53 protein-coding genes and 4 pseudogenes (2 of these 57 only partly in view) are annotated in these 57,202 nt (G+C 58.5%); 27 read left to right on the top strand and 30 right to left on the bottom strand.

Annotated features, from left to right (window positions below; all coding sequences use genetic code 11):
- From XH83_RS25250 to XH83_RS25215, 8 genes are all read left to right on the top strand, one after another.
- On the top strand, nt 1-70 hold the end of the coding sequence (locus tag XH83_RS25250) for a lipopolysaccharide biosynthesis protein (RefSeq protein WP_246776321.1). 1,472 nt of this gene lie to the left of the window's left edge; only the last 70 of its 1,542 coding nucleotides appear in the window; its start codon lies off the left edge, out of view; the stop codon is at nt 68-70.
- A 14-nt stretch (nt 71-84) separates the two neighbouring features.
- On the top strand, nt 85-1,923 hold the full coding sequence (asnB, locus tag XH83_RS25245; protein WP_194403404.1) for an asparagine synthase (glutamine-hydrolyzing): 1,839 nt from the start codon (nt 85-87) through the stop codon (nt 1,921-1,923).
- Nucleotides 1,924-1,950: 27 nt separating this feature from the next.
- The gene (locus XH83_RS25240; protein ID WP_246776320.1) at nt 1,951-3,015 is read left to right on the top strand and encodes a glycosyltransferase; all 1,065 of its coding nucleotides are present in this window, start codon (nt 1,951-1,953) and stop codon (nt 3,013-3,015) included.
- Between the two features lie 40 nt (nt 3,016-3,055).
- Nucleotides 3,056-3,661, top strand: a complete 606-nt coding sequence (locus XH83_RS25235) for a DapH/DapD/GlmU-related protein (protein WP_194403402.1) — start codon at nt 3,056-3,058, stop codon at nt 3,659-3,661.
- Entirely contained in the window at nt 3,651-4,502 is an 852-nt protein-coding gene (locus XH83_RS25230) for a class I SAM-dependent methyltransferase (RefSeq protein ID WP_194403401.1), read from the top strand. Before XH83_RS25235 ends, XH83_RS25230 begins: the two co-directional genes overlap by 11 nt.
- A gap of 3 nt (nt 4,503-4,505) precedes the next feature.
- Nucleotides 4,506-5,438, top strand: coding sequence for an NAD(P)-dependent oxidoreductase (locus XH83_RS25225; protein ID WP_194403400.1), 933 nt, complete (start codon nt 4,506-4,508; stop codon nt 5,436-5,438).
- On the top strand, nt 5,431-6,624 hold the full coding sequence (locus XH83_RS25220; protein WP_194403399.1) for a glycosyltransferase family 1 protein: 1,194 nt from the start codon (nt 5,431-5,433) through the stop codon (nt 6,622-6,624). The genes XH83_RS25225 and XH83_RS25220 overlap by 8 nt, the downstream gene beginning before the upstream one ends.
- 188 nt (nt 6,625-6,812) lie before the next feature.
- The gene (locus XH83_RS25215; protein WP_194403398.1) at nt 6,813-7,181 is read left to right on the top strand and encodes a hypothetical protein; all 369 of its coding nucleotides are present in this window, start codon (nt 6,813-6,815) and stop codon (nt 7,179-7,181) included.
- Between the two features lie 446 nt (nt 7,182-7,627).
- Here the strand turns inward: XH83_RS25215 and XH83_RS25210 are convergent, their stop codons facing one another.
- Nucleotides 7,628-8,590: a UDP-glucuronic acid decarboxylase family protein gene (locus XH83_RS25210; RefSeq protein ID WP_194403397.1), complete on the bottom strand. Its 963-nt coding sequence runs from the start codon at nt 8,588-8,590 to the stop codon at nt 7,628-7,630.
- 293 nt (nt 8,591-8,883) lie between these two features.
- Between XH83_RS25210 and XH83_RS25205 the strand changes: the two genes are divergently transcribed.
- From XH83_RS25205 to XH83_RS25195, 3 genes are all read left to right on the top strand, one after another.
- Nucleotides 8,884-9,636, top strand: coding sequence for a glycosyltransferase family 2 protein (locus XH83_RS25205; RefSeq protein WP_194403396.1), 753 nt, complete (start codon nt 8,884-8,886; stop codon nt 9,634-9,636).
- A 93-nt stretch (nt 9,637-9,729) separates the two neighbouring features.
- Entirely contained in the window at nt 9,730-10,395 is a 666-nt protein-coding gene (locus XH83_RS25200) for a hypothetical protein (protein ID WP_194403395.1), read from the top strand.
- Nucleotides 10,374-11,597 carry a hypothetical protein gene (locus XH83_RS25195; protein ID WP_194403394.1) on the top strand — a complete coding sequence of 408 codons (1,224 nt, stop codon included), beginning with the start codon at nt 10,374-10,376 and terminating at the stop codon, nt 11,595-11,597. The genes XH83_RS25200 and XH83_RS25195 overlap by 22 nt, the downstream gene beginning before the upstream one ends.
- On the opposite strand, the gene XH83_RS25190 is transcribed toward XH83_RS25195, so the two are convergent.
- The 6 genes from XH83_RS25190 to XH83_RS25165 all read right to left on the bottom strand — a co-directional run bounded on the left by XH83_RS25190 (nt 11,589) and on the right by XH83_RS25165 (nt 17,365).
- On the bottom strand, nt 11,589-12,296 hold the full coding sequence (locus XH83_RS25190) for a S9 family peptidase (RefSeq protein WP_194403393.1): 708 nt from the start codon (nt 12,294-12,296) through the stop codon (nt 11,589-11,591). The two genes, XH83_RS25195 and XH83_RS25190, sit on opposite strands and share 9 nt — an antisense overlap.
- A complete protein-coding gene (locus XH83_RS25185; RefSeq protein ID WP_194403392.1) occupies nt 12,263-13,345 on the bottom strand; it encodes an acyltransferase in 1,083 nt (360 codons plus the stop codon). The genes XH83_RS25190 and XH83_RS25185 overlap by 34 nt, the downstream gene beginning before the upstream one ends.
- Nucleotides 13,346-13,510: 165 nt before the next feature.
- Complete coding sequence (locus XH83_RS25180; RefSeq protein ID WP_194403391.1) at nt 13,511-14,242, bottom strand: SGNH hydrolase domain-containing protein; 732 nt, start codon at nt 14,240-14,242, stop codon at nt 13,511-13,513.
- Nucleotides 14,243-14,381: 139 nt separating this feature from the next.
- The gene (locus XH83_RS25175; RefSeq protein WP_194403390.1) at nt 14,382-14,849 is read right to left on the bottom strand and encodes an acyltransferase; all 468 of its coding nucleotides are present in this window, start codon (nt 14,847-14,849) and stop codon (nt 14,382-14,384) included.
- A gap of 134 nt (nt 14,850-14,983) precedes the next feature.
- Nucleotides 14,984-15,463 carry an acyltransferase gene (locus XH83_RS25170; RefSeq protein ID WP_194403389.1) on the bottom strand — a complete coding sequence of 160 codons (480 nt, stop codon included), beginning with the start codon at nt 15,461-15,463 and terminating at the stop codon, nt 14,984-14,986.
- 468 nt (nt 15,464-15,931) lie between these two features.
- Entirely contained in the window at nt 15,932-17,365 is a 1,434-nt protein-coding gene (locus XH83_RS25165) for a hypothetical protein (protein WP_194403388.1), read from the bottom strand.
- A gap of 51 nt (nt 17,366-17,416) precedes the next feature.
- Between XH83_RS25165 and XH83_RS40410 the strand changes: the two genes are divergently transcribed.
- The 3 genes from XH83_RS40410 (at nt 17,417) to XH83_RS25150 (ending at nt 20,238) form a co-directional block, all read left to right on the top strand.
- Nucleotides 17,417-17,938, top strand: a complete 522-nt coding sequence (locus tag XH83_RS40410) for an acyltransferase (RefSeq protein ID WP_194403387.1) — start codon at nt 17,417-17,419, stop codon at nt 17,936-17,938.
- The gene (locus XH83_RS25155; RefSeq protein WP_194403386.1) at nt 17,935-19,215 is read left to right on the top strand and encodes a hypothetical protein; all 1,281 of its coding nucleotides are present in this window, start codon (nt 17,935-17,937) and stop codon (nt 19,213-19,215) included. The genes XH83_RS40410 and XH83_RS25155 overlap by 4 nt, the downstream gene beginning before the upstream one ends.
- A 183-nt stretch (nt 19,216-19,398) precedes the next feature.
- A complete protein-coding gene (locus XH83_RS25150; protein ID WP_210346983.1) occupies nt 19,399-20,238 on the top strand; it encodes a phytanoyl-CoA dioxygenase family protein in 840 nt (279 codons plus the stop codon).
- Between the two features lie 105 nt (nt 20,239-20,343).
- Here the strand turns inward: XH83_RS25150 and XH83_RS25145 are convergent, their stop codons facing one another.
- Both XH83_RS25145 and XH83_RS25140 read right to left on the bottom strand, forming a co-directional pair.
- On the bottom strand, nt 20,344-21,258 hold the full coding sequence (locus tag XH83_RS25145) for an FkbM family methyltransferase (protein WP_194403384.1): 915 nt from the start codon (nt 21,256-21,258) through the stop codon (nt 20,344-20,346).
- A gap of 18 nt (nt 21,259-21,276) precedes the next feature.
- Nucleotides 21,277-22,602, bottom strand: a complete 1,326-nt coding sequence (locus XH83_RS25140) for a hypothetical protein (protein WP_194403383.1) — start codon at nt 22,600-22,602, stop codon at nt 21,277-21,279.
- A 468-nt stretch (nt 22,603-23,070) separates the two neighbouring features.
- On the opposite strand from XH83_RS25140, the gene XH83_RS25135 reads away from it, so the two are divergent.
- A complete protein-coding gene (locus tag XH83_RS25135) occupies nt 23,071-23,400 on the top strand; it encodes a serine O-acetyltransferase (protein ID WP_194403382.1) in 330 nt (109 codons plus the stop codon).
- 118 nt (nt 23,401-23,518) lie between these two features.
- Here XH83_RS25135 and XH83_RS25130 read toward each other — a convergent pair whose 3' ends face one another.
- The 14 genes from XH83_RS25130 to XH83_RS25065 form a co-directional block, all read right to left on the bottom strand.
- Complete coding sequence (locus tag XH83_RS25130; protein WP_210346982.1) at nt 23,519-24,718, bottom strand: N-acetyl sugar amidotransferase; 1,200 nt, start codon at nt 24,716-24,718, stop codon at nt 23,519-23,521.
- A 108-nt stretch (nt 24,719-24,826) separates the two neighbouring features.
- Nucleotides 24,827-25,336: a GNAT family N-acetyltransferase gene (locus XH83_RS25125; protein ID WP_194403381.1), complete on the bottom strand. Its 510-nt coding sequence runs from the start codon at nt 25,334-25,336 to the stop codon at nt 24,827-24,829.
- Between the two features lie 38 nt (nt 25,337-25,374).
- A complete protein-coding gene (hisF, locus tag XH83_RS25120; protein WP_194403380.1) occupies nt 25,375-26,139 on the bottom strand; it encodes an imidazole glycerol phosphate synthase subunit HisF in 765 nt (254 codons plus the stop codon).
- Nucleotides 26,133-26,762, bottom strand: coding sequence for an imidazole glycerol phosphate synthase subunit HisH (hisH, locus tag XH83_RS25115; protein ID WP_194403379.1), 630 nt, complete (start codon nt 26,760-26,762; stop codon nt 26,133-26,135). The genes hisF and hisH overlap by 7 nt, the downstream gene beginning before the upstream one ends.
- A gap of 715 nt (nt 26,763-27,477) precedes the next feature.
- Nucleotides 27,478-28,626 carry a UDP-4-amino-4,6-dideoxy-N-acetyl-beta-L-altrosamine transaminase gene (pseC, locus tag XH83_RS25110; protein ID WP_194403378.1) on the bottom strand — a complete coding sequence of 383 codons (1,149 nt, stop codon included), beginning with the start codon at nt 28,624-28,626 and terminating at the stop codon, nt 27,478-27,480.
- Entirely contained in the window at nt 28,623-29,618 is a 996-nt protein-coding gene (pseB, locus tag XH83_RS25105; RefSeq protein WP_194403377.1) for a UDP-N-acetylglucosamine 4,6-dehydratase (inverting), read from the bottom strand. The genes pseC and pseB overlap by 4 nt, the downstream gene beginning before the upstream one ends.
- A gap of 83 nt (nt 29,619-29,701) precedes the next feature.
- Complete coding sequence (locus tag XH83_RS25100) at nt 29,702-30,409, bottom strand: cytidylyltransferase domain-containing protein (RefSeq protein ID WP_194403376.1); 708 nt, start codon at nt 30,407-30,409, stop codon at nt 29,702-29,704.
- 13 nt (nt 30,410-30,422) lie between these two features.
- Nucleotides 30,423-31,307: an aldo/keto reductase gene (locus tag XH83_RS25095; RefSeq protein ID WP_194403375.1), complete on the bottom strand. Its 885-nt coding sequence runs from the start codon at nt 31,305-31,307 to the stop codon at nt 30,423-30,425.
- Between the two features lie 5 nt (nt 31,308-31,312).
- Entirely contained in the window at nt 31,313-32,602 is a 1,290-nt protein-coding gene (locus XH83_RS25090; RefSeq protein WP_194403374.1) for an aminotransferase class III-fold pyridoxal phosphate-dependent enzyme, read from the bottom strand.
- A gap of 48 nt (nt 32,603-32,650) precedes the next feature.
- The gene (pseI, locus tag XH83_RS25085; RefSeq protein WP_194403373.1) at nt 32,651-33,706 is read right to left on the bottom strand and encodes a pseudaminic acid synthase; all 1,056 of its coding nucleotides are present in this window, start codon (nt 33,704-33,706) and stop codon (nt 32,651-32,653) included.
- A complete protein-coding gene (locus tag XH83_RS25080; RefSeq protein WP_194403372.1) occupies nt 33,703-34,392 on the bottom strand; it encodes a PIG-L deacetylase family protein in 690 nt (229 codons plus the stop codon). The genes pseI and XH83_RS25080 overlap by 4 nt, the downstream gene beginning before the upstream one ends.
- Nucleotides 34,389-35,087: a methionyl-tRNA formyltransferase gene (locus tag XH83_RS25075; protein WP_194403371.1), complete on the bottom strand. Its 699-nt coding sequence runs from the start codon at nt 35,085-35,087 to the stop codon at nt 34,389-34,391. The genes XH83_RS25080 and XH83_RS25075 overlap by 4 nt, the downstream gene beginning before the upstream one ends.
- Nucleotides 35,084-36,562, bottom strand: coding sequence for a UDP-2,4-diacetamido-2,4,6-trideoxy-beta-L-altropyranose hydrolase (pseG, locus tag XH83_RS25070; protein ID WP_246776318.1), 1,479 nt, complete (start codon nt 36,560-36,562; stop codon nt 35,084-35,086). Before pseG ends, XH83_RS25075 begins: the two co-directional genes overlap by 4 nt.
- Before the next feature lie 165 nt (nt 36,563-36,727).
- Entirely contained in the window at nt 36,728-38,041 is a 1,314-nt protein-coding gene (locus tag XH83_RS25065) for a hypothetical protein (protein WP_194403369.1), read from the bottom strand.
- A 340-nt stretch (nt 38,042-38,381) separates the two neighbouring features.
- Between XH83_RS25065 and XH83_RS25060 the strand changes: the two genes are divergently transcribed.
- The 6 genes and pseudogenes from XH83_RS25060 to XH83_RS25035 all read left to right on the top strand — a co-directional run bounded on the left by XH83_RS25060 (nt 38,382) and on the right by XH83_RS25035 (nt 43,850).
- Nucleotides 38,382-39,443 (top strand): Gfo/Idh/MocA family protein, encoded by a 1,062-nt coding sequence (locus tag XH83_RS25060; RefSeq protein WP_194403368.1) that lies wholly within the window; start codon nt 38,382-38,384, stop codon nt 39,441-39,443.
- On the top strand, nt 39,440-39,907 hold the full coding sequence (locus XH83_RS25055) for an acyltransferase (protein ID WP_194403367.1): 468 nt from the start codon (nt 39,440-39,442) through the stop codon (nt 39,905-39,907). Before XH83_RS25060 ends, XH83_RS25055 begins: the two co-directional genes overlap by 4 nt.
- 3 nt (nt 39,908-39,910) lie before the next feature.
- Nucleotides 39,911-41,029, top strand: a complete 1,119-nt coding sequence (locus tag XH83_RS25050; RefSeq protein WP_194403366.1) for a DegT/DnrJ/EryC1/StrS aminotransferase family protein — start codon at nt 39,911-39,913, stop codon at nt 41,027-41,029.
- 446 nt (nt 41,030-41,475) lie between these two features.
- Nucleotides 41,476-41,640, top strand: a pseudogene (locus tag XH83_RS39770) (transposase); the annotation flags it as partial.
- A 258-nt stretch (nt 41,641-41,898) separates the two neighbouring features.
- Nucleotides 41,899-42,251: pseudogene (gene tnpB, locus XH83_RS25040) on the top strand (IS66 family insertion sequence element accessory protein TnpB).
- Between the two features lie 122 nt (nt 42,252-42,373).
- Nucleotides 42,374-43,850 (top strand): annotated as a pseudogene (locus XH83_RS25035) (IS66 family transposase).
- A 12-nt stretch (nt 43,851-43,862) separates the two neighbouring features.
- Here XH83_RS25035 and XH83_RS25030 read toward each other — a convergent pair.
- Nucleotides 43,863-44,639: pseudogene (locus XH83_RS25030) on the bottom strand (NAD-dependent epimerase/dehydratase family protein); the annotation flags it as partial.
- Between the two features lie 665 nt (nt 44,640-45,304).
- Here XH83_RS25030 and XH83_RS25025 point away from each other — a divergent pair.
- The 3 genes from XH83_RS25025 to XH83_RS25015 all read left to right on the top strand — a co-directional run bounded on the left by XH83_RS25025 (nt 45,305) and on the right by XH83_RS25015 (nt 48,426).
- Nucleotides 45,305-46,591: a hypothetical protein gene (locus XH83_RS25025; RefSeq protein WP_194403365.1), complete on the top strand. Its 1,287-nt coding sequence runs from the start codon at nt 45,305-45,307 to the stop codon at nt 46,589-46,591.
- Nucleotides 46,592-47,140: 549 nt separating this feature from the next.
- Entirely contained in the window at nt 47,141-47,686 is a 546-nt protein-coding gene (locus XH83_RS25020; protein ID WP_210346981.1) for an HAD family hydrolase, read from the top strand.
- 602 nt (nt 47,687-48,288) lie between these two features.
- Nucleotides 48,289-48,426 (top strand): hypothetical protein, encoded by a 138-nt coding sequence (locus XH83_RS25015; RefSeq protein ID WP_194403364.1) that lies wholly within the window; start codon nt 48,289-48,291, stop codon nt 48,424-48,426.
- Between the two features lie 534 nt (nt 48,427-48,960).
- Here the strand turns inward: XH83_RS25015 and XH83_RS25010 are convergent.
- From XH83_RS25010 to XH83_RS24995, 4 genes are all read right to left on the bottom strand, one after another.
- Nucleotides 48,961-49,167, bottom strand: a complete 207-nt coding sequence (locus tag XH83_RS25010; protein WP_194403363.1) for a hypothetical protein — start codon at nt 49,165-49,167, stop codon at nt 48,961-48,963.
- Between the two features lie 678 nt (nt 49,168-49,845).
- Nucleotides 49,846-51,051, bottom strand: a complete 1,206-nt coding sequence (locus XH83_RS25005; RefSeq protein ID WP_194403362.1) for an ERF family protein — start codon at nt 51,049-51,051, stop codon at nt 49,846-49,848.
- The gene (locus tag XH83_RS25000) at nt 51,035-51,865 is read right to left on the bottom strand and encodes a YqaJ viral recombinase family protein (RefSeq protein ID WP_194403361.1); all 831 of its coding nucleotides are present in this window, start codon (nt 51,863-51,865) and stop codon (nt 51,035-51,037) included. Before XH83_RS25000 ends, XH83_RS25005 begins: the two co-directional genes overlap by 17 nt.
- 544 nt (nt 51,866-52,409) lie before the next feature.
- Entirely contained in the window at nt 52,410-52,724 is a 315-nt protein-coding gene (locus tag XH83_RS24995; protein ID WP_194403360.1) for a hypothetical protein, read from the bottom strand.
- A 536-nt stretch (nt 52,725-53,260) separates the two neighbouring features.
- On the opposite strand from XH83_RS24995, the gene XH83_RS24990 reads away from it, so the two are divergent.
- Together XH83_RS24990 and XH83_RS24985 are read left to right on the top strand one after the other, a co-directional pair.
- Nucleotides 53,261-53,842 (top strand): hypothetical protein, encoded by a 582-nt coding sequence (locus tag XH83_RS24990; protein ID WP_194403359.1) that lies wholly within the window; start codon nt 53,261-53,263, stop codon nt 53,840-53,842.
- Nucleotides 53,839-54,420 (top strand): hypothetical protein, encoded by a 582-nt coding sequence (locus XH83_RS24985; RefSeq protein ID WP_194403358.1) that lies wholly within the window; start codon nt 53,839-53,841, stop codon nt 54,418-54,420. The genes XH83_RS24990 and XH83_RS24985 overlap by 4 nt, the downstream gene beginning before the upstream one ends.
- Before the next feature lie 263 nt (nt 54,421-54,683).
- On the opposite strand, the gene XH83_RS24980 is transcribed toward XH83_RS24985, so the two are convergent.
- A complete protein-coding gene (locus tag XH83_RS24980; protein ID WP_194403357.1) occupies nt 54,684-55,907 on the bottom strand; it encodes a phenylacetate--CoA ligase family protein in 1,224 nt (407 codons plus the stop codon).
- Nucleotides 55,908-55,993: 86 nt separating this feature from the next.
- On the opposite strand from XH83_RS24980, the gene XH83_RS24975 reads away from it, so the two are divergent.
- Nucleotides 55,994-57,148 (top strand): AGE family epimerase/isomerase, encoded by a 1,155-nt coding sequence (locus XH83_RS24975; protein WP_194403356.1) that lies wholly within the window; start codon nt 55,994-55,996, stop codon nt 57,146-57,148.
- Here the strand turns inward: XH83_RS24975 and XH83_RS24970 are convergent.
- Nucleotides 57,145-57,202, bottom strand: the end of a protein-coding gene (locus XH83_RS24970) for an ABC transporter ATP-binding protein (protein ID WP_194403355.1). Its footprint extends 782 nt past the window's final position; the window shows 58 of its 840 coding nt (coding positions 783-840); its start codon lies beyond the right edge, outside the window — the gene reads right to left on this strand; the stop codon is at nt 57,145-57,147. The genes XH83_RS24975 and XH83_RS24970 overlap by 4 nt on opposite strands.

Genomic DNA, 57,202 nt, shown 5'->3' with positions numbered 1-57,202 from the left:
GCAACTGGGGCCGTATCGAAATGCCTGCTGGCAGGACATCCGTTCGATTGCCGACCGCTTCTTGCCCTGAAGGCTGTCTAGGACATGTGCGGAATCGCAGGCATCGTAAATCTGGGTGGCAATGCGGTCGAGCTGGCCGAGATCTCGCGGCTGACGAGCCTGATTGCGCATCGTGGCCCGTTCGGCGAGGGGACCTGGTTCAACGCGGATCGTAGCCTCGCATTCGGCCATCGTCGCCTCGCCATCATCGATCCCGGCGAGGGCGGCTATCAGCCGATGCTGTCTGCCGACGGCCGCCACGTGATCGTATTCAACGGCGAGATCTACAATTTCCTCGAACTTCGCCGCGAGCTCGAGCAGCAGGGCGCGGTGTTCCGCAGCCAATCCGACACCGAAGTGATCCTGGCCGCCTGGCAGGCTTGGCGGGAGCAGATGCTGTCGCGCTTCAACGGCATGTGGGCGTTGGCGATTTTCGACACGACTACGCGCGACCTGTTTCTTGCGCGTGATCGCTTCGGGATCAAGCCGCTGCTCTATGCGGTCTCGCCGGAACGGTTCGTCTTCGCCTCCGAGCAGCGGGCACTTGTGCGGAGCGGGTTGGTCGATGCTGCCGTTGATACGGACGTGGCGCGCCGCCTGCTGCTCGACGCCTTCGGGATCGAAGGAAGCGAGCGCACCTTGTTTCGGCAGGTTCGCCGCTTGCAGGCCGGTCACTGCCTGTGGCTGCGCCAGGGCAAGGTCAGCGTCAGGCGTTGGTGGCGGACGGTAGATCATCTGCCGGCCGTGCCGGGCAGCGAGGCCGAACGTGTGGCACACTTTCGCGAGCTGTTCCAGGACGCCGTGGCCCTGCGCATGCGCAGCGACGTGCCGATCGGAACGTGCTTGTCCGGAGGCTTCGATTCCTCAGCGGTGATCTGTACCATGGCGGCGCACGAGAAGGCGGGCATGGGGCCGCGCGACAGCGCCGAATGGCGCCACGCCTTTGTTGCGACGTTTCCTGGCGCCTCGAATGATGAGAGACCGATGGCCGAGGAGGCCGCGCGCTGGGCCAACGTCGCGCCAACTTTTCTCGAAATCGGGCAGGCCGATGCGCTGACGGACCTCGACCAGATCCTCGACGATCTCGATGACGTCTACATCGCGTTGCCAAGCGCAGTATGGCTGCTCTATCGGCAATTGACCCAACACAACGTTACGGTGTCACTCGACGGCCACGGCGCAGACGAGCTGATGGGCGCTTATTTGCAGGAAGGACAAGCGCTCGCGTTTCAAATACGGAATGCAGCAGAAGGCTTCGCATCGCGCTCGAAACTGGCCCGGCGCTATGTAGATGTCCTGCGTGCGTTGGCTCTCAAGCGAAAGGGCGTGTATTTTCTGCGCGGTGGCCTGCGCAATCTTCCCGCCCCGCTCCCACTGGTGGCAGAGGACGATGTGCTACCGCAGGAATGGGGTGGCTTGAACAAGCGACTCTATCGGATGTTTCACAGCACTGTGCTACCCACCATCCTGCGCAACTTCGACCGCCTTTCCATGGCGCACGGCGTCGAAGTCCGCTTGCCTTTCATGGATTGGCGGCTGGTGACCTATACGATGGCGCTTCCCGAAAGCAGCAAATCGTCGGACGGCTATACCAAGGCCGTTGCCCGGCGGGCGATGGCCAATCTGATGCCGGAATCGATCCGCACGGCGCGCCGCAAGGTCGGCTTCAACTCACCGATGCCGGAATGGCTGAACGGGCCGCTGGCCGGCTGGACGGCTGACCTGCTCGACCGCAAGGTGCCAGCATTTGCGGAACTGGTAGATGAAGCGGGTTTGCGCGCGGCGGTCGGCCGTTTGACCGCGTCGAAATCCTGGGATTGGGAGTCCGTCGGGCGGATCTGGCCGTACCTGAACATGAAATGGATGTTGGTGAGGTACACTTAAACGATGCGTCTGTTCCAAAATAGTGCCTTGTATCCGTCCTATCGGCCGCGATTAAACCAGCTTGCGGCCAGCACGCAAAGCTTCGAGGAACGGCGGCGTGTGTTTTTGCATGACCGTTTCGGCGCACTTCACCTGCTGCAGCCTGTGCTCGATGGTAATGCGGATGCGTTTCTGACTTGCGCCAACGATGGCCTACTACAACGCCGCTGGGCACGCGAACATGGCGTTGGCCTGAAAGGTGCACCTGAGGACATTCTACTCGCACAGATCGAGCACCACAGAACTGAAGTTTTTTACAACCTCGATCCAGTCGCATTTCCTAGTTCCTTCGTCCGCAGGCTGCCCGGCTGCGTGAGGAAGACACTATGTTGGCGCGCGGCGCCGTCGGGAAACGCAGACCTGACCGCCTATGGAGCTGTGGTTGGAAATTTCACGTCGATTCTTAGCGCCTGGCGCACCAAGGGTTGCCGCGCGGAATGGTTCTCTCCCGCGATCGATCCCGCAATGAGCGAGTACGTGCGAGACGAGCGTCCCATCGACGTGCTGTTCGTAGGTGGCTACTCGTGGCATCATTCGGCGCGGGCGAGAACGCTCGAGAAAGTTGCTGCACTCGCGGGAAGCCGAAACGTCGTTTACTGTCTCGACTCGTCGCGGTTGACTAGGCTCGCGGAGAGCTCGATTGGCTACTTGCTTCCACTGAAGCAACATCGGCGCCCGAGGATCGTTGCGGGGATCGCTAAAACGGCGGTCTTTGGACGAGACCTCTACGAGTTGATCGGACGGTCCAAAATCGTCCTGAACGGGGCGATCGACATGGCGGGCCAGGATCGCGGCAATATGCGCTGCTTCGAGGCGATGGGATGTGGCGCACTGCTTGTCTCCGACGCAGGGAGGTATCCGGCCGGCATGCAGGAGGGTGTGACTATCGAGACCTACGGCACCCCGGAACAGGCCGTGGAGGTCATTTCACGCAGCCTGCAGGATTGGCCGAGATCGGCGGAGATCGCCGCGCGCGGTCGGGCCCTCATCCGGGACATCTACAGCAAGGACGTGCAATGGAAGCAGTTTTGCGACCTCGTCGGACGAATTTAGCCGTGCTAGAACGTCCCGGACGACGAATTTAGTTGATTGCATGAACCTCAACTTCCTCATCCAGCGGCTCACCGGCCGCAATGCCGACTACCTAACCCAGCGTATGCTCGGACGTGCGACTTGCCGTCTCGATGCCGGGGCCGCATTGGGCGCTAGTGCGCGGATCCGGAACATCCGCGGCGACACCGACAGGATCGTGATTGGTGCACAGAGCCGGATCCTCGGTGAGCTCATGACCTTCGCCCATGGCGGCGAGATCAAGATCGGTGAATGGTGCTATGTCGGCGAGGGGACGCGGATCTGGTCGGCCGGCTCCATCGAGATCGGAAACCGGGTTCTTATCTCCCATTCGTCGAATGTCTTCGACAGTCTGACCCATCCGATCGGAGCGGCCGCGCGGCACGCGCAGGTCCGGCAGATTTTTACAACAGGTCATCCGCGCAAACTCTCGCTCGACGAAAGCCCGGTCCGGATCTGCGATGACGCCTGGGTTGGCGCGGGGGCCATGGTACTGCGCGGCGTCACGGTCGGAGAGGGCGCCGTAGTGGCGGCCGGCGCGGTCGTCACCAAGGACGTCCCGGCCTTCTCGATCGTGGCCGGAAATCCCGCGGTGCTGGTCAGGGAGCTCCGTTCCGATGAGCGGTGAGGGCAAGTTCACGACGTGGGAGGACGCCGTGGTCTGGCTGCGCAATCAGCCGGATCAGGGGCAGCTCGTGCGGGACGCCTTCTATGACGATCCGCTGACCGCGGCCGCCGAGCGCTATTTTCAGAGTTCCGAATGGCAGGCGGTCACGGCGCTTCTGGCTGATCGATCCGGCTCGGCACTCGATGTTGGCGCCGGTCGTGGCATCGCCAGCTACGCTCTGGCCCGCAGCGGATTCGAGGTGACCGCACTCGAGCCCGATGGCAGCGCGATCGTCGGCGCGGCGGCGATCCGTGATCTAGCGGCAAGCACGCAGCTGCCCATCCACGTGGTCGAGGAGTTTTCCGAGCGGCTGCCGTTCGCCGACGAGACCTTCGATCTCGTCTTCGCGCGCGCCGTGCTGCACCATACGCGCGACCTCGACGGCGCCTGCCGCGAGATGTTTCGCGTGCTTCGCCCCGGCGGCATGCTGATCGCGGCGCGTGAGCACGTGATCAGCAAGGAAGACGATCTTCCGCGTTTCCTCGACCAGCACCCGCTGCATCACCTCTACGGCGGCGAGCATGCCTACCTGCTCGACCGCTATACCGGGGCGCTGAAGTCGGCCGGCTTTGCCAGCGTCGAGACCCTGGCTCCGCTGCGGAGCGCCATCAATCTGTTCCCTTACAGGATGCAGACGCTGCGATCCGCGGTCGTCGAAAAACTGACGCGGAAGATCCCGGTCGGCCCGCTGTGGCGCGCTGCGTTTGCTTCGCAACACGTTTTCGCATCCCTGCTCTCGCTTGCCGAACGCTTTGACCACCGGCCCGGCCGGCTCTATTCGTTCGTCTGTCACAAGGTCTAGATCATGTCCGCGTGGGTCACCGGTGCGAACGGGTTCATCGGCCGCCATCTCGTTCGCGAGCTGGCGGGCGCCGGGCGTGCAGTCCATGGCGTTGGTCACGGCGCACTCGATCCGGCAGACGCGACCGCCCTTGGCTTGCAGATGTGGATCAATGGCGAGGTCGACGCCGCCAATCTGAGCGCGCTCGCCGCCGCGCAGGGGCTGCCGTCGCAGGTCTTCCATCTGGCCGGTGGATCGTCGGTCGGGCCGTCGATCGCGCGCCCGTTCGAGGACTTTTCGCGAACCGTGACGAGCACGGCGCGTCTGCTCGATTGGGTTCGAAGCTTTGCGCCGGAGTGCCGGTTGGTCGTCGTCTCGAGCGCGGCGGTCTACGGCGCGGACCATCTCGGTCCGATTCCCGAAAGCGCAGCACTCGCTCCGATGTCGCCTTACGGCCATCACAAGCTGATGATGGAGCAGCTGTGCCGGAGCTATGCGCAAAGCTTCGGGCTTCGCTGCACCGTCGTGCGCTTGTTCTCGGTCTACGGTCCGAACCTTCGCAAGCAGCTGCTCTGGGACATCTGCTCGCGGCTGAGGAACGAGGAGCGAACTCTCGATCTGGGAGGGACCGGCGCCGAGATCAGAGACTGGACCGACGTGCGCGACGTCGTCCGCTTGCTGGTGCGCGTCGCGGAGGAGGTGCGCAAGGGTGATCTTCAGCTGATCAACGGCGGATCGGGGCGCGGGGCGAGCGTGGCCGAGATTGCCAACGGCCTGATCAGGAATTGGGGCAGCAACACTCTTGTGCGCTATTCCGGCGTGGCGCGACCGGGCGATCCGGCGAGCCTGTTGGCTGATGACCGGCTTTTACGCGACATGAATTTCGATTGGCGGCTCCCGCTGGAGCACGGGCTTGCCGACTATGTCGAATGGTTCAGGGGGCTGGCCCGTGCCTGAGCGCGCGCCGCTGCGGATTGCATTCACGAACATTCCGCGCCGCCTGTGGGCGGGTGGTCACAACTATCAACGCAATCTCTTCGAGGTGCTCAATCGGCATTCGCCGGGAACGGTGACCCCGGTGCTGTTTGCCGGTACGGCGGACGATCCCGAAGAGATCGCGGGCTTGGCCAGCATTCCGGGCGTCGAGGTCGTGCGCTCACCGGTGTTCGATCACGCCGCGACGGGTCTTGCCCGCACGACGGATCTCGCCCGCGCGATCGTCTTTGGTGTGGACGCGCCCGCGGCCGCGGAATTCAAGGCCGGCCGGATCGACATGGTGTTCGAATCCGCGCGCTTCTTTGGCTGGCGCCTGCCATTTCCGGCCGTCGCATGGTTCCCGGATTTCCAGCATCGCCTGCTTCCCCATCTGTTCTCCAGGAGCGCCTTTTGGCGGCGCGATCTCGGCTTTCGAGCCCAGATTGCCTCCGGCCGGCACATCATGTTGAGCAGCGCCAGCGCGCTCGGCGACCTCAAGAGGTTCTATCCGGGCCATGCGAACGGCGTCTCGGTCGTTCGGTTTGCGACCGACCCGCCTGTCGGCCTGCTCGCCGCCAAGCCGTTCGACGTGATCGCCCACTATGATCTTCCGCGACGATATTTCTATCTGCCGAACCAGTTCTGGCGGCACAAAAATCATCAGCTCGTCATCGATGCGCTCGATCTGCTGAAGGCTCGGGGGCACGACGTCGTCGTCGCCGCCTCCGGGAATACGAAGGACTTCCGTGAGTCCGGTCTTTTCGAGAGCACCATGAGCCAGGTCAGGTCGCGCGGTCTCGAGATGAATTTCAGGCATCTCGGAATGATCCCGCTGGATCACGTCTACGCCCTCCTGCGCGCGTCGACGGCTCTCATCAATCCTTCGGAGTGCGAGGGGTGGAGCACGACAGTTGAGGAAGCCAAGTCGTTTGGCGTCCCGATGATCCTGTCCGACCTCGACGTCCATCACGAGCAGACCGAAGGCGGCGCGCGATATTTCGGCATCCGCGACGCCGAGGCGCTGGCGGATCAAATGTTGCAGGTTGCGCAGACAGCCGGGCCTGCGACCGTCCGCGATTTGTTGCCTAACCTGGAGCAGCGCGTCGAGACGTTCGTTGCAGATTTCGTCCGATTGACTCGGGATGTAATGGTTTCGCGGAGCGGTTAGAGCTGCGGTGCCTGACCGAGTTGGCGACGATATTTACAAGTTGAGGCCGCAATGGTAGCAGACAAGATAGGTCTCGCTGCTCGATCAGTTCTAGTCATGATCGATGTTGATGCCATTGGGGCTTTTTGCGTCGTCACGGGAGCAGAGTCATTGATCCTCTCGGCGATCAAGTGTCAGCGACCAAACTGATGACGAAGACCTGGTTTACCAACGCAGCGATAGCGGTTTGGATTTCAGCTAACTCAGTCCTTGTCCTTCTCAACGGCATGATGGGCGGGAAAGGGCATCCAGCGATAACGGCAGCTGTATTGATCGCGCCGCTCGTCGTGATAGCGAGGAAATTTCGGCCGATCCCGGCCGACTATTTGTTTGCCGCATTAGCAGTGCTCATGGTGGCTTCAGCCGTCGTGAACGGCAGAATTGCGAGCGGTCACGAGTACGCGCTCCTCGCGATTTCCATGGCTACTATCCTGCGTTCCGGGCCGTGGGTCATCGTTTTGATCCGTGGCGCTTCTCTTATATCACGGCGGCGATCGTCTTGGTGGGGACCCTGCTGAAGGGTTGGGCTGTGGTCTACGATCGGAGCGGCGAGTTCAAGCCGCGGGTCTTGGGCTTCCGCGGAGGTCCGACCGTATTTTCGCTGGACCTGAAGCCCTAAACCTGCTCCCGAAAGCTGGCTTTTTCGGCCAAGGCATAGAAACGTTCGCCCAACAATCCTGCTACAAGACAGAACCGCACAACGTTGTCCTGCAAGCGGCAGTGGAGGTTGGTGTTGCCGCCGCGTTGCTTCTCGTCGCTGTGTTCATTCTGGGTTTGTTGTCGGCAGGCAGACGATGCCGTCGCGTCCTTTGTGTTCGCTGGCCTGCTATTCGTCGGGATCGAATAAGCGTCTCGCTGACGAATTCAGCGCTGCTGGTTGGATTTATGGGATGGGCGGTCGGGCTGCCGCAAAGTGACAGTTGCGAGTTGAGCGACGAATCGGAACCCGGCCGTCTGTAACAGCTCAGGCAATGTCGAGCATGTGCTTGAAATAGGCGATTGTCTCCTTCAGCCCGTCCTCGAGCGCGACCTTCGGCTGCCAGTTCAGCGCCGCCTTGGCCTTGGTGAGGTCGGGCTGGCGCTGGCGCGGATCGTCCTGCGGCAGCGGCCTGAACACCAGCTTGGAGCGCGAGCCCGTGAGCTCGATGACCTTCTCGGCGAGCTCGCGGATCGTGAACTCGGAATTGTTGCCGATATTGATTGGGCCGGTGATGTCTTCCGCAGTCGCCATCAACCGCATGATGGCCTCGACGAGGTCGTCGACATAGCAGAACGAGCGGGTCTGCCCGCCGTCGCCGAACACGGTGATCTCTTCGCCCTTGAGCGCCTGGACGATGAAGGACGACACCACGCGGCCGTCATTGGGCTGCATGCGCGGGCCGTAAGTGTTGAAGATGCGCGCGACCTTGATCGGCAGGCCGTGCTGGCGCCAATAGTCGAAGAACAGCGTCTCGGCGCAGCGCTTGCCCTCGTCGTAGCAGGAGCGGACGCCGATCGGATTGACGTTGCCCCAGTAATCCTCCGTCTGCGGATGGATCAACGGGTCGCCATAGACCTCGCTGGTCGAGGCCTGGAAGATGCGCGCCTTGAGCCGCTTGGCTAGCCCCAGCATGTTGATGGCGCCATGCACCGAGGTCTTGGTGGTCTGCACGGGGTCGCGCTGGTAGTGGATCGGGGATGCCGGACAGGCCAGGTTGAAGATCGCGTCTACCTCTATGTAAAGTGGGAAGGTGACGTCATGCCGCACCGCCTCGAATAATGGATTTTGCAGAAGGTGCCCTATATTGCGGCGGCTACCGGTGAAGTAATTGTCTACTGACACAACTTCGGCGCCGTCGTTCAGGAGCCGCTCGCACAAGTGAGATCCGATAAAGCCTGCCCCTCCTGTAACGAGGAGTCGACCGTTTTGGTATTGATCGAGCGACATCGGGTCTCCAGTTCGATAAAGTTGCTTACGATATTTCCGACAGACAGTGGTATCGATATCGCTTTTCCTTGCAACTCTAAATACATTTGTAGGTATTGTAATACCGATTTCCCTGCTTAAGATCAGCTAGGGCTCGATAGTCTACGGCACCAGCCAGGAATGAGCGGCGTGTCTCGGGTGGCTTGCGACTTAGTGTTGACGCGAGCGCCGCAATGCGTCACCCCGAATAAAAGTCGTCGCTTTCCCTAAATGGGTTGGAGAGCGATGGGTGAAGGTTTTAGGAACTCCGTCAGATGGTTGATCTCGTTTCAATTATCACCCCAGCCTACCGGGCTGCGAAGTACGTTGACCGGGCCATTACATCTGTTCAACAGCAGACCTATCCCCACTGGGAGATGATTGTTACCGATGACTGCTCGCCTGACGAGACGCGAGAAATCGTCGCTCGATACGTCGAACAGGATCGCCGAGTAAGATTGATTGCGCAGAAAACCAATCAGGGACCTGCAATGGCGCGTAATGCATCGCTTCGACAAGCGCAAGGCAGGTTTATCGCGTTCTTGGACAGCGACGATTGGTGGCTCTCGACGAAGCTCGAGCGTCAAGTAGACTTCATGCGCCGGTCGGGAGCCGCTTTGAGTTATACCCAATTCCGACGTGTCGGTGAGGATGGCGGAAACGAAGGACGTCTGATCAAAGTGCCGGACAGGCTTACTTACCGCATGTTGCTCGGAAACACCGCAATCGCAACTTCGACGGCGATGGTCGACCGGAAGCAGACCGGAGACTTTCAGATGAGGAAGACTTATTACGATGACTTCGCTCTTTGGTTGAAGTTGCTTCGAGAAGGCTATCTCGCCCGAGCCCTGCACGAAGATCTCATGCGTTATCGAATTTTGCCGGGCTCGATTTCTCGAAGCAAGATCAACTCGGCGAAGAAAGTCTGGTCAACGTATCGGGAGGTTGAAGGTCTCAGTGTTGCGCGCTCGACGATTCACTTCTCTCGCTATGCCTCCAACGCGCTGCTTAAATATGCTCGGTTCTGATCTGCATGCTGCATGGAGTCCTCTGGATGCACTGGGGCCACATCTGCGAAGAGTCGGCCACCTGAGACGGCGGCTATTGGGCTAGTCGTCGATATGGGACGCGAAGTCATTGTCGGAAAGAATTCCACCGTCTGGCGTCGGCTTTCGAGGCGATCCGACATCGCCGCACATTTCCATGTTGCGATCTCCCATAGTGAGCTTGATGGCATGAGTTTTTTGCCAAATGATCGAGTGTGGATTTTGTCCTATTCGCGGAAGGTCGAAGAGAATTCGGCGTTGATAGACAAATTGGGGCGCGCAGGAGTGGGAGAGTATGTCTACATCTCGTCTGCCACAACGAACGTGGCCTCCCGAACGCGTTGCTACCGCTATCCTACCGTCAAGCTGTTGGCCGAGACGCTAGCGCGTAAAAAGCTGGGCGCACGTATTTTGACCGTCGGTATGATGTACGAACAGCCATCCGAATTGCCAGCCGGGGCGACCATTGCGACGAGCTACGACGACTTGGCCGCGTTTATGCTTGCGCCGCAATGGCTGGACAGCGCCGAGCAACCAGTTCGCCTGATCAGGCGTTACGAGCGACCTTTTGCGAGTAGACTTGAGGAAATCGCGTTCGCGCTATATGGCCACGCTATGAGCATGCTACATCGATGGCCCTGTGCGCTCCGCCCAATAGATCTTATTCTGCGAGCAATGGGATACAAATGGTACGGCTACCTCTATCTGAGTAATAGGACGTGGTTTACGACGACATCATAATTGGCTCCGGACTCGCGGCGCTCGGCGCGGCCATTGGGCTCGCAGCCTCGCGAAAGGTGCTGGTCATTGGTGGAGCTGAGAAGGCGGAATTAGAGTTCTATAGTGATCAGAAGTCTATCCCCTGCTCCTATACAGGGGTCGGGGGGCTGGGCAATTTTTGGCATGGAGTTGTGCCGACCGGAATTGAGGCTCCCTACGCGCAGGAGAGCAGCAAAGAGCTAGTGGAGCTATTCCAGTATTTCTATCCGCGATCCTCGATCCAGGATAGGATTGGTCGCCGCTGGCTCTTCGTGCCGAGAAGACCGGTGCGCCCACGGCGCGAGTGGGCGAGGCTTTCGCGCCAGCGCGGCGGCAATTTGCGATTTCTGCCCCTGCTAGCCGATAGGTTTGACATTGGGGACAGTGGTCCAACCGTCTTCGCTGGCGCCGAAACATTCAAGTCGCGACGGCTTTGGATCGCGGCGGGCGTTATCAATTCGCCAAAGATCGTCGCACTATCCGTTTCTCCCAGTGTCCGGCGACCTTTCGTATCAGACCACATCATCTGCTATGTAGGCCAATTGGAGCAAGGAACACCAGGAGTTTCTGGACCGCGGGTGGAGCGGACATCGGAGGGGTTTTGGCTGTCGTTTGAGCGAAGTTTGGACGGGAGCGCTTTGCTCACGAGACGTCCCGCTCGGTTCGACTACCGCAGACTGGACTACGGGATTGAGCAGCGAGCGATATTCGGGCTCCCGACAAATAATGCAATCGCCACGCTCCTCAGGGCGACGTCACCGGGGCTGGTGGCAGAGGCGCTTTTCAACAAATTTGGGCTCTTCCCGAATTCGCGGGTGCTAAGTGTCTACGCCCAGATATTGGTCGAGGATGCACTTCGAGTCTCGCTCGAGGACGCTTCGATGACGCCCGTCCATCGCAGTGCTGCGCAAGCGATGGCGCGCCTATCGCTTCCTTGGCCGGAACTGGTCAAGTCTCGTCGCCTGGATCTATTCCTCCGTGGCATTCATCTTCATCACTCCCTCGATCTCGACGCCATGAAGACCGCCGGACTGTCTTCGGACCAATCCACGGTCAGAGTCGTCGATGCCTCGGCCATCAGCCAGATCGGACCTGAGCATCATAGCTTTTATACTATGGCACGTGCCTATCGTCTTTCTCGTCAGGTGACGGCAGTCGGATCGAGGCTACAAACGCTATCTTAAACGCGCCACAATCCAGGCACTAGCGGCGTTACGCATCTGAGATGTGACGGTATGGCCTGATCCGGCTTCGACACGCAGCGTCACATCAACGGGGGGTGGATGAGTTCGAATGATTTCGTCCGCGAGCGCAATAGTCGAGCGCGTGCGAACACGTTCATCATGGCTTTGAATCGATAGGAACGTACTTACATAACCGAGCGCATCAGCACGCTGGTGCAAAGCACCAGTCTCGCCGGCATAGCCTTCGAACTCGGATAAGTCAGAAAGATCGACCACTGGCGAGAGCCCGATAACCGATTTGAAGCGACGCTCTCGCAATGCGAGATGAAAGGCGGCAAAAGCGCCACGCGAGACGCCACCAACGAACACCCGCTCCGGATCCGCTTCCCCGGCTGCAAGCAGCTGGTCGAGCCTTTCAATGCATCTCGAGGTGAAAGCTCCGAAAAGATCTTCGTTGCGTTCGAGGCGATACCGCCAGCCTTTCAGTTCGGGGGGTTCGCCAGATCTTATGTCTCTGCCATGGCAAGGAAGGTCCGCAGAGGCAACTACAAATCTGCTATCGGAGACGGGGCAATCGGAGATACCCATTGCTTCGCTGGTGTAGAACCAAAAAATTACTGCTCGCGAAGGATCGCCCATTGAATGCGATGGGAGCAATGAAGCGGCTACGCTGCCCAGGAAGGTTCTGCGGTCAACCATCGCTTCAAAATCCTCTTCGTTACGGCTGTGTTCTCAAGCAGGGGCGCTCCAATGAAGGCGAGCAGCAAGGCCGCGGCGGCTGAGCATAGCGCGGCAATGACCGCCACAACGACCGACGTCTGATCGATTTGAAGCGACAAAGACAAGCCAACTGCGAGGACGGGGAAATGACTAACATAGAGCGTATACGAGAAGTCTCCTGATTTGAGAAGCCAATCAGGAAAGTGGAGTTCTGCCCAATTGCGCAACAGGAATGCGTATGCAATTGCAACGCAACTTATCACCTGTACCAAGCTGCCGCGAGGACTGTCGATATAGTCGGAAAAAGTTGGCGCGGCGTAACAAAGCAGAATCGCCGCAGCCGCGATTGGGAGGAATATCTTCGCTTTATGCGCGGCTGGCAGATTCGTGATTGCTCCAAGACACCAAACAGAGGCGAAGAACCAGAAGCGATAATGTTCACCTGCGGTCAAAACCGCAAAAAGGACGAAGGCTGCTCCAACTAATCTGGCTACTGGTGCGCGACTGAAGGCGAAGATTGCGGCGCCGCCCGCGCTGACATAGAGCTTCACTTCGATGTAGAGTGTCCATAATGGACCGTCGACGACCGTCATGCCATTGTAAAGCAGCAGACTACGCATAAGCTCACCTGCCGTGAAATGAAGGCCTGACGCGCGCAGATCGCCCAGCGGTGTTCCATTTGCTCCTGGCAGATCGAATATGTGGACGATCGTGACAGCTCCCACTGCCAGAGCCACGGCGAACAATAATGGTGGGTAAAGTCTTGCGATACGGCTGAGTATATAGCCACTCGCGTCAAAGTATCCGTTCCGACTTATGTTGGACGCGATGCTTGCTACAATTAATCGGCCGGACAGCAAAAAAAAGATTAGTACAGCAAACCGCGCTGCCCAACCTGACATCATTTCAAGCCACGATCCGCCACCATAGAGGCGCCAAGCGAACGCCTGCGCCACATGGGCGACTAGGACCACGAGGGCCGCGACCCCTCTGGCCACGTCAAATCGGAGGGTATTCTTGTGGTCCACCAGCGTTCCCGAACAAAATACGCACGCGATATTCCTAGCGGTCAAGTCGGTTGCGCGCAAGCATTGCGGTGCTATGTTGGAGTAGCGGGAGATCCTACCACAAGCTCTCCCATGTGCGTGACGTGGGCAGGAGTCAGCTTACTGACAGCAAAGCGATGGTTTGGCTTATTCGTTTCGTTTCGCCATACGCTGAAAGGCCCGTTCAAAAACGGGCTCAAGATATCTCGCGCCGGTCTTGCTCAAATGATCTTCGTCCCAGTACAGCGGCTTCCCTTTCATCTCGACAACGCACTTTCGATCCGGGCACCTCATCGGAATAGGATCGATGATCGTGAGGTTGTCGCTCCGTTCGGCAGCAGACGCGATGATGTCGTCGATGGGCTTGTGACGCTCGGTGTGCGTCTGCCACGTCGTCCACGCTTCGTCGCTGCTGCGGCGGAGCAACTCGTTTCTCGCTAGGATTCGATAAACGCTCTGGCGCTGTTCTGGGATTTCCTTGAAGAGATACACATTCACGTTTTGCAGCTGTCGAACCGTGTTGAAAAGGGACTGTTCAAAAACTTTCAACCGATTAGGTTCTATATTCCAATCTTCGTTGAAGACGAGATAAGGGCTTGCAGGCGCTTCACTGCCTTGCATCGTTCCGATTGTGTATAAGCTCCATCGAGCGATCAGGAAGACATTTTTGACGCCGTGCCTCTGAATGAGATTCTCGACTGCGTCATAGAATTCGGTGCAGGATTTGATTGTTCCGCGCCAGCCGTTGTGGGTACCTACTAGCGGCGGGCAGCCTGCGTAGTTGGCGAGGATGCCGGTTAGTCTATATTTCTCCGCGAGCTCTATCAGCGCGGGCGATGTTGCCCATCCATGACTGTCACCCCAGACGATGAAATCCACTTTGGCGGGATCATGCTTGCCGATGAGGCAAAGCTCGTCTTTGTTTGTTTTTCTCGACCATTGAGAAAACGAAATCCGTGCCTGGTGGATCGAAACAGTGGTAGTTGGGGCCGTCTACAACGTTGCGCGCGGCCAGGGCCTAAGCCACGCGCTCCGGAAGACGATTCGGTGCGCCGTTGGTGCGAACACCGTTCGCAGCAAATGCCAGCACGGCACATGTCGCTAGGGTGCCCATGATATAGACGCGCGGCATTCCGATCAGGAGTCGCTTTTGACGTATTGGATTTTCGACAAGATAATTGGTTGCGGTCGACAACGCAAAGGTGAGCACGATGAGGCCGAGTGCCACGTTCAGCGCGAGCGGTTCGAAGTACAGCCGTCCGAATACCAGCACGGGCCAATGCCATAGATAAAGAGAATAGGAAATTCGTCCGATGAGGGTTGCTGGCGATGAGGAGAGCAATCGTAAGAGTCCGTCCTGCGCATATGGGGGCGCAATCAAGAGTAAGGTGGCGCCGGCACAAGCCGAGGAGACCGAAAGCAGGTGACGTTGTACTTCGATCGGCGTCAGGAAGAACGTGGTCCCGATGACAATAATCCCGGTCACGCGGAAGTGCAGAGGCGAGCAACCGAGGAATCTGGATTTTGCGGCGATAGGCAAAGGCTGCAAGACCGCCCAGCGACAACTCCCATATGCGAGCGAAGGAGTTATAGAACGCGGCATCGAAGTGTGCGGTCATATTAAGCCAGATTGCAAAGGCGAGCGATGCTGCGAACGAAAGTCGAGAAATGCCTGACCCGGTGCAACCTTGCGCACGCGACCATGACGGCAGGAACAACAAGATAGAATTGCTCTTCGATGGAAAGTGACCACGTGTGCAGCAAGGGCTTTAACGTGGCAGGGCCGTCGAGGTAGCCAACCGTCGCAAGGAAATACCAATTTGAAAGAAATGTTGCGGATGCCGCGAGGCTCTTGCTGAAGTCGATGAGCTCTGGCGGCAGCGAGAGCAACCACGCTGCCAGACAGGTCGTCAGCGTGACGATGGCAGCAACTGGAACCAGTCGCCTAATGCGCCTTTCGTAGAAGCGCAGGAACGAGAAAGAGGCGGCGCTGATCTCGTCGAGGATCAGCCCGACAATCAAAAATCCGGATACAACGAAGAATACATCGACACCCAGGAAGCCGCCAGGAAGCGTTGCTCCAAAGAAGTGAAAGACCAAGACACCGAGGATGGAGATGGCGCGCGAAGACCGTCTATGTCTTGTCTATACGTCACGACGAGTTCTCATCCGATCGCGAAGGTGAAGCCTGAAGAGAGACTGCCGAAGGAGGGGGCAGTTAAGCAAGTGCAATTCGTCTCTTGACGATGATGAAGCCCACGTTCCAATCATGGCTGATCACTAGCTTGCAGCATTGCCGTGAACAACCCGTTGGGAGAGGGCATGCCCAACAATTCCTGCGGCCAGGAGCGACCTTGTTATCTTTGCGCAGGCGGATGTGACCGCTTGCTGACCGTCCCGCAAGCCCGCATTCATGTGGTGCAGGTGAGGCCGGGCTATCTGCGAGCTACGGTATTCGCAAGATCTGCTGCGCAATCGCTCCGTATGCTTTCCGGAACCGAAGTTGGGCCGAAGACGGGGCTACGCAGATCGACCATCGCAGCGCGTCGATACAGTTGCCTAAGCCACTCAGGCAAATTCCTCTCGGCGCGAGCCAGCGATAAAATGAGGTGCTGCGCAGATCACTGCTATCCAAACGAAGCACGGCCACAAGTTTGGTAGTAACGTGGTGACCGGTGCAGCCGCCACGATAACGAAAACAAGCGGTGCCGAGAGGGAAAGAATGTTGGTGGTGTGCCCCAGTATGCATTGTAGCCCATGGCGAAGCCAGGCGCCCATCAGGGCTGCCAGTACCAAGCTCGGTATGGCTCCGAAGTCGAGATAAAATGCCCCCATCAACGTGAAGTAGGTTCCGACATTCGGCAAGTTTTCCGCGAGATCGTACCGCATGTCTTTTCCTGAAAGCTTGCTGAGGATTTGAGCGATCTGCGGAAACTCATAGAGACCGTGCGAGTGCGACAGCTCAACGAGCCGGAAGATTCGATCAAATTCATTGATGCCCTGCGTGACATAAAGCCAACCCATCGCTCGCGAGTATTTGATAGCCAGCTGATTAAAGTTCTGGATCGAGGAGAGGTCGATATCGAAATCCGAGGCGTAGCGAAGGTACGCGAGCGCGTAGGGCGGGGCCGAACTGGCTCTCGCTTTACCAATAATCTCGAGTTGCTCGACTTTCTGTGCTTTTTCATCGGCGGTGTCGTGCGCCGAATCTGGGGCTGACAGCGTATGATCCAGCTGTTGCTCGATGGTTTGGATGATTTGGGCGCCGCGCGAAGCGAAAACGTTCAAATTGTATTGGTTGTTCGCAAGCAACATTGCAAAAGTGAACACCAACGGAGCTGCGTGCCGAAGCCGCAGCGAACTCAGCCGAGCCTGACCGTCGCGACTGACGTCAGCGATCGAGGAGCTCGCGGTTGCAAAGAGCACGGAGAGCAGCAGAGCCGTGGCGAAGGATCGACCTCCTTCAAACGTCGCCTGGTAAACAAAAATCGCGAGAGTCGAGAATAGCAGGACGACCAGCCCTCCCCAGGAAACGTCTTGCCATCTTAAGCAGGTAACGATCCACGCAACTACGATCGCAGAGACGAGCAGGCGACCAAAGCCCCCTAACCACGACCCGAGGAAGCCGGCAGCAGCCTGTTGAACCTGCATAGTTCGCAAATCGTAGATCGGAGTGGAGAATCCGTAACCCCGAACGATCGCGAATTCATAGGTCATTATGCCAGCGCCGATCAGCGCCGCGAGCGAAAGAACAATCACCCAATGATTAGCGAAACATCGGATGCGCGGCGCGAATGGAATGCTCCTCACGCGCACCATAAATCCGCTCAGAAAGGCGACGTACCATCCTGCAACGAAAGTCCAACCAAGGAAGCTGACGGGTCGCCAAGTTCCATATTCGGTAAGGAGCCGCAGGCTCAGAACGAGAGCTAGAGGCGAGAGGATTACCATCGCCGTCATGACTACCAGCCATCGGTGAGAGATCTGGACGTCGCTCATCATTTCCAGCCCGAGTGCGTTGAGGTTGAGGAAGTCGTAGTTTAAGATGGTTCCATGATAAAAATCCTTACTGCCCGACTTTTTGCCACACGCGGCGCTAGGGCGCTCTTATGGGTGGTCGACAAGTTCGCGTCTAGCGTGCTTGGCATTTGCAATCGCGCCTATGCAAGTTACCTGTGGCCGGACTCCTGGCAGAAGGACTTCTATATCCATTGGAACTGTCGGGTAAAGTGTCCGGATCGGATCACGTTCGGAAAGGGGGTACGAATCGGTCCTTCTTGCGTGCTGGGTGCGATGGGCGGCATCCAAATGGGCGACCATGTGAGACTTTCGGAGGGCGCCTGCCTCGAGACAGGCGGTCTGGATATCAATGGACCGATACCTTACGCGCACGTAGCCAAGCCCATTGTGCTTGGTGAGGGGGTGTGGCTCGGGTTTCGGGCAACGGTCCTCGCCGGTGTGACCATAGGCGATCGCTCGATTGTCGGAGCTGGTGCAGTTGTAACCAAGGACGTCCCGGCGGATTGTATCGCGGTCGGTTCTCCTGTGCGAATTTTTCCGAAGTCCAACAAGTGAAGTCGCATCACGTTTTCTTTGGTCTTATGGCCTTCTCGAGCGCGACCACGCTTGGGAAATCAGGAATCCTTGCCGCCATTCTCCCGCCGCTGGATTTTGCTCACTATTCGGCCGCGTTCGCTTTGGTAGGAGCTATCGCCAGTGTATTGAGCTTCGGTCTGGTCGAGGGGATGGTGAAGAAGTTCACTCGCCTCGTCGCGTACGGGCGCGCTGATGAATTGCGCGCAACGCTTGGTTCTGACGCTCGCAGATTGGCATGGCGCCATGTGGCTGCACTTGGTGTCGTCTTGCTCATTACCTTCGTAGTCTATGGCCGTTGGCTGCTTGCCCCAGCCGCGGCTCTCGTTGTCCTGGCATTTGCCGCCAACGCCTTCGCCATCTCCGCATCGCTTTTCCGAGCCTACGACAGGCTGGTCGGGCTTGGTATGTCCGCAACTATCCGCGCGGTTCTCGCCTTGGCATTTTCGGCGGCTTTTAGTGCTGCGATTGGTTGGCAGGGCGGCCTCTCGGCGGAGGCCGTTTCTTCGGCCCTGGTCGGCCTTGCTTTTCTCTATTATTCCAGAGCCATCATTCGTAGCGAAGCGATGTCATCGACTTCGAGTGAGGAGAGCGTCGACGCGTTCATCTCGGGTAGATCTGACGGTGTATGGCTTTTTGCCGCCTTCGGTCTTGCTTTGGTCCCCGTGAGCTTCGACCGCTTGTGGATAGTTCACTTCTCACTGCCTGTCTCCGCGGCGCAATATGCCTTTTGCGGCATATGGATCAGTGCCGCTTTTACCATGACGAGCGTGTATGTTCAGAAGTTGGGGCCAGACTTTATCCGCATGAGGGCTGCTGTTGAAAGCCCAAGCATCCTGCGCATGTCGTTACGGCACGCCTGCAGGCTGTCTTTGCTGATGGCAGCCGGCGCCGCCGCATCGTTTGTTGTGCTCCATCTGATCTGGTACGATGGTTTTTGGCTGAAGTATCAGCTTTCAATTATTGTCGTCGTTGGCACTCTGGCTACCTTGTCTGTTCAAGTGACGCCGGTTTTCGATTGGGCCCTGATCGCTCTGGATGGAGAGCGCGGCGTTTTTGTCGGCGCAGCCCTGTTCTTCGGATCTTGCACTGCGTTCTTTGCGATTTCGGCCTATTTGCAGCTGGGTTTTACGGCCTATATGCTCTCATTCGGATGCGCACGGGCCATCCAAGCTATCGCCGAGGTCGTGATGATCTCGAGGTTGGAGCGTCTCTCGTCCGCGGGCTACCGGATAACCGTAGCTGGATCGCGCCAGTGAACGTATCGGCAACGAGCTTTGCGCTCTGTCATGAGGTCCTGCGCTATCGGGCTGTACTTGAAGCTGCCTAATGGATATAGAGCTTTGTCCAGGAAGACGATTTGCAGCGAGGGGAATTTCATGGGAATAATCTCGGGAATCAGCAACCGCGCAAAGGTTTTGTTCGACCCGAGATACCGGCACATGTACGCGCAGCGCCGTGTCGTCGGCATGCCCGAACGAAATGCTGCGGCCGATCGACTGGCGGCAACTCTGCCCAAATATCCGAGCCGGCCCGAAGCTGCCGATACGTCCGGTCGCCTGGATTCGGACGGTTATGCGATGCTGCCGGGCCTGCTGTCGCCGCAGCAAGTTAAGGAGATGAGAGAGTACTTTGAGACCCGGCTCGCTTTCGATGGCTACCGTCCCGAGGTCGGCAAGTTCAAAGCTCCGGATAACGCTCCGAAGGGAACGCATGTCGCGAATTTTGATCATCTCGACGTGGTCAGCGCCCCCCACGCGCTCGCGATAGCCAATAACCCAATCGTCCTGTCGGCTGTTGCTGAGGCGCTCGGCGCCAAACCAACTATCAGCTACATGACAGCGTGGTGGTCGATTGCTCATGGTGAGGCAGCGAAAGAGGCCGAACTTTATCACCGCGACGTCGATGATTTCCGTTTCGTCAAACTGTTTGTTTATCTTACCGACGTGGACGAGGGATCAGGCCCGCACGCCTTTGTCCGCGGAACGCATAAGATCGACAAGTTGACTGAAATCCGCCGGCTGTCCGAGGCGGAAGTTGCCCGCGAATTCGGCGCGGACAATATGCTGTCGTTCACTGGACCGGCCGGAACGGCATTCATCGAAAACACCTACGGCGTACACCGCGGCGTGCCGCCGAAGACGCGAACCCGTCTGTTGTTCCAGGTTCTCTATTCCCTGGCTGAATACGTCGGCGGTCCCAAGCGTCCTGTTATGAAGTATCAAACCGAACAGAACGGCCTGGCCATAGATCCTTACATCAATCGCGTATACCTTCGATGAGCGATCCAAGCGATCGCGAATAGAGCGCGGTGATCTGATACGGATCTCGGGGCCTTTCGCTTCGCGTGTGATGGTGCTCTTCGCGCTACGTCTCCTAGGTTCTGCTCAACGCTCTAATTTCGAGGCAACCGGCACCATCAGTACCAGCGGGTAAACCTCGTCCAGTTTGTCTGGATCAACCCGCTCCAGCGTATTCTCTCGACCCTTGAACAGCAGTTTCAGGGAGCGCCATATCTTCGAGCGCCCCGTGTCGTGCACGCGAATGGCGTAGAGTTCGTAACCAGGTATCGAGCGGGCAATATTGATCAGATTGGGCTGCGCTTTTGTGAAGAGTTCGAAGCCCACGAGGGGTCGATATTGACGGAGCAGTGGCTCGAGAGCCTCGATAATTTCCTGCTCCATTCCTTCAACGTCGATCTTGATAAACGTCTCTGACAATTGATCGGCGTATTGCTTCACGAAGTCCTGCGCCGACTCGAGCTGGATCGAATATTTATTTCCGAACTGCTGTTCTGATAGCCCGAACGTTTCGGGGGGCAGCATTGATCTTTCCGCGACGCGGCTGATGGAGTGCTCGTCTGGCGACTCCTCGAGAGTCACCGTTCCCCCGGTCTTGCCCAGGCCGAAATTATGGCATGAAACGTGCGGCAACCGGTTACGCAACATGTTCGCTTCGAGTACGCGAAAGAGGACAGGATGCGGCTCGACAGCTGCCACGCGCTGGAATAGTGGCGCCAGCGCGACGCTGTGGTTACCTATATTGGCCCCGATATCGATCATCAGTTTCGTGGTGCCGGAGCGGGAAATGACGTAGTGCAACGCCTCTATAACCCCCTTTTCGAACAGGCCCTCCGAGAGGATATGTCGGTCGACTGTGCTGGATATTTCGACGAACATCGCCGCTGGTCGCTTGCGGGCACGGCGCGCCAGGAGCGTAAGCAGCCCAAAGCTCAGCAGATACCGAATGGCATCAAAGCCGGGTTTTACTTCGAAGAATGAAGTTCGTTCTGTCTTGTTCACGGGTGATTCATCCTGGTATCAAGGTTCGCGGAACCCACTGTTACCGACGGCTTGGAGTAGCAGCTCGAGATCCAGCAGGTCGATCAGGGGCCACCGACGCCCTCCGGCCCGGGGGCGGACTGTGCTCTCGAGGCATGCTTTTATGAATTCGTGTTTCTCGCTCGCGGACAACGGTTTTGCGGACCTGAGGCCTTCGATGATGCTGTCGGCCCAGCTTCCTACGCAGGCAAGATCGAGGTAGACTGCGCCCGAGCGAGCAAACCAGTAGCTCGTCTGGCTGAAGGTGAAAATCGGCTTTTCGTGCAGCACGGCTTCGACGCCTCCGCTGCCTGCGCCTAGCACCACCGCGTCGCTGTTGGCCATGATTTCGGCAGAGTATTCCATTGGCGGAGCCATTACGATGTTCGGGATCGAATTCAGTCGTTTGTAGAAGGCCGGATTACGCGTGCCGAGCATATGAGGATGCTCCTTGATCACGACGACGCAGACTCGCGATATAGCAGCTACGATCTCCGCAGTCTTGTTCTCGTAGTCGAGGATCGACTTGTCTTGAATCCAGTAGTCGATTGTCGATTCGGGAAAGTAGGCGAGAGGAACATATATCGTTGGCGAGGCCGATTTCTTCCTCAGCGCAAGCAGCTCGGATTTCCAGCTTCTGCTAAAACAGTTTGCGGACGGATAGTCTCGAAGCCGACGTCGTTCGGCCAGATAAGGCGTGATGGCGTAATGAACTTGAAGGGGATCGCGCTCCAGATATCCTTTCGCCAGGAAGACAATCCGTTTGACGTAGTACCGTCCCACACCGAACACGTGACGAGACAATGAGTAGTTTTTGCGTTGGCTGTAGTCCTGCCGGAAGAATGGCTTCATCAAGGTTGAGATTGTCTGCTCGACTTCCTCGAAAGACGGGGTACGGATGTTGAAGGCGTCGCCATTTGCATTGCTGGTGAGCTGGATGCGGCCGGGAAAAAACGAATGAGCGTAGCCGATATACGGGATACCGCGCCGCTCGGCGAGCAGGCTCAGCAGGTGAGTCACATACTCATCGACCATGTGACCAATCACCGCCTCGGGATTTAGCCTGTCGAGCCATTCCTGAAGCGCGGCGGCCATTGCGTGAAGACGACGCTCGGCATCCGCTCGATCAAGATTTCGCAGGAGGCGGCATCGTCGAATGCAATCATTGTCTTGTTCGGCGCTTAGTAGGTTCGGCGGTGTTCCAGAGCGCAGGAAACGGTAGAATGCCTCACGCGTGTCGTCGGTGCCCTTGCTCTTGCCGTCCGTAAGAAAAAACAGCTTCTGGTTACCCGAGAACGCAGCAAAATTTGCCTTGAAATCGTCCACGAGATAAGGACGACAGAAGACTAGGACTCCGGAGGGGGACGAGCCGTTTTCGGTTGTGGACAAAATAACCTGCGCGCTGTGGTCTTCGGTTCGGTAAGGCTAGCCTGACAGGGCTTTACTCACCTCGACGTGATCCGCTAAACATTGGACACCATTCAAGTCAAGCGGCAGTATCGGGTCTTGTTACCCGGTTACTGACACGTTTTCGACATTTTTGCCGTAAGCCGGCCTGAGCTAATGTCTTATTCTGAGTCTCGTTCGGAGCTTGGCGTTCGCAGCCTGCTCGATGCCGATTGGCAACGTCTGTTGTCTGCAATGGGCAGGCCAGGCAGAGCTCGGAAATGGACCGACGCGTTCTCGCCCAGGTTCGCGCACATCGTTCTCATTCGCTGGGCGCATGCATTCCATAGATCCGGTTGGCGTCGGCTCGGAAAGCTGACCTCTCTCCTGAATTTTGGACTGTTCGGGATGGAAATTCCCAGCAGTCTGGAAATCGGCCCTGGCCTGATCATTCCGCACACGAATGGAATTATCCTCGGTGCCGCGCGTATCGGGTCCAACGTGACCATTTACCAGCAAGTTACGCTGGGAGCAAAAATGGCGGACTGGGACTACGATCTGACCCAGAGGCCCGTGGTTGAAGACGGGGCGACAATCGCAGCCGGTGCTAAGGTGTTGGGACCCGTTCTTCTAGGAAGCAATTGTGTGATCGGCGCGAACGCGGTGGTCGTTAGCAACGTCAATCCGGGGGATGTCGTGGGTGGAGTTCCCGCGCGCGTGCTGTCACCCGGCAAGTAGCGTGCTCGCCGCTTCCAATACGATCGTTTGTATCGCCTTCATGAAGATCCCCGGGGTCAGGCCCGCCCTATTGGCGCGGCCGCATGGCTGGAAGCAGGTGACGCGTCAAAGGGGTCGCTCAACCTGCCTTTCCAGTCTTGAACGCAATTCCCTTGTCGGCGTCACCTTCGCGATACCAACGGTCAAAATCCCAGGTCTTCGGTGCATAATCGTTTTTGCCGAAATCTGGCTCGTTGGGCGGGACGACGGTTTGCGTCACGATTTCGTTGAACTCGCTTTCGTTCAAGCCAAGGTAATCCAGGAATAGTTCAAGCGAAGGAGGTTTTCGGCCCTCGAAATTGGTCACGAGTTCCTTTGCGTGCTCTTGGCTGATGCGCCCATTGCGCAAGTCCAAGGCTACCATCTGACTGACGCGGCTATAGCCGCGCTTCAGATATTTTATGTAGTCCCGCATGCCCTGCATGAAGCATTCGATCTTTTCGTAAGGGTATTCGTCCCACGGCATGCCTTCGACTTGATCGCCCTGCCATCCGAGTTCGCGCTGAATGACCTCGACGTTCTTTTTCACATCCCACGAAATGTAGGAGCCCAGGCAAACTGATTTGTACCGAAGCCGCTTCAGATCTCTGAGATGGGGATACGTGTAGGGTAAAAGGTCGCGCGGATCGATAGCGAAGTCGCCCTCGATCATGCCTTTCATGTCTTCAGCAGTGATACCTAGATTGACGAAGCGGTTGAAGCGGGTTTCGTCGACCTCTTCGATCTCGTTGTCGCGATAGTCGTAGTATTGGGTGTACTCGGACGATGGCTCTCCCCACATGACAAGAGGCACCCCGAACTTGACCGCAATGTGCATCGGATAAGAGAAAATTCCTGTGTGACAATGCCAACAGAAATCTCCTTTACGTCGTAGCGATTCGAGCATCAATCGCTTTACGACCTTCCAGTTCGGCGTGAAGTTGAGAACGTCGACGCCAAGTTTCTTGAAAGTACGCGTGTTGTTTTCGATCAACGTGTCGCGCATGAAGCCGTGATCAAATCGAACGACCAGCGGCTTGACCTTGTACTCCTTCATCAAGTACCAGAGCGTGAAGGTCGAATCCTTTCCTCCTGAGAACGGGACGATCATGTCGTAATCGTGCTTGCCGCGATGCTCTTCGATGAGAGCATCAAGCTGCTGCTTGCGGTCGGACCAGTCGATTTTTTCGTCCCGATATTCCTTGCTACGACAGACGTTGCAAACACCTTTGGTGTCGAACTCGATCGTTTCATAGGTTTCGGGCAGCAAGCAACTGGTGCAGCTCTTCAGATTGCTCATCAGGTATCCCCGTCCGTCGACACCGCAGGGCAGCCACGGGCCACTTGGCATGATTATGATCAGGACGGTCACGTCCTCGTCACCAAGAAACATAATATCGCCAGGCAATCAGCCGGGCAAGTCGCTTGGCCTTAATCCAAGAATGACGACGTCGCATGGACTGTCGTCAAGAAGGTAGTGATCGCGCCGGATTCCCTCGTGCCGCCACCCGGCCTTTTCGAAGGCTCGGGTGCTGCCTCGATTTGGCGCGTACATTCCGGCAGAAAGCTTGCGTACGTGAAGCTGAACGAAAGCATAGCGACATACGGCCTGGATCGCCTCGGTCGCGATACCCTGTCCCCAGCAGTCGCGCTCACCAATGAGGAGACTGACGTCTCCAACGCGATGCGGATTGGAGATCGGACCGACTTTGATGTTGCCGACATGACGAACGCCGTCGTCCAGGAAGATCCCAAACAGCTGTTCGTTGCTGCGTTCGGCAACGGCGCTGACGTAACTGCGCACGCTTTCCAGCGTTTGTGGAGGCTCGAAACGAGTCTCGAGATAACGGTTGATCTCAGGCTGATTGAGCCAGGACACATAACGTTCGCTGCAGTCTACCGGCAGCAGAGTGCGCAATCTGAGCCGCGAAGTCGAGATGCTATGTTGCTCCATTTCTAGACCACTTTGAAGGGAATGCCGTAATTCGTGAGGAACGCTTTTGCCCGAATCGGATTCGAGTCCGAGAAATTGAACAGACTTCCGCAGGCGGCCGCGCTGACGTTCGTGGTCTCAAAAAGACTCTTCAGGTGGTGATAGTTGCCTGAGCCGCCGGCCGCAATCACGGGAATCGTGGAGATGGCGGTGACGCGTCGGACCAGATCAATATCGTAACCGATCATCATGCCGTCTCGGTCGATCGATTGTATCATGATTTCGCCGGCGCCGGCGCTTATCAGCGAGCGCACATGCGTCTCGAGCGTGACGAATTCTCGGCGCTCGCCGCGATCGGACATGAGGCAATACTCACCAGTGTGCTCGTCGCGCAAGGCGTCTACGGAAGCGACGACCGCCTGAGCTCCGAAGCGATCAGCCGTCTCACTAATGATACGCATGTTTCGATAGGCAACGGTGTTAACCACGATCTTGTCGGCGCCGGTCAAGATCAGTTCGGCTGCATCGGATGCCGTCTGGATACCGCCTCCCATCGCTATTGGCATGAAAGATACTTTGGAGACAGCGGCGATGACGCGCTTAAGGTCATCGATCGAGCGCGATTGTCGGGATATGTTGAGAAAGATCAACTCGTCCGCATATTGCGAGTTGTAGACGGCGGAGCTCTTGACGGGATCGCCAACGTCACGCCAATTCAAAAACCGTCGCGTCTTGACCAGTCGACCGTCCATTAGCAATTGGATCGGAATGATGCGCTTCTTCAACATCGACCGTCCCAGAAGCAAAAATTCTCGAGTAGCTTCAACCCATTCGCCTGGCTCTTTTCGGGGTGAAATTGAAAGCCCAAAACATTTTCGCGACCGATGATCGATGCGAAGCGGCGTCCGTAGACCGTGGTCCCCAGGCTATCGGCCTCGTTCGCCGTCATCACACCGAAGGAATGGACGAAGTAGAAATCCCGGTTCGGCTTGATGTCCGCAAACACCGGGTGATCCGCGTTCAATGTGACGTTGTTCCAGCCGACGTGGGGAAGTGTAAGGCCGTCTCCTTCGGGCAGGCGCTCAACGCGCGCTTCTATCAGTCCCAGGCCAAGCGTGTCACCGCCTTCGGTTCCGACAGTGGCGAGCACCTGCATTCCGACGCAGATGCCGAGCAAGGGGCGGCCGGACGAGGCGAAATTTCGTATCCGGTGCGAAAGACCACTCTCGTTGAGATAGGTCATCACCGCTCCGAAATGGCCAACACCCGGCACGATCAGATGGCTGAGGTCATCGTAAGACCGGAAATTCTCATCGACCCAGACGGGGTCCAACCCGAGGTGATAAAGAGCGTTATAGACCGATTGCAAGTTGCCGATCGGTGATTTCAGGAGCCCAATCTCCTGTCTCATGGAGCCTTCCTCGTCCGTGCTGACAACCAGCCGTATGTGGGTGCAAACTGAGGTGGCCGCGCCAGTCCCAAAGTAGCTGTCCATCGCGAATCACGCAGCTCGCTGGTCGACGTTACTCCAATCCAAAGATCGAGCAGGTCTATGCGACCCCGCTCGTGGCGTTCCGTGAAGCCCGCAGTAGGCCTTGACTCTTCAAAAGTCAATCAAGGGCTGTGCAGCCTAGGTGCTCTGAGGGGCACGCTTTCCGTGCTTCGCTGATATAGCTGGATTTGGCCAGAGCTGTGTCACGACAGGCATAAATCTCGGCAATTGCGACTTATCAATGCATCTCATGGTGCTGGCTCGAAGCACTTAGCAATTCTGGCCAGGAATTGCGCGATTCTCACATCCCTGATAGGCCTTTGTGCGTACGAACTGGTCGCGTATTGCGGAATGAATCGAGGAGCTCGCGACCTGCGCGACCGCGGCTTTGCGACGTCTTTGAGGCGCGCTCGACCGTGGGAGGGCCGCAAAGGACTTGAGCCTGCGATAGCCCACTGCGGCGTCGGTCGGACGGGGCCCGGACCTCGAAGGCAAGAGGGCAGCCAGCAACGATACCGCCCCCGCGACCAACGGGCGGACGTATTGGATGGTGAATTCCCAACAATGATCGCTCGCAACAATTTCGGAGACGAACTTCCGTCGTTGCGGCATGGTTCTGCGGTTTCGAGTTCCATCAAAGATGGGACAGTTCGGCCACTGTGGTGACCACATAATTCTGATCAGCCTCGGACAACGTCGGGAACATCGGCAAGGTCAGAATTTCCCGGTAGGCCGCCTCGGCGTGAGGGCAAAAGCCGGGCTGATAGCCAAACCGCTCGCGATAGAAGCTATGGTGGTAGACGGGAGCATAATGCACATTAACACCGATGCCGGCGGCTCTGAGATGGTCGAAGGCGCGTTCGCGATCTATCTTGATTTGACGGAGGTCGAGGCGGATCACGTAAAGATGGTAGGCGTTTGTCCGGTCCGGTCGCGCCGCAAGCGGACGAACAAAGGATATTTCTGAAAACATTTCGTCATAGCGGGCCGCGATCGCCTGACGTCTTTCGAGCCAGCGAGGTAGTCGCTTCAGTTGGGCAATCCCCAAGGCGCATTGCACATCCGGCAGTCGGTAGTTGTAGCCGAGCTCCACCATGTCATATGCGAAGGTTCCGGCCTTCTCCCTCGACCTGTGATCAGAGTCGATTCCGTGGTTGCGGAAGCGGCGCATGTGCGCGGCCATTTCGGGATCATCTGTGAGGACCATGCCGCCTTCGCAGGTCGTGAGGTGCTTCACTGGATGGAACGAGAAAGCAGAGAGGTCGGCAATCGTTCCGACCTTGCGGCCCTTGTAGGTTGCGCCGGGCGCGTGACAGGCATCAGCGATGATCCTGATTCCGCGGCCCGCGGCGAGTTCCCTTAAGGCGTCGTAGTCGGCCGGCTGGCCGCCATAGTCGACCGCCACGATTGCACGGGTTCGAGACGTGATTTTCTGGTCTACGGACACGGGATCGATCAGCAGCGTCTCGGGGTCTACATCAGCGAAGACCGGAGTGCCGCCCTCGTAGACCGCCGCGTTTGACGACGCCGCGAAGGTAATTGCCGGGATGATAACTTCATCGCCTTGACCGATCTTCAAGGCTCGCATCGCGGCATGAAGAGCCGCAGTTCCGCTGTTGACGGCCACGCCCTCGCTGGCCCCACAAAATGTGGCGAAAGCCCGCTCGAAGTCGCCGACCCTGGGACCGGTCGTCAGCCATGCGGACCGCAGCGCATCCAATACGGAGGCGGTATCCTCGTCGTCGATGACCTGACGACCATAGGGGATCGGGGCCCTGGTCATGCGAAACTGCTGCTCTTGTGTAGCATCGCCTTGAGCGCGGCCGCATCGAGCCATTCCGGATTGTTGTCGCTGGCGTAACGGAAGTCTTCACGGACGGCTCTGCCGACGTCGCCGTACCCTTTGTAGCTCCACCAGGCAAGCGCCGGCTGCACGACGTAGCGATCTTCCAACTCTATCGTAAAGCGCGCATCGTCTTCAGTGATCATCACCTCGTGGAGTTTTTCGCCCGGCCGGATGCCGATGATCTTCTGCGGGCAGTCCGGGGCCATCGCTTTGGCCAAGTCAACTATTGACATTGACTTGATCTTCGGGACGAACAGCTCTCCACCCTGCATCATCTCAGCGCTCGAGAGCACGAAATCGACTCCCTTGTCGAGCGTGATCCAGAAGCGCGTCATTCGGGGGTCGGTGATCGGCAAGTGATCGGTCTGCTTCGCGAGCAGTTCTCGGAAAAAGGGAACAACTGAGCCACGGGAGCCGACCACATTTCCGTAACGAACGACAGCAAACTTCGTCCCCGTGTTGCCGGATAGATTATTGGAGGCGACGAAAATCTTGTCGGAAGCAAGCTTCGTCGCGCCATACAGGTTGACTGGATTGCAGGCTTTGTCGGTCGACAGCGCGACGACCTTGGCAACGCGGTTCGCGATCGCGGCCTGCACAACATTCTCGGCACCCATGATGTTGGTCTTGATGCACTCCATGGGATTATATTCAGCGATTGGAACGTGCTTCATGGCTGCTGCATGAACCACCAGATCGACTTCGCGCATTGCCATCTTGAGCCGGTCGAGATCGCGAACGTCGCCGATGAAGAAACGGAGGCGGCCGCCTGGATCGGGGATGGCCTGCGCCATCATAGCTTGCTTATACTCGTCGCGCGAGTAGACGATGATTTTCCCCAGGTCATGGTCCCGCAAGAGAACTTTGACGAGTTCGGTACCGAAAGAGCCGGTGCCGCCTGTGATCAGAATCGCCTTCTTGTCAAGCATGGTTCCAGTTGGGGTTGTTGAAAAATTCAAGCGGTAGTAGTCAGTCCAGGCAAATAATGCAAGGGAAAGTCGCGGGAGAGAGGTCAAGCCGCGTTTATCGCGGCGATCTCGGGGTGAGCCTTCAGGAGGTCGAGTACGTCTTGCTGAAGAAAGTCGTTGTGGCGGTCAGCGAGCGCCGTAAGTACTTTCTCGACCATCTCAAAGTCCGCCGCCGTATCTACGGTCCAACGCAAGGCGGCCAGGTCGGGTGACTGGGTCAAATGCGCGAGCTTAAATGCTTCGGGGTGGCGATAGATGTATTGCGTCACGTGCTCCCGCTCACCTGCGTCGGTGGCCGCGCGTTGCGCGCGCTCCAGTGCCGAAAACGAGACGACCTCCACGTCCAGGCCGTCAGGATACGTACGGTCGACGGCATTGCCGGCGAGATCTGATCCTGAGCGCCTCTGCAACTCGACAGCTGCGTCAATGATCGTCCAGTCAATTAGAGGGCAGTCTCCGGTTAGCCGGACCACATGCTGAGCTGGACCGAAGGCGATTGCTGCACCGTGAAAACGCGCGAGCACATCTTGTAGCGCACCACGATAGCAAGCTACCCGGTTGGCCTCGCAGAAATTCTCGATAGGGTTGTCGGAAGATTCCTGGCTCGTGGCGACCACAAGCCTGTCGATCGCCTTTGAACGCCGGATGCGATCGATCTGCCAAGCAAGCATTGGACGCCCAAGAATCGGCTTGAGCACCTTTCCGGGAAGCCTGGTCGAAGACATGCGGGCTTGCAGGATAGCGAGGATCATCGGGCCTGTCCGGTTACCAGAGGGATGGAGTGAGCGTTACCAAATCGTTTATTGCACACGCTTCCCAATCAAAGTCTGGCAGACGCTTCGCGGATGCGGCGATGAGCTGTGCGAGTTCATCGCGGCTCGTGACACCCACGACTGCGACATCGATCTCGTTCTGCTTGAGCGCGAAGCCGATTGCTGCCTCGATCGGCTGCAAGCCTGCCTCTTTGATGCGAGCCCGAGTGGCCGCAAGTGCGGGGCCGGCGTGGGCGAGTCGCGCTGGCAGCCGCATGGGATTCATGAAGACCAAGCCCTGCAAGAAAATCGATCGAACATGAATCTCGATGCCTAGCTGTTTTATTTGCGCGAGCTCCCCATTTCGTCGCAGCCGCTGATCCAAAATGCTGACGGGGAGCTGCATGAGGTCGGGCTGGTATCGCCGTGCGAGCTCGAGCGGTTTGTCATCAAAATAAGCCGAGATACCGATATGTCTGTACAGGCCTTCATCGCGAAGCCGCTGCAGCAGCCCCCAAAGACGCGGTCCCTCGCTATCACTGAGGTCGCGCGCCGCGTGAATCAGGATGGCTTCGGCGGACTTCCGACCAAGGAGATCAAGGGATCGTCGCGCTCGATTCTCGATCTCTTCGAGACCGTGGCTCAACGGCAGCGCCTTGGTTACGATTGCAAAGTCCTTGTCGTCCGCAAGCGCCGCGCCCAGCACCTCCTCCGCGGTGCCATAACTGGCCGCTGTATCGAGCACGCGAATTCCTGCTGCGCGCGCTGAACGGAGTATCGCTGCCACCTCCGGCACTGGAACCTGCCCGGTTGCATTCGATATGCCGTAATTCGTGCCGAATTGTACTGTGCCAAGCCCGATTCTAGAAGTAGCGGAGTTTGTGAGGGGATCACGCATAGTGATCATCGAACGCGGAATAGCGGCTCCAAGGGCTCGCATTTGAGATATTGACGGATGGCGCCACTGTCCACGGCCCGTTGGAGGATCGGGAAAATCTCTTCATAGGCAGCCAGCAGTGCATCGATATCAGACTCTGTGTGCGAGTAGCTGATGTTGTGGGTCCCAAATGACAGCAGCCCGCGCTCCATCATCTCCTGCATCCAAAGCGTTTTAATCTCGAAGGCGTTCGTTCCTTCGACATCCTTGAAGATCAGGAATGACCAAGTCGGATGCCCGCTGACAGCGGCGAAGTGTCCTATGCCGTGCTTGTCGATCAGCTTCGGTATCTCGGCGAGAATGCGGGAGCCACGCTTGTTCATGGTTGCAATGACGGGTTCACGCTTTAACTTGCCGATAGTTGCTTTCGCCGCAGCGAGCGAGAGCGTCTCGCCGCCCATCGTAAAAGAGAAGAAAACTTCCTCCATTTGTTGCATCACGTCTCGGCGGCCGCACACTGCCGAGAGGGGGAACCCGTTCGCGATGCCCTTACCCAACGTTGTAATATCCGGAATGACACCGAAGAGCTCCTGCGCGCCGCCGAGCGCATAGCGAAACCCAGTGATGGTCTCGTCGAAAACCAGCAAGGCGCCAGCAGCGTGCGTTAGCGCTTTGACACCTTCGAGGTAGCCTGGAGCGGGAGCTGTAACATTCATCGGCTCCATGACAACCGCTGCCACGTGGCCCTTGTATTCGGCAAGCGTCTTCTCGAGCGCGGTCAGGTCGTTATACGCGAAGCCGTGAGTAAGATCTCGCGTTGCCTGCGGCACACCTTTGTTCCGCGCAGTCGAGCCAATGTACCAGTCTTGCCAGCCGTGATAGCCGCAGACCAGCACATGGTCGCGCTGGGTGAACGCGCGCGCCACGCGAATGGCGCCCGCGGTGGCATCCGATCCGTTCTTGCCGAATCGCACCATTTCGGCGCTTGGCACGACGTCGCACAGAAGCTCGGCGACTTCAGTTTCGAGCGGGTGCGATAAACTGAAGATTGTACCGTCCTCGAGCTGTGCCGCCACTGCCGCATTCACGTCGGGATCGGAATAGCCGAGTGTCACCGAGCATAGGCCATTGATGAAATCGATATATTCGTTGCCATCGATGTCCCAGATCTTAGACCCCTTGCCGCGCGAAACGAAGTAGGGTGACACGCCAAAAGGATATTGCGTTACACTCTTGGAGAATGTCTGCGCGCCGAGCGGGATCGTCCTTCGAGCGCGCTCGAGGAATTCTTCTGATTGGGGGTAGCGAAGGGACATCCGTTTTCCAGCAGTCGCAGAGGGGTTCTTGGGAAAAGTGGTGAGTGGTCAGGCGATCGCAGACCAGGTTAACGCCTCACCATAGGCAATGTCACGCGCGGCCGTGCGTCCGATGATCTCGGGCAGGTGCTTCGGTGGTAGGCCAAAGCCGGGCCTGATCGCGCGCACATTATCGCGGGTGAGCGGCTGTCCAGCCTTGATCGGTTTAACTGCATAGATCGACCGGCGGAAACGAGTGTTAGCAGCCTCGCTGGGTGCCAAGCTATAGTCGACCTTGCCAAGAGATGACCATGCCGACCTGCAATCAACGACTAGCTGCCTGAATTCGTCCGGCTCGAGCGAAAATGCAGCGTCGGGCCCTCCGTCGGCACGCGATATCGTGAAGTGCTTCTCTATGATGGAGCCTCCCAGAACGGTTGAGGCGACACAGGCCGCGGAGCCGGGCGCGTGATCGGAAAGACCCGATACGGCGCCGAACGCTTCTCCGAGATGCGCAACTGTGCGAACGTTGGCTTCCTCGATCGGCGCAGGATAGGCGCTGGTACAGTGAAGCAAAGCGACTTCGGTAGCGCCGTTACTTCGCGCCGCCTCGACTGCTTCCTGAATCTCGCCCAGATTGGCCATACCTGTCGAGATGATCATGGGCTTGCCGCGCTGAGCGACGCACTTGATAAGCGGCAGGTCGATGACTTCGAAGGAGGCTATCTTGTAGGCGGGGGCATCGAGGCTGGCGAGCAGGTCGACGGCAGTTTCATCGAAGGGTGTCGAAAAGATCGTGATCCCGATCTCGCGCGCCTTGGCGAACATCTGGGCGTGCCATTCGAAGGGGGTGTAAGCTTCCTTGTAGAGTTGGTGTAGCTTGTAGCCATCCCACGGGCCTCCCTTGATTTGGAAGTCCGGGCCGTCGTGCGGGATTGTCATCGTGTCCGGCGTGTAGGTCTGGACCTTGATCGCGTCTGCGCCAGTTGCGGCTGCGGCCTCGATCAACTCCAGGGCGCGCGCAAGGCGTCCGCCGTGATTGGCCGACAGCTCAGCGATGACGTAAGGTGGATGGCAAGGTCCGATCTTGCGTCCGGCGATTTTGATTTCCGGGCTTGGTTTCATGGCTCGACTTCTCGTAACACGGTGAAGGCTTCCGCGGCTCCCAGACCTACCGTCGAGCCGCGAAATTTTGCAAGTGCGGCAGCCGTCTCGTAGGATCGCGGATGAGGAAAGTCGCGCATTTCGAAATCATAGGCGCGCAATGCGTCGATCTTGCGTGAAAGCGTCGCCTCTATTCCCACGAAACGATTGGGTCGAAATCCGGTTCCTCGGCTCTGAAAAACCCATTCCGTGCTCGACAGCGTCTCGAAACCGTAGACAGCGACAACCTTCTGGCCAGGTATCGGTCGCACCGCGGTCATAGTCGCTTCGCTGACGATACGGTGGTCAGCGTTCAGGTCATCCCCATGGTGCGTGAAAATGATGTCAGGTTGAATCCTTAACAGTAAACCCTCGATGCTTTGCGTGATGTCGAGCAGTCCGATCGTATCCAGTCGCTGATCAGGATAATCGAGAAAGTGTGGATGATCGCAGCCGACGATAATTGCTGCCTTGATCGCGGCCTCGCGTCGTTCCGTGAGCATACGCTCGGCGTCCCTGGATTTTCTTGCTCCAGTTCCGTCGGCGACGAAGACGACATGCACGGAGTCGCCGCTATCGGCGTGGCGCGCCATGGTGCCTCCGCACCCGAGTATTTCGTCGTCGGGGTGAGCTGCGCATACCAGAATTGTTCGACGCCCGCGGGTCATCCGGCTTCATAACCCTTTTTTAGATTGTTCAGAAGCTTCACTTTGGCGGTCACCGTATCGCCTTCCAACGAAGCGCCCGTGAACTCTGCGCGCCAGTCTCCAATATCTGCGAACGCGTGGGGATATCCCTCGGCATCAAGCATGCGAATGTGATTGTAGAGCGATTCAAGACTTCCGCTCATCGGAATCGCACTCTGGTCGGGCTTGCGGCGCGGAAAAAACGTCGGCTCGCCGGTTTGTTGAACGGGCGATGGCTCGTGTGCAATCATCCACGCCATGATGTCGAGGGAAATAGTGGCCGCGCGACGAAAAATCTCGTCAGCGCTGCCCGACAGATCAAGCGGATGCTTGGCATAGACCGGCCCGGCGTCGAGTTGCTCGGTCATGCGAAGGGCCGAAAGTTTTGTCTCCTTGATGCCCCGACTGACGAGGTTCTGTAGCGGACTCCCTCCGCGTCCAAAGGGCACGTCGGTCATGTGAAAGCAGACACACTCGTGCGCATCGAGGATTGCTCTCGGTACGATGGACGACCAATGTGGAAAGAAGACGTAGCGCGGGTCAAATCGTTGCAGAACGTCGGTCGTGAGGTCTGTTTCGCTCGTCATCAGAAGCCACTCCCCGCTCAGCTCGCTGCGACGACGCAGGAATTCGTCGATCGGCCAGACGGTCCGGCTCGCAAGTATGTAGCGTGTCATTCCGCTTGTCCCGAGGTCCGGCTTTCATGCGCGTCTGTCCGCGCGTGCAGATGGTAAACGAAAAAATCGGCATCTTCGCCAACAGGCAGGAAGCCGCTCTTACGAAAGACTTGCTGGGAGGCTACGTTCTCGCGCTTCACCAGCGCCTCGATGCACTCGCAAAAGCGCTGCTCAAACGCCTCTCGGCACGCCAAAACAAGAGCTGCGGTCCCGTATCCCAGCCCGCGAACGTTTCGCGCCATTGCAATACTGACCGTCGCCGTCCCCGTCAATTTGACGTGAAAACGCACGTAGCCGCAAGGTCTGTCGAAGGCTCCGACAACAAAAATTCGCGTGTTTGGATCGGTCAGATGGCCCTCGAACCACGCCTTGTGAGTATCCCAAGACACTGGCTGGCTATCGCCGAACATTTCGCGAGCGCGGGGGTCATTGCGCCAAAGCCAAAGTCGACGGGCGTCGGCGATGGTCGCTAGGCGTAGCGTCAGCAGCCCGTTTCGCTCGGGCAGCAGGAACTCGTCGATAGCTGTCCCGACACGCTGGGCACCATTGCCGTCGCAAACGTCAGCTGCCTGTCGCGACATCTGTTCCAGCTTGCCGGGCTGGACGGCGAGTTCACGCAGGATTCGCAAAACCGCATCAGGTCCCTCGGAATCTATTGAGGCGATTTTCGCAGCGCCGGCCACTTCGAGTGCGCGAGCGTTGTCGCGCTGATTGTCGGCGACCACAATGAGGATCGCTGGAAGGCCAAGGCAGCACCGTTCCCAACTTGATGTGCCGGGTGTTCCGATCGCGACATCGCTGCAAACCATCAGATCCGCGATGTTGTCGGGATCGACAAGCACCTCGATCCGGGTATCCCGGGATGCCAGTGCGGAGAGTTCATCGAAGGACCGTGCGGCCGGACCGCTTACTACGACGATCCGCGAAAGGTTTCTGGCCGCTATCAGGGATCGAGCGATGTTGGCCGTCTGACCTCCAACATCGGTGAGCCCCAGCGAGACAAATATCGACTTGGCCTCGTATGCACCGACCCGCCGTGCAAGAGAGGCAGCTCGAAGCTCTCCGAATTCGGAACGCAGGAGTGTGTAGGACGCGCCGGCAAGCACGCGGCACCCCTGCGGAGTCAACCCGGAATACGCATCGGCGCTCCGGCCCAGCGTCATGTCCACGAGAAGATCGCAATCATGAGGACGTGCGGGGGCGTCGTCTATTACAAGGATCGGAGATCCAAGCTTGCGCAGTGAGCGCTCGAATGTTTCACCGAGGCGATAGGAATCGACAACGACTAGGTCAATCCGCTTTCCGTTAAACGTGCCGTCCCAGAGTGCTGCGCTCCAATCATGCTGATCGGCCTCGAACCAAACAATTCGCGAGCGCGCCAGCGCTGGCACGGTGCTGGCGGTTGCTGCGGAGCAGACGAATAGAACGTCGGCGCCACGTTGCTCCATTTCGGCAGCCAGCGTCAGGCAGCGCATGACGTGACCTCCTCCAGTGGCGGGATCGGCGTCGGCTCGGAAAACAATCAGCATCTGAAAGTAGCGTCTGAGCGGAGTGGTTGATAGCAATTGATTGTATAGACGAACTGATGCTGCGAATCAAAACCGGCGAGGACGGTGCAATTCGTCGCTATTCACTAGCGTTCATTCATGCTGCACGGAAGTCCGAGGCGTGATGTACCACAGCAGGAACAGTACGAGGACCCCGTGGGTCGCCAGCGCCACCGTCAACGGCACATTGAGGAAGATCTGCGGCAACAGAGCCGCGGACGTCAGGACCATACGCGGTGACAGTCCCGCCGACACGCGATTGCCCAATGCCAGCACAAGTCCGCCGGCAAAGGCTGCGAGCGGAGCGAACCAAGGGCCGACCGACGCAATTCCCTCCGTGGCAAACAGCGAGGCGTTGAAATATCCTCCAATTCCAAAAGCGTTGTAAATTACGATTCCAAGCGGTTCGTGATAAGGGCAGCTTGCAAAGGCTTTCAAGAAGGAAATTTGGCAGAAATGGGTGAGTTCGTTCTTCGAAAAGAACTCATTGTAATAGTCCATAGCCAGCGATGGAAACGTCATCATTCGGAAATTGATCAACGCAAAGTACGACCCAACCAATGACCCTTGCAGCACCCCAAGTTTCCTGAGGACGATCAGAAAAACACCAAGCGCTACGGGGCACAGCAAAGACAGGATAGTTAGTAATCGCGCTTCGATAAACCGGGCTGACAAAGCGATGAGACCGATCCAGACTGCGCTAAAAAGAGCAATCTTGCTTAGTGTAACAGGATAAAATAGAAATAGCAGGCTCAGGGCGGCAGCCGCCCGTCCTCCTCTGCGGCGTTCGACAAAGCAGGCGAATGCGAACGGAAGCAGCGCGGTCGCTGTGATTCCCAAAAGATAGTCGAGGAGCTTTGGGAACTTCAATGTTTCTCGCGCGAGGTAGATATCCGCATCTAATTTGATCAAACGCACCAGTTGAGCGACGTCGAAATTGTACATTGCTCCGGCAACAAGCGTCATCCCTGACAACAATAGTATCGAATCTAGAATTTTGCTAAATCCTGCATGAGAAGGCGTCCAAAATGGTCTTATCGGTGACTTCAGAAATAGCGCCGGAAGAAGGAGGGCGACTATGGAAGCGCACGCCGAAATACTCGCGATATGATGGTCGTATTGAAATTCTGAAAAGCAATTCAGCCAAAGATAGCCCGCGATCATGGAGAAGAAAGAGAAGCCAATGAAATATCCGAAGTTGAATTCAGAAGAAATGAAGGCAGCTGATAGCAAATAGTATCCCGCGATGACCGCGAGCGCCTGAGGCAAAGCATCCCAGCGGAAATGGACATGATATTGAGGATATAGCTCTGAAACGAAAATCAGGGCTAGGCAACTGACGAGTAAATGAAACCAGATCAGTACGCCGAAGCGTATATAATGCATCGCTTTCTGGCTTAGGGCCACTTTCTCAGCTTCCTGACGAACTACGTACTCTATAAGGCTAATATTGTTTAGTTAGCTAGCGGGGCTCGTGGCGCCAGAGAACGAAGCTGTGGCTTCAAAAGGCAAGTTGTGAATCGCAAGGAGTGGCAAACCCGAATACGGGGTGTGAGGCTGCCACGGAGATTGCCTGACCATTGGGCTGAGTGCAAGCTGCTGAGCAGTGAGCCTTCCATAGTCTTCTCGAACGATTTCTTGCATTGTTCCAAGTTTCCTGAGTAATGCATGCTTGGGGCTTCCAAAGGAGCTTGTTCTCTCCTCTAATCGTTTTGCAGTTGTGTGAGCAATGAGGTAAGCTGGTTGCATGGTTAGATTTGGCTTGCTCGGGTGTGGACGCATTGCCAAGCGTCATTCAGAGCTTCTTGGTGGGGGTAATATAGCTGGGGCAAGCCTTGTTGCGGTGTGCGACACCGTCCAGTCGCGCGCTGATGCCATTGCCCAGAAAGTGGGAGCTGCTGCTCATTACGAAATGGGTGAGTTTCTGGCGCGCAGGGACATCGACGCGGTTGCTGTGCTGACGCCAAGCGGGTCCCATGCCGCGCATTCAATCGCCTGCGCGCGAGCGGGCAAGCACGTGGTAGTTGAGAAGCCGATGGCGTTGCGTCTGCAAGACGCCGACGACATGATTCGCGCCTGTGACGACGCCGGCGTAAAGCTTTTTGTTATTAAGCAAAACCGCTTCAATGTGCCTGTGATCAAGGTACGCGAGGCACTTGATGCCGGGCGTTTTGGCAAGCTGGTTCTTGGCACTGTGCGTGTTCGCTGGTGCCGTGACCAAGCGTATTACGACCAGGACGCCTGGCGGGGCACCTGGGCTCAGGACGGCGGGGTGCTTGCCAATCAGGCGAGCCATCATATCGACATGCTGGAATGGTTCTTCGGCGACGTTGTGAGTGTTCACGCGCGCGGCGCCACCGCTCTGGCCAAAATCGAGACTGAGGATACCGCGGTCGCGACACTCAAGTTCCGCAATGGGGCACTGGGAATCATTGAGGCTACGACTGCGGTGCGTCCGGCCGATCTAGAAGGCTCGTTCTCTGTCCTCGGTGAGAGGGGGACGGTGGAGGTCGGCGGGTTCGCGATGAACGAAATCCGCCACTGGCGTTTCGTTGACGAGCAGCCGTCCGACAAGGAAGTGATCGAGAAGTTCTCGGTAAATCCTCCGAATGTCTACGGCTTCGGCCATCAGGCCTATTACCAGCACGTTGTCGAGTGTCTAGCCCACCGTGGGGCGGCGCTGGTTGATGGGCTGGAGGGCCGCAAGAGTTTGGAGCTGATCTCCGCGCTCTACGAATCCATCGAGACCGGGCAAGAGGTGCCCCTTCGCTTCCAGCCCCGCCGCAGCCGTTTGGGCGTTGCCTCATGAGGGAGCCCGAGCGCTATCGAGCCGGAATACGCGATGTCAGCTTTGGAGCCGGCGTTAAGGTGGTCGAACCCTGCAATCTCTACGGTTGCACAATCGGCGAAGGCTGCTTCATCGGGCCGTTTACTGAGATCCAGAGTAATGTTGTCATCGGCGCGCGCACGCGCGTTCAGTCCCACAGTTTCGTTTGTGAGCTCGTTAGTATTGGTGAGGATTGCTTCATCGGTCACGGCGTGATGTTTATCAACGACACGTTCGCGAGCGGGAGCCCATCGCGCGGTCGCAAGGAGTTGTGGCGCCAGACCAAAATCGGCAGCCGGGTGTCGATCGGTTCGAATGCGACGATCATGCCAGTCACGATAGTGGACGACGTCGTAATCGGTGCCGGCTCGGTGGTGACGAAAAATATTACGGCCGTAGGAACCTATGCGGGCAATCCGGCACAGCTGTTGACCCTGCGGAGGTGATCAATGGCCGTCCCTTTTGCTGATCTTCAGCTCCAGTACCAAAATATCAAGGCTGAGATCGACGCGGCCATTGTCGGTGTCATTCGTGACAATGCCTTCATCCGCGGTCCTTTTGTCGATGCGTTTGAACGAGAGTTTGCGCAGGCTGCATCCACCAAGCATTGCGTTTCCTGTGCCAACGGGACAGACGCTCTCTACCTTGCGATGACTGCACTTAAGGTGAGGCCCGGCGATGAGGTCATCACCACGGCACATTCGTGGATTTCGACCTCTGCCATGATTACTCAGGCCGGCGCCACAGTAAAATTCTGTGACACGGACGGCGTGACGTTCACCATCGATCCCGCGGCAATCGAGGCGGCGATTACGCCTCGTACCGTTGGCATTATTCCCGTGCATCTCTATGGTCAGGCAGCCGATATGGAAGCGGTCATGAAGATCGCGAACAAGCATGCATTGTGGGTCATCGAGGACTGCGCCCAGGCGCATCTTGCGCGGTATAAGGGGCAGATGGTTGGAACATTCGGCGCGGCCGGTACATATTCCTTCTATCCGGGCAAAAACCTAGGTGCTATGGGTGATGCGGGCGCCGTCGTCACCAACGACGCGGTATTGGCCGAGAACATAACGCGACTAGCGAGACATGGCGGTCTCGTGAAGCATCAGCATGAGATTGAGGGCGTCAACAGCCGGCTCGATGGCATGCAAGCGGCGATCCTATCTGTTAAACTTTCCCATCTCGCTGCTTGGACCGAGGCGCGCCAGCAGGCAGCCACATTTTATAATCTCGGCCTAAGCCATATCAGGGAAGTCGTAGCGCCCGAGGTTGGGTCGGGCCGTGACCACGTCTATCATCTCTATACCATCCGGCATCCGCGCCGCGACGCACTGGCGGCGCACCTGTTTTCCAACGGTGTACAAACAGCAATCAACTATCCGACTGCCCTACCGTTTCTTCCGGCCTATGCGCGTTTCGGCCATTATCCAGAGCAGTTTCCGAATGCTCATCGCGACCAGCGCCAGATCCTCTCGCTGCCAATGTTCGCCGAGATCACGCGCGCCCAGCAACAAGAGGTGCTAGATCTTATTCTTGGCTTCAATCGATTGGGGCGATTTTTTTGATCGTAGGCATTTCGGAGCACTCTTTGTGTTCGATTCCTTTGGCACGCGACTATCCGCTCTGGCTCTCAAGCTCTGCCAAATGTTAATGTAGCGCTACAAGCGCTTCAAAGCTCATTCTGGCTACCAACGTCTCTGGGCATAGCCGGATAAAATTTGCCTTAGCCGTATTTTGCTTACTGTTGATCGTTTGGGCGCCTGAGCTGACATGCGAGTCGCAAGCCTTCGTCTAGACCGGCTTGCGGCTGCCACCCTGTCGCCATCGCCTTTGAGATCTTGAGCTCGAGGGAGCCGATCAGGCTATCACGCGTATCCTGCCTGCCCATCACGCTCAGCAGTATTGAGAGCAGGTTCGGCGGTACGCCGTAAGCGTCGTTTCGCTCCCACCTTCTCTCGGCCAATGGGATAGGCGAGTTTCACGATCTCTTTGAAGGGATCGGCTTGTGTCTATGCTTGACCATACGCTTAAGTCGGACGTGACGGCGCGCCAGCTGGAAGTGATCACGGAGACGGGACGCCGTCGTTGTTTCTCCAGGGGCGACAAGGCCCGGATTGTCGAGGAGACGCTGGTACCGGGCGCAGTCGTTTCCGAGATTGCCCGGCGACACGGGCTGACCCCACAACAAGTGTTCACCTGGCGCCGGCAAGCACGCCGGTTGCCGATGCCTGACGATCCGCCGTTTGTACCGGCGGTGGTAGACGCCATGACCCCAGTCGCTGCTGTTGGCCATGAGCGCAAAGACAGCGCGACGCAAGGCCAAGCCAGATGCCGGAGGCATCGAGATCGAAGCCGAAGGTGTCACTATCCGGGTGGGCCGAGGTGCGGATGTGGCGATGATTGCGGCCATCGTCCATGCGCTGAAGGCAAGCCGGTGATCGGCCCGTCCGGAACTGCCCGGGTGATGGTGGCAACCAAGCCGGTCGACTTCCGCAAGGGAATGGAGGGGCTTGCTATGTTGGTGCGCGAGCACATGCAGGCCGATCCGTTCTCGGGCGCTGTTTATGTGTTCCGTGCCAAGCGGGCGGACCGGATCAAGCTGATCTTCTGGGTACCGGTTTGTGCCTGTTCGCCAAGCGGCTCGAGGAAGGCGTCTTCCGCTGGCCGAAGATCGAGGATGGCGTGATGCGTTTGTCGGCGGCGGAATTGTCGGCGCTGCTCGAAGGGCTTGATTGGCGGCGTGTCCACGCGGCACGGGAGACGATCGTTCCGACGCAAGCCGGATAATTGTGGGTCGCGCTGCGGCGAAGTGAATCAGGAGCATCGAGCGCGTCGTCAGGCGGGCACGAATATGCTCTGATTTGCCAGTGAGCGATAACCATCCTGACGATCCCGAGACGCTCAAGGCGATGCTGCTGGCAGCGCTTCACGAGAGCGAACGGCTGCGTCAGATTATCAAGGAGCTGCAAGCCACCGCTTTGGCCGGAAGGCCGAGACGCTCCCCGAGGAGCAGATGCTGCTGGGCCTCGAGGACGTCCAACAGGTCGCAGCCTCTGCCGAGGCCGGTCAGGACGAGACAACCCCTGAAGGCCGAGTGGAACGCGCACGCAAGCGGCGCGTCAATCGCGGAGCACTGCCGGCGCATCTGCCGCGGATCGAGGTCGTTGTCGACATCGACGACAAGACCTGCCCCTGCTGCCAGGGCGAACTGCACCAGATCGGCGAAGACAAGAGCGAGCGGCTGGACATGGTGCCGGCGCAGTTCCGCGCTGTCGTCACCCGACGTCCCAAATACGCCTGCCGAGGCTGCGGAGATGGCGTCCTGCAGGCCGAGGCTCCGGCCCGGTTGATCGAGGGGGCCTGCCCACGGAGGCAACCGTCGCCCAGGTTCTGGTGTCCAAATATGCCGATCATCTGCCGCTCTACCGGCAAGCCCAGATCTACGCCCGTCAGGGCATCCATCTCGATCGATCAACGCTGGCGGACTGGGTTGGGCATGCCGCCTTCCATCTGCGCCCGCTGCACGAGCGACTTCTCACGGTACTTAGAGCAAGGTCGAAGCTGTTCGCCGACGAGACCACGGTGCCGGTGCTCGATCCCGGTCGAGGGCGCACCAAGACCGGCCAGCTCTGGGCCTATGCCGCCGACGACCGGCCCTGGAGCGGCCTGGATCCGCCCGGCATCGCCTATGTCTATGCACCCGATCGAAAAGCCGAGCGGCTGTTCAGCCATCTTGCTGGCTTCAAGGGCGTCCTGCAGGTCGATGGCTACAACGCCTACCCAAAGCTTGCCGAACGTGGCGGGGTCGAGCTCGCCTTCTGTTGGGTGCACATGCGGCGCAACTTCTACGAACTCGCGACAGCCGGCCCCGCTCCGATCGCGAGTGAGGCGCTGAAGCACATCGCCGCATTGTATGCGATCGAGAAGGAGATCCGCGGCCGCAGTGCGGAGGAGCGGCGCCTCGTGCTGCAGCAGAAGAGCCGACCACTGGCCGACGCCTTCGAGGTATGGCTGCGCGCCAAGCTGGCTCTCATCAGCCAGAAGATCAAGCTCGCCGAGGCCATCCGCTACGCCCTCTCGCGCTGGCAAGGCTTAACGCGCTTTATCGATGACGGCCGCATCGAACTCGACAACAACACGGTCGAGCGATCAATCCGTGGCATCAAGCTCAGTCGGAAGAATGCGCTGTTTGCCGGATCCGACGGGGGCGCCGAACATTGGGCCATCGTCGCAACCTTGGTCGAGACCTGCAAGATCAACGACGTCGATCCGCTCGCCTATCTCACGGACGTCGTGACCAGGATCGTAAGCGGTCATCCCAACCGCGACATCGACCAGCTATTGCCTTGGGCCTACCGCGCTCAAGCCCTCAAAGCTGTGGCCTAAGAACGACGCTTACGGTACGCCGAACAGCCGCGACTTCTTGCCGGCAGCCTTGGCCAGCCGCTCGATGAATTCGGGCGTCGAGACCTGCTCCCTGTCGGCCACCAGGAAGATCTCGAAATTGCTGGCGGAATTGGGATGAGAGAGTCGGCGCAGGATGAACGACGACAGGTTTTGCACGGCAATGAACGCGCGGTGATTACGGATTGTAGCAAAGGGCAGCGGCAGCCCGAGGCTCACTGCACGGGTCAGCAGCGCAAAATTGCCCTTTGCGCCAGCACCATAGACCAGTGGCGGCCTGATCACGGAGATCTTCATGGCGCTATCGCGCGCCAGCGTCTTCAAGCCCTCCTCGGCCGCGGCCTTGGACATGCCGTAGAGATCGCGCGGCGTCAGGACATCGTCCTCGCTAAACGGCGCGCGCCCGTCATTGCTGCGACCGTGCACTAGAACAGTGCTGATGAAGATGAACTGGCGCACGCCGGCGCTCGCTGCACAGCGGGCCAGGCGCAGCGTGCCAGCAACGTTGACGTTGCGGTAGAGATGGGCCGCGTGCTCGTCGTGCTTGTGATGCACGCGCGCCGCGAGATGAACGACGGCGTCGACGCCTTGAAGCGCGGCTTGCCAGTCGGTTTCGGGACCGATCGTTTCGATCATCACTTCGTCCTGTGTGCCTTCCGATCTGCGTACCGAGCGGCGCACTAACCACCCATCGCTTGTTAGCGCGGGCACGACATGACGGCCGATGAAACCGCTCCCACCCGTCACCAGCACGCGCTGATCGCCAGTCATTGGTGTTCGCCTTTCAAATTGAAGTACACCTACGAGCAAAACGTCAGCGGGCCGAAAGATGATTCAAGAAGCAATATAGAGTACGATCCTAGTTTTGAAACAACGAAAAGCTCGCAAAGGCTATGAGATAAGAGCGGGCTGAAAATGCCCTGTCTCCTAGTGCGAGCCTCATGAGGTGATGGCGTCGTTCGTCGCAACCTGCAGGTTGAACTTAGGGGCTTGATACAATTGGATAGAGGCTGGTTATTCAGAGGGGAAAAAATACCGTGGTCAGCTTAGGTAGTACGTCTGGGTGGGGCTCTCGATGTCCCGGGAATCGAGGTCCGGATAGACCTTGCGGCTCTTGTCAGCTTCCACTTTGGACTGCCATGGTATAGAGCGCCTTGCGGATTGCGCGGATTCTCAATGGGTGGCGCCTGTTATCCAGCGACAGCTGCTCGACGATGACGGTCTGTCCGGCAGCATCCCCCGGATCTGCTGCCAGATTGCGTTGTAAAGCTCACACAGTGCGTAGGCTGGTCGCGCGTGAGCTCGCGGCACGCTATTTGTGCGAGGATCATCATCGATTGTCTCGACTTGATCTCTCGCTTAAGTTACGCCACTCTTTTGTCCACTCACATCTAGATCTGTGGACGCGCATGAGAGCAACGGCCGGGATTGCGAAATTGATCGAACCAGCTGTACGTGCCGGCTTGTTCGGTGTCGCCATTTCGGCCGGGCCCCTTATGGTGCTCGGGCATGGCCTACTTAGTCTTGGAGCTATCTTCACCGGAGTTGTCTTGGTGGTGCCCGTCATCGTTCTGGCGGCGCTCGCGACGTGGGGGGAATTCCGACCCAATGTTTGCGACGGGCTATTCGCGGCGTTTGTCAGCGCTGTTGCTCTTTCGCATGTTCTCAACAGTGCCGGGGATGTTAAGGAGTCCGCGCTGCTGTTGATGACGCTTGCTCTCTACGTTGCCGGACGCGTCACGTCCGGTTGCGAAGCGCGTGCCGGTGTCGTTGTCGTCGGCGGAGCGGTCATCGCGGCTGGTGTGACTGCTACGGCGATCGCACTGGTAGGGCAGTGGTCGGCTCCTCACGGAAAGCCGCTGGTTTTCGGTGAGTTCGATGCGGCGCCTGTACAATTTGCGGCGTTGTTCGGCCTGGCGGTGATTGCTGTCGTCACGTCTGGCAGATTGGACCGCCCTGGGATGGCCGCATTCAACCTGCTCGTGGCCTTGTCAGCTGCGGTGTTTGCAGCGTCCATGGTGAGGTTCTCCCTGCTCGCCGCGGTTCTAGCTGCATCGATCGGCATCCTGTTTAGTGGCCGTGAGGAGCGTCGGCGCGGTATCCTCGTGGTAGGAGCGATGGTGATCGGGATTGTGGCTGGCTTGGTGGTCCGTTGGGACATGGCCTCCATTTACGCGACGCATGCTCTGACAGCGGCGCATGCACCGCCGGTGCCATCCGGTGCTCCGGTCCTATTGCAAGCGGCGGATCTCTGTCCGAAGATTGACATCGACAACTCGATCGAGATTCGTAAACAGTTGCTGTTCGAGGCTCTGCGTCTCCTGCCGAAAGCCGGACTGTTCGGGATTGGTCCTGGCGGATTTTCAGCCCGCAGCTGCCTGCCAGGCCACGAGGTCCATAACACCATCTTGCAGGTGTTCGTCGAATTCGGCTGGGTCGCCGGCGTCCTGCTGCTCGCGCTCCTCGCGGCCGCCTGGAGTTCAGTCAGCGGCCTTGCGCGGATCATGGCTGATTATCGTTTTGCCGCCTGTGCGCTGGCTTTCGTGATGTTGTTGAGCCTGGTTCACGGCCGCATCAGCCGCGACGTTCTGCTCATGCTCATGATCGGTCTGACTGGGCATCTGCGCCAGGCGCGGGCTGGAAACGCGGAGAAGTGGATGCTCGGCGAGAACATTGGTCCGTCAGTCGAATCGTCCGCGACTTTGCCAGGCCCACCCAGATAGTGTTTTGATTCAGTCGCAGACCGTGCGCGGCCTGCGGTGCCTTGAGACATCGCTCTCGGAGCTTGGAGGTCATGTTCCAGGGTGATCGCTCTCACGATCCTAACGACCTGGTGGACGGCTTTAAAGTAGCTGCGACCCCGATGATGACCCGGAAATAGCGGGGGCCTCTATTCGTCGGCTGCTATGATTTCCTCCTTGAGCAAGAACACCCGTATCACTGTACCGCATTCCTTGAGTCTCGAATAGGAAGAAGCGGCTTCCTATGCCGCACTGCCGAAGCCCGCGTCCTCTCGCCCTGCCGACTCAGTGACGCTCTAATCGCGCTGAAAAGCCAGCAACGTTCTTGCTCGTTATAGAGCCTGAAGTGGGTCGTGTTCTCACGGTTTAGGCAAGAACGACGTCGCGCTGACAGATCAAAAGACAAAACAAAGCCAATCTCCGCCTGAAGGGCCCAGCGGCGCAGGCAAAACTCCTGTCCGAACTCGTTCCACGTGGTAAAATGAAGTAATGACTCTCGGAAGATCGGCAATATCTCTCCAGCCCGGGCTGATGAGCTTGGTACGTCCGGCAGTATTTTTTGATCGCGATGGCGTCCTCAACGAGGACGACGGCTATACTTTTGAACCGGAGAAGATCCGGTGGGTAGAAGGAGCCCAACAGGCGGTAAAGGCAGTCAACGACGCCGGTTATCTTGCGTTTGTCGTGACGAACCAGTCAGGAATCGCGAGAGGGTTTTATGAGGAACGGCATGTTCACGATTTGCACGAATGGATGTCGCGTGAACTTGCTAACGTGGGTGCGCATATCGATGCGTTTGAGTTCTGTCCCCACCATCCCGACGGCCTCATTGAGCGCTATCGCGCGCTCTGCAACTGCCGTAAGCCGGAGCCGGGGATGATTAGAGCTCTGCTTGAACGGTATGCCGTGGATCTCGATGCGAGCTTTATGATCGGGGACAAGCAGACCGACCTTGCTGCAGCCCAGGCGGCTGGAATAGCCGCCTATCTGTTTGACGGATCAAACCTCCATACCTTCATTGCCCCGTTGTTGGTGGATTGGTCTTATCCTCCGGATCAGTCGCGGCCCCTCGCCTAGGCGCGGGAACGCAGGATTGAGGCTGTGATATTCACGAACTTGCGGGGCGCTCGATTCCTGAATCGAGAAATCAAGGAGGCAAGTTGGCGTCAAAGCGACAAATCGAAGCCAATCGCACAAACGTAGCGAAGAGTACGGGACCGCGAACAAACGCTGGGAAAGCAGTGTCGAGCCGCAACGCTTATCGGCATGGACTATCTCGTTGGGACGAAGCTGCCGCTCCTGGTTTCGCTGGATTTGATGCAACTCTTGCGGAGGAGTTTAAAGGTGCGGGTTCGGAGACCGCGCTTCAAGATCTGGCTCACGCTAGGTATCGCCAGGATCGCTTGCGAGCTATTAGGCTACGGCTGATATTGCTTGTAATTGAGAACGCCGACCCAAAACAAATGAGACTTCTGTCTAGCTTGGAACGTTATGAGACGGCTGCTCTATCGCGGCAGCGACGAGGTCTCAAGCGCGTGAAACGGGACCATGGATAACAACTTTAAAGGTAAAGCTCATCGGAGCGGGAGCTCGATGAGTAAGCAGTGGTCAGGAACATCGTCCCGAGCGGATGGAATTTGCATAGCTAGACGCGTCCACCTCGACGTCTTGGAGGCTGCATGAATTATATTTTCCCGCCGCTGGCCGTCGCCATCACCATCGGCCTTTTTGTGGTCTACGCGATGGTGCGGCAGAACTTTCGCCGATCGAGGCCGGCAGATGAAGTTCCTCGCTGGCCGGATTCCGGTCTGAGGTAGGAACCCTAGCGAATTACGTCGGCATTTCGCAGGACAACCGGCCTACGAGGGTCAGCGGTCGCCGACCGTTGCGAATCGAAAAAACCGAAATTTCGCTTGCGCCGTCGGGCAAAACAGTGGCTTATGGGAGGTGCTGGTCCCGCCGCAAATGGAGCCCAGCGAATGGCCGACGAATGCAAGGCTTTGTCCGACCTGCCCGAAGTAGCTAAGCTTAACGGAGAATTCCGCAGGAACTACGGGAAGCTTCTTGGAGCTTTCTTATATCTGCGTTCGATCAGCGCCGCTCGTGGACGGTCCTGGTTCTTGACCGCCTTGCTGTCAGCAGTTTGCTCCGCGGCGCTTGCGTGGCTGGGAAGGCGCGGCATTTCGTTTTGAGCCTCAGAAAAGATGCTGGAGGAGATTATCCAATCGAGGCACTCGCCATATGCGGGGCGCCGAAAATCAAAGGCGTGCGACTCACGAGAAAGCGACCGCCTCCAGCCGCTGTACGGAGCTCTCACGTCTAAGTGCTAACGCGAGCAGCCGAGGGGCCGCTCAAACTACCCCGCCGAAGTCGATGCCTTCTTTCGCGAGCTGTTCAGCTTCCTCGGCCGACGCGGCAGGTTTCGTATCCAGATAGGGATGCTCGGAAGCCGGCAGGATGGTGCGGATGTTCTGGCCATCCGCCCGCGTGATACGAGCAGTCCAGCGCTTATGGCCGTGCTCAACTCGCTGGATGTGATACTGTTTGTACGTAATCATGAGCCTCTAACGCAACTGACTTGACGCTTCATCCTTTCTAACCAAAAGGGACGCCGCCGCACAATAGATCTTAAAATTTGGTTAAGGCGCCGAACGGCAGATAGACTGAGCTAAGGTTCAAAGAAAGACCCGCCGGCCCAAGAGCAGGCGGGAGTTAACTGAGATTGCGATCGGATTTATGGTCGCGCCGCTAGTTTATCCGAGAGGATCGGCAGCGTGAATGGGCGCAAACTGCTCGTTTCTAAGCCAGCCTCAAGGTCTCTAGTTGATGGATCGCTCGCCGAGAACGAGGTTTCGACCTTGGGACGTAATGTGCAGCGACATCAAATTCCAGCTTAGCGATGCGCTCAAAAATCCGCGCGGTGATCTTCTCGGACACAGGGATGGTCGACATCCTCAAGCAATTGGAGAAGCCCCATCCTGTTCTTGAGGAGCAACCCGCTTTCGCCCTCATCCGTTCGCACTAGCGTAAGATTGTGGACGTGAGCCTAGGCTGCGATGACGGCGGCCTGATTTTGAATCGAGTACTGCTGCCGATCGGTTGACATGCGAACATATTGCGTTGCCTGCACTCGACGCGAGTAGCTCGAGATCACTCGCCTAGCGGGAGGCCGTTGGCATGCCACCCCTATTGGTCGAGGAGGGGCGTCTGGAGTCCTTGGAGATGGAAGTGACCACTCACGTTTCGGGGCTCACGGAACGGCCAACATGTGGCGCGGTTTCCTCGCGAAGCGGTAATTTGACCAGGCTCGCTTCGCTTGCCACATTGACCGGGCTTGCCTCCCACAATTCTTTCGCAATCAAGAGGGGAGAGATGCGCATGTTTGCCCACCAGCCTCTTTCGTCGCCGTGCTGATGCAGGGCCTGATGATGACACCGGCAAAGCGGGACGGTGAACTCGTCGCCGACCTTGCGCCCGAGCGTTCGGGGTTGGGCAAACTTCAGATGATGGGCGTCAGCGGGGCTCTCCTTGCAGATCAGGCAAGGTTGGCTGCGGACGAACACCAGATGCTCCTTGCTGCGCTTTCGCGGCGGCTCCTTTGGAAAGGCTAGGTCGCCTGGTGGGTCCGCGATGGGCGGTTTGGGAGGCTCGCCGACTGCCGAGGCGCGGTCTGAGCGCCTAGAACTTGCGGTCGACTGTTCGGTCGGCGACGCCGTGTCTTGTTTAGGTATACTGAGTTCGGGAAGGGCGGCCTGCTCGAACTTCTTCTGGAAGGCGGCCTCGAGAATGTGTGCGTCGGCCTCCACAAGAGTGTTTTTGAGGGCGAGCGTGGCCTTGGTCCAGGCAAGTAGTCCGCCGCCACCCTCCTGGCGCGCGAGCTCGCCCAAGAGCTGGTCCAGTAGCGCGGCGGAGCGTTCCGGGTGTAAGACAGCGGGGCGGTTCAGGACGCCCTTCGGAGGCTTTCCCTTCGATCCTAGCGCCGTCTGCGGCTCGGTTGCTGTTGGAGGCCCCGTCACGACGTCATGCGCGTCCAAATCGTCCTCCCCGGCGATCCCAACCAGGGCAAAGAGGGCATACCGGCGGGCGTAGGTGAGGGCCGCCCCCATTCGGTGCGGCGCTTCAACCTCTTTGGCGGCGCACACCGGTAGGTCCGAGGAGATCCATTCGCCGGAGGCATGGGCGAGCAGGGTGGTGAGATGGATCTGACTTGTGACCGGCTCAATCCGGGTGGTCTGGATGGTGGCGATCTCCTGCTGGCTCAACGTCTTGCGGACGATGTCGAGGCCGGACGCGAGGGATGCGTAGCGGAAGGTCCGATCGTCCTCGCGCGGGAATGGTGATCGGATGACGGCGGTGAGGGTCTTCTCAGGGTTCACCAGTTCCGCCTGGGCGCGGGCGAGGGCGGCTGCGATGGTTCCAATTCGCTCACTGGATTGGTGCATCCGAGACCTCCGTCACCTGGGCCTCGAAGCTGATTGCGCCAGACTTGGAACGCTTGGCTTTGACGCCGTGGCCCGTCGCCTCCTTGGCGTCCTCCGGCATCAGCTTCTTCAGATCCGCCTTCGCCGCCTCATGCTCGCCATGCGCGTTCCGGGTTCGAAGGTACGTCGCCGCAAGTTCGGCCCATTGATTGGACGTCGACATGTCGACGACCCTGATCGCTTCCAGGCGCGGGCGCGGCGTTTCGATATTGAAGAGGACAGGTGGCTCGCCGCTCTGAACGCAGCGCCAGAATTTCTTCTCGGCGGTGAGCAGGAGATGTTGATAGAGCGGGTCGGCGTGGATCTTGATTTCAACCCACTGGCCGCCGCCGGTGATGATGGAGAGGACCGAGGAGCGGGCAGCGACAACCCACATGTTGTGTTGCAGCTGTGCCATGTGCTTTTCGGCTGCGGCTTCCTCGGAAAAATTCCAAGGCAGCATGAATTTTGATTCGAAGACCGCCCCCGTCTGCTCGACGCGGCCGTCAGGTGTTGCGGCCATCCACCGATGAATGGGGTGAAATACTCGCCGCTGCGCATCGATGATAGCTTGGCCGGTATTTATCTCGTACCAATGCTGGTTTAGTTGTTCGGTTGCTGTGCCCAGTTGGACCAGGAGATTTTTTGATAGATCATCGGGGGCAACTTCGCCGCGCTTTTCTTTCCAGAGCCGCAGCAGGGCGAGATCATCATCGCCCATGATAATCCTAGCGTCAGAGCCACCGATAAACGAGCGGCGATCGTGGTCAGCTTTTGCAAAAATTCTCGAATCCATGCTTACTAACCTCCCTCACCCCAGCAGGTGTAGTTTTTTGCAATCGATGGAATGAAAAATACCATTTGGAATGAAAAAGTCAAGTCATAACCCGCTAACCAGTGCGCAATTGCGTGCCGGACGAGCCCTAATCCGCTGGAGTGCGGAGGATTTGGCCCGAGCCTCCTCAGTAGGCCTAACCACCATTCGCCGTGCTGAATTGATGAATAATGAGACTTCCATGACTGCGGCGAATAACCTCGCGATACGCGGGGCCTTAGAGGCAGCCGGCGTCGAGTTCATCGATGCAAACGGCGGAGGCCCCGGCGTTCGTCTTCGCAAACCTAAACCCGAGAAGCCTGAACAAGCGAAGATCTAAACGAAGGCCAGCCGAGCGCTAAATATGGCTATGCTGGGAGCCAGTCTGGTTATGAACGTTTAGCGGTAGCAATGAGCGATGGCGTCTCGATAGTCCGCAGATCAAGTTCGAACAGGCGCCGCAGCACGCCGCCTCGCCTCTAAAAAAGACGGCGTGTTGTCTGACCGTCAAGAGCGACGTGAACCTTTAGGCTTCTTCTTGCTGGGGAACGCCAACGCGAAGTTTTGCGATCATCCGCTCAAAAGCCGGGAGCTCGTCCGCCTCGAGTTTTGTCAGGTCGAACCCCTGATCTTTCTGGCGACTGTCAAACACGTCGCAATACACACCTATCTCTAGCACGACCCGGGCGGCGCGATCATTGCCCTGCAAGGCCCTGTCAGCTTGCGCCAGCAGGATCGCGCCGAACAGCGAGACCCGCTCGCTCTGAGATCCCCTGCGAATCAGTCGTGTCGTACTCAGGATTTCGCGAGCCTCTAACTTAAAATCATTTTCCGTTGTCATGCTTCGTCTCCAATGGCACGCCTGCACAGGCGTGCGTGATAAGGGTGAAGGCCTGCAGATGATTGTCCTCGCATGTCGCATCGCGATGGCGAGAAGGGCCCGCTGCCGTTCGACCGAAACAATGGTTTGAAGCGGCTTCAGGGATGGTCGGCGTCGCCGGATCACCGCTCACGGACATCGCCCGCGCGGCCGCTCATTCAGCAAGAGCGCGCAGCAAGGTATCGAAACGACAGTTTTTTTCAAATGGAATCAGTAGACACTACAGGATTCTGAGACGAGCGCGCTCTGCGAACCTTGTTGAAATGGGCCGGCAGTTGAGTCATAGTTGAAGCGCAGCGACGACGTCGCGCGCAGCGTCTCGGGATCCGAGGCAACGAAGTTCGGGCGGATCGCAGGACTTCGACTTTCCAAAAAGCTCATATTTATCTGGCTGGTGCAGAATCACCCGCCACCAACCGCGTGCGCCTTCAGCTCCACGGCCGAGCGGAGGTGAGGGCAAGTTATTGCCATCTCGGCCGATCGGCTCGGAGCATTCCATGGTCCCGCGATATCATAGCAAGCAATTCGGCCCTTCGATTTCGGAGGGTTCACTGCTCATCACCGAATCCAAAGAAGCCTTCGCCTGCCTGCAACGCGAATTGGCGCGCGAGATACAGCCCAAGAACATCGTCGAGAAGATCTTTCTCGCCGACGTTGCGGCGTGCGTTTGGGAGATGATGCGGCTGCGACGATGCAGAGACCACGTCATCAACCTTGCCTTTGGGCCTGCAATTGCCGAGATTTTGGACCGTGTTCTGGGCCCACCCGAGACTGCCGCCGAGTGCGAAGCGCGTACCGCGCTCGAACGCGACTGGTTTACCAAGCCGGAGGCGCGGCAAGAGGTAGCAAAGCGGCTCGCCGCGTTTCAACTTGATGAGGGTGTCATCGAAGCCGCCGCGATCAGCAGCCAGGCCGATCAGCTCGAGAGGCTCGACAGGATGATGTCAGCGCAGCAGGCACGTCTGCACCGCGCATTTGGCGCGATTTCGAGCTATCGCGAGGCGTTTGCTGCTCAGGTCCGGGCTGCGGTGGAGCAACCTGCGCTCGCGCCGCTTGATGCGCGTCAGCACGTGGGATGATCATGGCGAGCCAAAGTCAAATCGAAGCCAATCGGCGCAACGCTTGTCAGAGTACTGGGCCGCGCTCGGCCGCCGGCAAGAAGCGCGCCGCCAAGAACGCCTTGCGCCATGGCCTGTGCGCATCCTTCCAAGTGACTGCATTGCAGGCCAAACTGGTCGACAAGCTCGCCCAGCAAATCGCAGGCGCAAGCACGGAGCGCCTTGTGCGCGAACTTGCCCGCGAGGTGGCGATCGCCACGTTCGATCTTGCTCGCGTCCGCCGCGTCAAAACGGCACTGATCCAGCACGAGCTAGCATTGGGATCGGCCGCCCCCCCGGGTCCCGCCTCTTGGAAACACGAGCTGCGCTTCTGCGAGGTCGCCGTGCGCGTCAGCACCTGGCCTCCTCTCGTGGCGCCCGATGACCTATCTGAAACTATGCTGTCCGTCGAAGAGCGCACTGCTGAGGCGGTGCGGCGGGCCCTGCCGGAGCTCTTGACCCTCGACCGCTATGAGGCTCGAGCGATCGGCCAACGCAATCGCGCCCTCCGATCCTTGCTTCAACTGAAAGCGGAGCAACGCTACCCTCAGCAAGAATAGATGAGGCGAATAATTTGAATTATGCAACTAAAGATTGAGATGGTTTGCTCTCTGCAGAACGAAGCCAATTTTTCCTTAGGATTTCAACGTGGTAAGAACGTGGCCTCGGCCTGTTGCCGCCAAGACGTCGCCCCATCGTGGTTGAGGACGTCGTCCCGACAAAGAAAGACTGCCGGGCGTGTTGCTGTTATGGGATGTCGCAAAAGGTGTTGCCACCTTTGTTTAGAGTCGCGGGTGACTTGTCGACGATCTTGCGAGTGAGTTTAGCGCTCGTCCGCGATCACCTTGCCGTCATTCGGCAGCGCGCCGGGGCCGACCAGTTCGACGGCGCCACCGAGCTTCGTCACGGCGCGCAAGGTGCCGGCGATCTCTTCGCGCAGCGCTTCGCTCGCGCTCGCCGTTTCCGCTCGCAATGTCATCGCGTCGGTCTCGCCCTGTCGTGTGACGACGAGGCGCAGTCTTCCAAGCGCGGAATGACGCTTGCCGATCTCGGCGACCTGCTCGGGACGGACGAACATGCCCTTGACCTTGGTGGTCTGGTCGGCGCGGCCCATCCAGCCCTTGATGCGCATATTGGTGCGCCCGCATCGGCTTGGGCCTGGCAGAGCGGCGGTGAGGTCGCCGAGCGCAAGGCGGATCCAGGGATGATGCGGGTCGAGCGAGGTCACCACGATCTCGCCGACGTCGCCGGGCGCCACGGGATCCCCGGTGCCGGGCTTGACGATCTCCAGGATCAGGTCCTCGTTCACGACCATGCCCTCGCGCGCGCCGGTCTCGAACGCAATGAGGCCGAGATCGGCGGTGCCAAAGGCCTGGTAGGCGTCGATGCCGCGCGCCTTGATCTCGGCCTGGAGCGAGGGCGGGAACGCGGCACCCGAAACCAGCGCGCGCTTGATCGAAGAGACGTCGCGGCCCGAACTCGCTGCGGCATCGAGCAAGATCTTCAGAAAGTCCGGCGTGCCGCTGTAGCCAACCGGGCGGTAAGCCTCGATCAGCTCGAACTGCTGCTCGGTATTGCCGGGGCCTGCGGGAATCACGGCGCAGCCGAGCGCACGCGCCGATGCGTCGAAGATGAAGCCGCCGGGGGTGAGATGGTAACTGAAGGTGTTGAGGACGATGTCATCGGGCCGGAACCCGGCCGCGAAAAGGGCTCTTGCGCCGCGCCAGGGGTCGGCCTGCCGTCCCTCCGGCTCGAAGATCGGGCCGGGCGAGGTGAAGAGGCGGGCGAATGAGCCGGGGGCGGCCGCCACGAAGCCTCCGAAGGGCGCAGAGGCCTTGTGCAGGGCGGGCAGTTCCGACTTGCGCAACACCGGCAGGGCCGCCAGAGCCGCTCTGGAGGTCACGGCGGCGGGATCAAGACCTCTCAGCCGCTCGGCGTAGGCCGGGGCGGCCATCGCGGCTCGCAGGACCTCCGGCAGGCGGGAGAACAGATCGGCCTCGCGGGCTGCCGGCTCGCGCGTCTCGCGGGCGTCGTAATGGGCGGTCATGGCTGTTCTTTCCGTGTTGGCATCCGTTGCGCGCCGCCACCGGCATGGGTATCAGACCGCCATTGGTGAGGCCGAGAGAGGACCCGATGGCGGACAAGGGAAGCATTGCGGCGGATGAGGCTGCGGATGTCGTCGTGCGCCTGAAGGGCCGCATGATCGACGAGGCGCTGCCGCTGTGGTCGACGGTCGGCTGGGATCGGGCCACGGGCGGCTTCATCGACCGGCTGCACCCGGACGGTACCGCGGATGCGGCTGCGCCGCGGCGCGTGTTCGTGCAGGCCCGCCAGATCTATTGCTACGCCAAGGCGGCGCAGCTGGGCTGGTATCCCGAGGGTCGCGCCATCGCGCTGAAGGGACTGGAACATCTGCTGGCCAAAGCCAAAGCGCCCGACGGCCGGCCCGGCTTCGTGCACCGGTTGACGCCGGAGGGGACGGTGCTGGACGGCCGGCGCGATGCCTACGACCACGCTTTCATCCTGTTTGCTCTCGCGACCGTCTATGCGCTCGACCAGGACGCGCAGGTTCGGGCCGAGATCGACGCGCTGCTCGCTTTCCTCGACGGCCACCTCCGATCGCCGCATGGCGGCGTGCACGAAGGCCTTCCGGTCTCGTTGCCGCGGCGGCAGAACCCGCATATGCATCTGTTCGAGGCGATGATCGCCTGTTTCGACGCGACCCACGATCTGTCGTTCCAGAACCGTGCCGGCGAATTCTTCGCGCTGTTCCTGGCCAATCTCTACGACAAGCAGAAGCGCATCCTGACGGAGTATTTCGAGGAGGACTGGTCGAAGATCGAGCCGGTCAGCGTCGAGCCGGGCCACCAGGCCGAATGGGTCTGGCTGCTGAAGGGCTTCGAACGCATCACGGGCTGCCCGACCGGGCAGCGGCGCGCCGAGCTCCTCGCGACCGCGATGCGCTATCGCGACGAGGCCACAGGCTGCATGATCGACGAGGGGGACGATATCGGCAACATTCGTCGCAGCACGCGCCGGCTGTGGCCGCAGACCGAGATCGCGAAAGCCTGGATCGCGCAGGCCGAATCCGGCGAGGCCGGCGCGGCGGACGAAGCGCGCGCGGCGCTGGTGCGGCTCGAACGGCATTATCTCAGCCATCCCGTGAGGGGCGGCTGGTACGACCAGTTCGACCGCGACGGCAAATCGCTGATCGACACCATTCCTGCGTCGTCGTTGTATCATGTTCTCTGCGCGGTCACGGAAGCGGAGCAGGTGCTCGAGGGTTAAAGCCAGCGCTTGCGCCGCTTGAAGCTCTTGAGATTCTTGAAGCTCTTGCGCTGG

This window comes from Bradyrhizobium sp. CCBAU 53351 (assembly GCF_015291745.1).
GTDB lineage: Bacteria > Pseudomonadota > Alphaproteobacteria > Rhizobiales > Xanthobacteraceae > Bradyrhizobium.
This window is presented reverse-complemented; position numbering and strand designations above follow the sequence as displayed.

Coding starts and splice junctions, on each gene's coding strand:
- XH83_RS25080 (WP_194403372.1), bottom strand. CDS start 34,392: ATGACCCGCGGGCGTCGAACAATTCTGGTATGCGCAGCTCACCCCGAC.
- hisF (WP_194403380.1), bottom strand. CDS start 26,139: ATGTTGAAGAAGCGCATCATTCCGATCCAATTGCTAATGGACGGTCGA.
- XH83_RS25050 (WP_194403366.1), top strand. CDS start 39,911: ATGGCCGTCCCTTTTGCTGATCTTCAGCTCCAGTACCAAAATATCAAG.
- XH83_RS25090 (WP_194403374.1), bottom strand. CDS start 32,602: ATGTCCCTTCGCTACCCCCAATCAGAAGAATTCCTCGAGCGCGCTCGA.
- XH83_RS25000 (WP_194403361.1), bottom strand. CDS start 51,865: ATGGATTCGAGAATTTTTGCAAAAGCTGACCACGATCGCCGCTCGTTT.
- XH83_RS25100 (WP_194403376.1), bottom strand. CDS start 30,409: ATGATCCTCGCTATCCTGCAAGCCCGCATGTCTTCGACCAGGCTTCCC.
- XH83_RS25200 (WP_194403395.1), top strand. CDS start 9,730: ATGGGACGCGAAGTCATTGTCGGAAAGAATTCCACCGTCTGGCGTCGG.
- XH83_RS25075 (WP_194403371.1), bottom strand. CDS start 35,087: ATGACACGCTACATACTTGCGAGCCGGACCGTCTGGCCGATCGACGAA.
- XH83_RS25235 (WP_194403402.1), top strand. CDS start 3,056: ATGAACCTCAACTTCCTCATCCAGCGGCTCACCGGCCGCAATGCCGAC.
- XH83_RS25230 (WP_194403401.1), top strand. CDS start 3,651: ATGAGCGGTGAGGGCAAGTTCACGACGTGGGAGGACGCCGTGGTCTGG.
- pseC (WP_194403378.1), bottom strand. CDS start 28,626: ATGACCAGGGCCCCGATCCCCTATGGTCGTCAGGTCATCGACGACGAG.
- XH83_RS25130 (WP_210346982.1), bottom strand. CDS start 24,718: ATGAGCAATCTGAAGAGCTGCACCAGTTGCTTGCTGCCCGAAACCTAT.
- hisH (WP_194403379.1), bottom strand. CDS start 26,762: ATGAGACAGGAGATTGGGCTCCTGAAATCACCGATCGGCAACTTGCAA.
- XH83_RS24980 (WP_194403357.1), bottom strand. CDS start 55,907: ATGACCGCCCATTACGACGCCCGCGAGACGCGCGAGCCGGCAGCCCGC.
- XH83_RS25010 (WP_194403363.1), bottom strand. CDS start 49,167: ATGATTACGTACAAACAGTATCACATCCAGCGAGTTGAGCACGGCCAT.
- pseG (WP_246776318.1), bottom strand. CDS start 36,562: ATGCGCTGCCTGACGCTGGCTGCCGAAATGGAGCAACGTGGCGCCGAC.
- XH83_RS25005 (WP_194403362.1), bottom strand. CDS start 51,051: ATGCACCAATCCAGTGAGCGAATTGGAACCATCGCAGCCGCCCTCGCC.
- XH83_RS25020 (WP_210346981.1), top strand. CDS start 47,141: ATGAGCTTGGTACGTCCGGCAGTATTTTTTGATCGCGATGGCGTCCTC.
- XH83_RS25015 (WP_194403364.1), top strand. CDS start 48,289: ATGAATTATATTTTCCCGCCGCTGGCCGTCGCCATCACCATCGGCCTT.
- XH83_RS25210 (WP_194403397.1), bottom strand. CDS start 8,590: ATGTCGCTCGATCAATACCAAAACGGTCGACTCCTCGTTACAGGAGGG.
- XH83_RS24995 (WP_194403360.1), bottom strand. CDS start 52,724: ATGACAACGGAAAATGATTTTAAGTTAGAGGCTCGCGAAATCCTGAGT.
- pseB (WP_194403377.1), bottom strand. CDS start 29,618: ATGCTTGACAAGAAGGCGATTCTGATCACAGGCGGCACCGGCTCTTTC.
- XH83_RS25205 (WP_194403396.1), top strand. CDS start 8,884: ATGGTTGATCTCGTTTCAATTATCACCCCAGCCTACCGGGCTGCGAAG.
- XH83_RS25165 (WP_194403388.1), bottom strand. CDS start 17,365: ATGATGAGCGACGTCCAGATCTCTCACCGATGGCTGGTAGTCATGACG.
- asnB (WP_194403404.1), top strand. CDS start 85: ATGTGCGGAATCGCAGGCATCGTAAATCTGGGTGGCAATGCGGTCGAG.
- XH83_RS24975 (WP_194403356.1), top strand. CDS start 55,994: ATGGCGGACAAGGGAAGCATTGCGGCGGATGAGGCTGCGGATGTCGTC.
- XH83_RS25135 (WP_194403382.1), top strand. CDS start 23,071: ATGGAAATTCCCAGCAGTCTGGAAATCGGCCCTGGCCTGATCATTCCG.
- XH83_RS25215 (WP_194403398.1), top strand. CDS start 6,813: ATGACGAAGACCTGGTTTACCAACGCAGCGATAGCGGTTTGGATTTCA.
- XH83_RS40410 (WP_194403387.1), top strand. CDS start 17,417: ATGATAAAAATCCTTACTGCCCGACTTTTTGCCACACGCGGCGCTAGG.
- XH83_RS25190 (WP_194403393.1), bottom strand. CDS start 12,296: ATGGTTGACCGCAGAACCTTCCTGGGCAGCGTAGCCGCTTCATTGCTC.
- pseI (WP_194403373.1), bottom strand. CDS start 33,706: ATGAAACCAAGCCCGGAAATCAAAATCGCCGGACGCAAGATCGGACCT.
- XH83_RS25055 (WP_194403367.1), top strand. CDS start 39,440: ATGAGGGAGCCCGAGCGCTATCGAGCCGGAATACGCGATGTCAGCTTT.
- XH83_RS25225 (WP_194403400.1), top strand. CDS start 4,506: ATGTCCGCGTGGGTCACCGGTGCGAACGGGTTCATCGGCCGCCATCTC.
- XH83_RS25150 (WP_210346983.1), top strand. CDS start 19,399: ATGTACGCGCAGCGCCGTGTCGTCGGCATGCCCGAACGAAATGCTGCG.
- XH83_RS24990 (WP_194403359.1), top strand. CDS start 53,261: ATGGTCCCGCGATATCATAGCAAGCAATTCGGCCCTTCGATTTCGGAG.
- XH83_RS25060 (WP_194403368.1), top strand. CDS start 38,382: ATGGTTAGATTTGGCTTGCTCGGGTGTGGACGCATTGCCAAGCGTCAT.
- XH83_RS24985 (WP_194403358.1), top strand. CDS start 53,839: ATGATCATGGCGAGCCAAAGTCAAATCGAAGCCAATCGGCGCAACGCT.
- XH83_RS25095 (WP_194403375.1), bottom strand. CDS start 31,307: ATGCGTGATCCCCTCACAAACTCCGCTACTTCTAGAATCGGGCTTGGC.